The 56,810-nt window shown below is 72.6% G+C and carries 54 protein-coding genes and 2 pseudogenes (2 of these 56 only partly in view); 12 read left to right on the forward strand and 44 right to left on the reverse strand.

Translation table 11 applies throughout. From position 1 onward, the window contains the following. The 4 genes from WA788_RS10125 to WA788_RS10140 all read right to left on the reverse strand — a co-directional run. On the reverse strand, positions 1-211 hold the start of the coding sequence (locus WA788_RS10125; RefSeq protein WP_335974621.1) for a hydrogenase expression protein HypF. 1,112 nt of this gene lie to the left of the window's left edge; the window shows 211 of its 1,323 coding nt (coding positions 1-211); it begins with the start codon at positions 209-211; its stop codon lies off the left edge, out of view. Next, positions 201-818: a DUF6114 domain-containing protein gene (locus WA788_RS10130; protein WP_335974623.1), complete on the reverse strand. Its 618-nt coding sequence runs from the start codon at positions 816-818 to the stop codon at positions 201-203. The genes WA788_RS10125 and WA788_RS10130 overlap by 11 nt, the downstream gene beginning before the upstream one ends. A gap of 115 nt (positions 819-933) precedes the next feature. Continuing rightward, on the reverse strand, positions 934-1,563 hold the full coding sequence (locus WA788_RS10135; protein WP_335974628.1) for a DUF6230 family protein: 630 nt from the start codon (positions 1,561-1,563) through the stop codon (positions 934-936). Positions 1,564-2,184: 621 nt separating this feature from the next. Beyond that, positions 2,185-3,159: a tetratricopeptide repeat protein gene (locus WA788_RS10140; protein ID WP_335974632.1), complete on the reverse strand. Its 975-nt coding sequence runs from the start codon at positions 3,157-3,159 to the stop codon at positions 2,185-2,187. 280 nt (positions 3,160-3,439) lie between these two features. Here WA788_RS10140 and WA788_RS10145 point away from each other — a divergent pair, with 280 nt between their 5' ends. Then, a complete protein-coding gene (locus WA788_RS10145) occupies positions 3,440-4,072 on the forward strand; it encodes a TetR/AcrR family transcriptional regulator (RefSeq protein ID WP_335974635.1) in 633 nt (210 codons plus the stop codon). Between the two features lie 25 nt (positions 4,073-4,097). Here the strand turns inward: WA788_RS10145 and WA788_RS10150 are convergent, their stop codons facing one another. The 9 genes and pseudogenes from WA788_RS10150 to WA788_RS10190 form a co-directional block, all read right to left on the reverse strand. Continuing rightward, positions 4,098-4,328 carry a DUF397 domain-containing protein gene (locus WA788_RS10150; RefSeq protein WP_335974639.1) on the reverse strand — a complete coding sequence of 77 codons (231 nt, stop codon included), beginning with the start codon at positions 4,326-4,328 and terminating at the stop codon, positions 4,098-4,100. Between the two features lie 120 nt (positions 4,329-4,448). Then, complete coding sequence (locus tag WA788_RS10155; RefSeq protein ID WP_335974643.1) at positions 4,449-6,149, reverse strand: acyl-CoA mutase large subunit family protein; 1,701 nt, start codon at positions 6,147-6,149, stop codon at positions 4,449-4,451. A gap of 135 nt (positions 6,150-6,284) precedes the next feature. Beyond that, positions 6,285-6,629, reverse strand: a complete 345-nt coding sequence (locus WA788_RS10160; RefSeq protein ID WP_335974645.1) for a DUF3817 domain-containing protein — start codon at positions 6,627-6,629, stop codon at positions 6,285-6,287. 56 nt (positions 6,630-6,685) lie between these two features. Then, positions 6,686-7,192, reverse strand: coding sequence for a MarR family winged helix-turn-helix transcriptional regulator (locus WA788_RS10165; protein WP_335974648.1), 507 nt, complete (start codon positions 7,190-7,192; stop codon positions 6,686-6,688). Positions 7,193-7,265: 73 nt separating this feature from the next. After that, positions 7,266-7,748: a MarR family winged helix-turn-helix transcriptional regulator gene (locus tag WA788_RS10170; RefSeq protein WP_335974652.1), complete on the reverse strand. Its 483-nt coding sequence runs from the start codon at positions 7,746-7,748 to the stop codon at positions 7,266-7,268. 88 nt (positions 7,749-7,836) lie between these two features. Beyond that, entirely contained in the window at positions 7,837-8,532 is a 696-nt protein-coding gene (locus WA788_RS10175; RefSeq protein WP_335975238.1) for an AIM24 family protein, read from the reverse strand. 41 nt (positions 8,533-8,573) lie between these two features. Beyond that, positions 8,574-9,224 carry an AIM24 family protein gene (locus WA788_RS10180; RefSeq protein ID WP_335974653.1) on the reverse strand — a complete coding sequence of 217 codons (651 nt, stop codon included), beginning with the start codon at positions 9,222-9,224 and terminating at the stop codon, positions 8,574-8,576. Further along, positions 9,224-9,862 carry an AIM24 family protein gene (locus tag WA788_RS10185; RefSeq protein WP_335974656.1) on the reverse strand — a complete coding sequence of 213 codons (639 nt, stop codon included), beginning with the start codon at positions 9,860-9,862 and terminating at the stop codon, positions 9,224-9,226. The genes WA788_RS10180 and WA788_RS10185 overlap by 1 nt, the downstream gene beginning before the upstream one ends. Positions 9,863-10,054: 192 nt before the next feature. Then, positions 10,055-10,807 (reverse strand): annotated as a pseudogene (locus WA788_RS10190) (DUF2127 domain-containing protein); the annotation flags it as partial. Between the two features lie 277 nt (positions 10,808-11,084). Between WA788_RS10190 and WA788_RS10195 the strand changes: the two are divergent. Both WA788_RS10195 and WA788_RS10200 read left to right on the forward strand, forming a co-directional pair. Next, positions 11,085-11,474 (forward strand): DUF3817 domain-containing protein, encoded by a 390-nt coding sequence (locus WA788_RS10195; RefSeq protein ID WP_335974660.1) that lies wholly within the window; start codon positions 11,085-11,087, stop codon positions 11,472-11,474. Beyond that, positions 11,471-11,764 carry an MTH1187 family thiamine-binding protein gene (locus WA788_RS10200; RefSeq protein WP_335974666.1) on the forward strand — a complete coding sequence of 98 codons (294 nt, stop codon included), beginning with the start codon at positions 11,471-11,473 and terminating at the stop codon, positions 11,762-11,764. Before WA788_RS10195 ends, WA788_RS10200 begins: the two co-directional genes overlap by 4 nt. 78 nt (positions 11,765-11,842) lie before the next feature. On the opposite strand, the gene WA788_RS10205 is transcribed toward WA788_RS10200, so the two are convergent. Then, positions 11,843-12,832, reverse strand: a complete 990-nt coding sequence (locus WA788_RS10205; RefSeq protein WP_335975242.1) for an ArsR/SmtB family transcription factor — start codon at positions 12,830-12,832, stop codon at positions 11,843-11,845. A gap of 70 nt (positions 12,833-12,902) precedes the next feature. Between WA788_RS10205 and WA788_RS10210 the strand changes: the two genes are divergently transcribed. Next, positions 12,903-14,219: an MFS transporter gene (locus WA788_RS10210; protein WP_335974670.1), complete on the forward strand. Its 1,317-nt coding sequence runs from the start codon at positions 12,903-12,905 to the stop codon at positions 14,217-14,219. Between the two features lie 96 nt (positions 14,220-14,315). Here the strand turns inward: WA788_RS10210 and meaB are convergent, their stop codons facing one another. Both meaB and WA788_RS10220 read right to left on the reverse strand, forming a co-directional pair. Further along, positions 14,316-15,281, reverse strand: coding sequence for a methylmalonyl Co-A mutase-associated GTPase MeaB (gene meaB, locus WA788_RS10215; RefSeq protein ID WP_335974673.1), 966 nt, complete (start codon positions 15,279-15,281; stop codon positions 14,316-14,318). A 52-nt stretch (positions 15,282-15,333) separates the two neighbouring features. Then, entirely contained in the window at positions 15,334-16,545 is a 1,212-nt protein-coding gene (locus tag WA788_RS10220) for an acetyl-CoA C-acetyltransferase (RefSeq protein ID WP_335974677.1), read from the reverse strand. 137 nt (positions 16,546-16,682) lie between these two features. On the opposite strand from WA788_RS10220, the gene mce reads away from it, so the two are divergent. From mce to WA788_RS10245, 5 genes and pseudogenes are all read left to right on the forward strand, one after another. Beyond that, positions 16,683-17,132, forward strand: a complete 450-nt coding sequence (mce, locus tag WA788_RS10225; protein WP_335974682.1) for a methylmalonyl-CoA epimerase — start codon at positions 16,683-16,685, stop codon at positions 17,130-17,132. Between the two features lie 241 nt (positions 17,133-17,373). After that, positions 17,374-20,931, forward strand: coding sequence for a polarized growth protein Scy (gene scy, locus WA788_RS10230; RefSeq protein ID WP_335974685.1), 3,558 nt, complete (start codon positions 17,374-17,376; stop codon positions 20,929-20,931). 105 nt (positions 20,932-21,036) lie between these two features. After that, positions 21,037-21,975, forward strand: coding sequence for a cellulose-binding protein (locus tag WA788_RS10235; protein ID WP_335974688.1), 939 nt, complete (start codon positions 21,037-21,039; stop codon positions 21,973-21,975). A gap of 101 nt (positions 21,976-22,076) precedes the next feature. Beyond that, a pseudogene (locus WA788_RS10240) lies at positions 22,077-23,057 on the forward strand (ABC transporter ATP-binding protein); the annotation flags it as partial. 241 nt (positions 23,058-23,298) lie between these two features. Further along, positions 23,299-24,072: an ABC transporter permease gene (locus tag WA788_RS10245; RefSeq protein WP_335974691.1), complete on the forward strand. Its 774-nt coding sequence runs from the start codon at positions 23,299-23,301 to the stop codon at positions 24,070-24,072. 62 nt (positions 24,073-24,134) lie between these two features. Here WA788_RS10245 and WA788_RS10250 read toward each other — a convergent pair whose 3' ends face one another. Beyond that, the gene (locus WA788_RS10250; protein ID WP_335974695.1) at positions 24,135-24,446 is read right to left on the reverse strand and encodes an ATP/GTP-binding protein; all 312 of its coding nucleotides are present in this window, start codon (positions 24,444-24,446) and stop codon (positions 24,135-24,137) included. A gap of 218 nt (positions 24,447-24,664) precedes the next feature. On the opposite strand from WA788_RS10250, the gene WA788_RS10255 reads away from it, so the two are divergent. Further along, the gene (locus WA788_RS10255) at positions 24,665-25,690 is read left to right on the forward strand and encodes an LLM class flavin-dependent oxidoreductase (RefSeq protein ID WP_335974698.1); all 1,026 of its coding nucleotides are present in this window, start codon (positions 24,665-24,667) and stop codon (positions 25,688-25,690) included. 214 nt (positions 25,691-25,904) lie between these two features. Here WA788_RS10255 and WA788_RS10260 read toward each other — a convergent pair whose 3' ends face one another. After that, the gene (locus WA788_RS10260; protein WP_335974700.1) at positions 25,905-26,297 is read right to left on the reverse strand and encodes an SCO5389 family protein; all 393 of its coding nucleotides are present in this window, start codon (positions 26,295-26,297) and stop codon (positions 25,905-25,907) included. A gap of 226 nt (positions 26,298-26,523) precedes the next feature. On the opposite strand from WA788_RS10260, the gene nucS reads away from it, so the two are divergent. Continuing rightward, positions 26,524-27,186, forward strand: coding sequence for an endonuclease NucS (gene nucS, locus WA788_RS10265; RefSeq protein WP_335974704.1), 663 nt, complete (start codon positions 26,524-26,526; stop codon positions 27,184-27,186). A 156-nt stretch (positions 27,187-27,342) separates the two neighbouring features. On the opposite strand, the gene WA788_RS10270 is transcribed toward nucS, so the two are convergent. The 3 genes from WA788_RS10270 to WA788_RS10280 all read right to left on the reverse strand — a co-directional run bounded on the left by WA788_RS10270 (position 27,343) and on the right by WA788_RS10280 (position 32,217). After that, the gene (locus WA788_RS10270; RefSeq protein WP_335974709.1) at positions 27,343-30,618 is read right to left on the reverse strand and encodes an ATP-binding protein; all 3,276 of its coding nucleotides are present in this window, start codon (positions 30,616-30,618) and stop codon (positions 27,343-27,345) included. 297 nt (positions 30,619-30,915) lie between these two features. Then, the gene (locus WA788_RS10275) at positions 30,916-31,215 is read right to left on the reverse strand and encodes an STAS domain-containing protein (RefSeq protein WP_335974715.1); all 300 of its coding nucleotides are present in this window, start codon (positions 31,213-31,215) and stop codon (positions 30,916-30,918) included. Between the two features lie 153 nt (positions 31,216-31,368). After that, on the reverse strand, positions 31,369-32,217 hold the full coding sequence (locus WA788_RS10280; protein ID WP_335974721.1) for a 3-hydroxyacyl-CoA dehydrogenase family protein: 849 nt from the start codon (positions 32,215-32,217) through the stop codon (positions 31,369-31,371). A gap of 194 nt (positions 32,218-32,411) precedes the next feature. Between WA788_RS10280 and WA788_RS10285 the strand changes: the two genes are divergently transcribed. After that, positions 32,412-32,984 (forward strand): cob(I)yrinic acid a,c-diamide adenosyltransferase, encoded by a 573-nt coding sequence (locus WA788_RS10285; RefSeq protein ID WP_335974726.1) that lies wholly within the window; start codon positions 32,412-32,414, stop codon positions 32,982-32,984. A 30-nt stretch (positions 32,985-33,014) separates the two neighbouring features. On the opposite strand, the gene WA788_RS10290 is transcribed toward WA788_RS10285, so the two are convergent. From WA788_RS10290 to nrtL, 23 genes are all read right to left on the reverse strand, one after another. Further along, positions 33,015-33,464, reverse strand: a complete 450-nt coding sequence (locus WA788_RS10290) for a DUF2550 domain-containing protein (protein ID WP_435129423.1) — start codon at positions 33,462-33,464, stop codon at positions 33,015-33,017. Positions 33,465-33,648: 184 nt separating this feature from the next. Next, on the reverse strand, positions 33,649-34,023 hold the full coding sequence (locus WA788_RS10295; protein WP_335974732.1) for a F0F1 ATP synthase subunit epsilon: 375 nt from the start codon (positions 34,021-34,023) through the stop codon (positions 33,649-33,651). A gap of 153 nt (positions 34,024-34,176) precedes the next feature. Continuing rightward, complete coding sequence (gene atpD / locus WA788_RS10300; RefSeq protein WP_335974734.1) at positions 34,177-35,619, reverse strand: F0F1 ATP synthase subunit beta; 1,443 nt, start codon at positions 35,617-35,619, stop codon at positions 34,177-34,179. Between the two features lie 4 nt (positions 35,620-35,623). Further along, positions 35,624-36,568 (reverse strand): F0F1 ATP synthase subunit gamma, encoded by a 945-nt coding sequence (locus WA788_RS10305; protein ID WP_335974738.1) that lies wholly within the window; start codon positions 36,566-36,568, stop codon positions 35,624-35,626. A gap of 4 nt (positions 36,569-36,572) precedes the next feature. Beyond that, entirely contained in the window at positions 36,573-38,144 is a 1,572-nt protein-coding gene (atpA, locus tag WA788_RS10310; RefSeq protein WP_335974741.1) for a F0F1 ATP synthase subunit alpha, read from the reverse strand. A gap of 84 nt (positions 38,145-38,228) precedes the next feature. Next, a complete protein-coding gene (locus WA788_RS10315) occupies positions 38,229-39,044 on the reverse strand; it encodes a F0F1 ATP synthase subunit delta (RefSeq protein WP_335974745.1) in 816 nt (271 codons plus the stop codon). An 88-nt stretch (positions 39,045-39,132) separates the two neighbouring features. Then, complete coding sequence (locus WA788_RS10320; protein WP_335974750.1) at positions 39,133-39,693, reverse strand: F0F1 ATP synthase subunit B; 561 nt, start codon at positions 39,691-39,693, stop codon at positions 39,133-39,135. Between the two features lie 42 nt (positions 39,694-39,735). After that, positions 39,736-39,981, reverse strand: coding sequence for an ATP synthase F0 subunit C (atpE, locus tag WA788_RS10325; protein ID WP_037913419.1), 246 nt, complete (start codon positions 39,979-39,981; stop codon positions 39,736-39,738). Positions 39,982-40,059: 78 nt separating this feature from the next. Beyond that, complete coding sequence (gene atpB / locus WA788_RS10330; protein ID WP_335974753.1) at positions 40,060-40,866, reverse strand: F0F1 ATP synthase subunit A; 807 nt, start codon at positions 40,864-40,866, stop codon at positions 40,060-40,062. A gap of 285 nt (positions 40,867-41,151) precedes the next feature. Beyond that, a complete protein-coding gene (locus WA788_RS10335) occupies positions 41,152-41,613 on the reverse strand; it encodes a hypothetical protein (protein ID WP_335974757.1) in 462 nt (153 codons plus the stop codon). Between the two features lie 301 nt (positions 41,614-41,914). Beyond that, positions 41,915-43,267, reverse strand: a complete 1,353-nt coding sequence (locus WA788_RS10340; RefSeq protein WP_335974760.1) for an MraY family glycosyltransferase — start codon at positions 43,265-43,267, stop codon at positions 41,915-41,917. Between the two features lie 378 nt (positions 43,268-43,645). After that, positions 43,646-44,326, reverse strand: a complete 681-nt coding sequence (locus WA788_RS10345) for an arsenate reductase/protein-tyrosine-phosphatase family protein (RefSeq protein ID WP_435129128.1) — start codon at positions 44,324-44,326, stop codon at positions 43,646-43,648. Continuing rightward, positions 44,323-44,970, reverse strand: coding sequence for an L-threonylcarbamoyladenylate synthase (locus WA788_RS10350; RefSeq protein ID WP_335974763.1), 648 nt, complete (start codon positions 44,968-44,970; stop codon positions 44,323-44,325). Before WA788_RS10350 ends, WA788_RS10345 begins: the two co-directional genes overlap by 4 nt. 53 nt (positions 44,971-45,023) lie before the next feature. Then, entirely contained in the window at positions 45,024-45,869 is an 846-nt protein-coding gene (prmC, locus tag WA788_RS10355; RefSeq protein WP_335974766.1) for a peptide chain release factor N(5)-glutamine methyltransferase, read from the reverse strand. 13 nt (positions 45,870-45,882) lie between these two features. After that, the gene (gene prfA / locus WA788_RS10360) at positions 45,883-46,962 is read right to left on the reverse strand and encodes a peptide chain release factor 1 (RefSeq protein WP_335975252.1); all 1,080 of its coding nucleotides are present in this window, start codon (positions 46,960-46,962) and stop codon (positions 45,883-45,885) included. Positions 46,963-47,106: 144 nt separating this feature from the next. Further along, on the reverse strand, positions 47,107-47,331 hold the full coding sequence (gene rpmE, locus WA788_RS10365; protein ID WP_202236258.1) for a 50S ribosomal protein L31: 225 nt from the start codon (positions 47,329-47,331) through the stop codon (positions 47,107-47,109). Positions 47,332-47,478: 147 nt separating this feature from the next. Next, complete coding sequence (locus WA788_RS10370; RefSeq protein ID WP_335974770.1) at positions 47,479-48,597, reverse strand: LCP family protein; 1,119 nt, start codon at positions 48,595-48,597, stop codon at positions 47,479-47,481. A 197-nt stretch (positions 48,598-48,794) separates the two neighbouring features. After that, entirely contained in the window at positions 48,795-50,801 is a 2,007-nt protein-coding gene (gene rho / locus WA788_RS10375) for a transcription termination factor Rho (protein WP_443034007.1), read from the reverse strand. A gap of 383 nt (positions 50,802-51,184) precedes the next feature. Beyond that, positions 51,185-52,108 carry a homoserine kinase gene (thrB, locus tag WA788_RS10380; protein WP_335974779.1) on the reverse strand — a complete coding sequence of 308 codons (924 nt, stop codon included), beginning with the start codon at positions 52,106-52,108 and terminating at the stop codon, positions 51,185-51,187. Positions 52,109-52,393: 285 nt separating this feature from the next. Beyond that, positions 52,394-53,458 carry a threonine synthase gene (gene thrC / locus WA788_RS10385; RefSeq protein WP_335975255.1) on the reverse strand — a complete coding sequence of 355 codons (1,065 nt, stop codon included), beginning with the start codon at positions 53,456-53,458 and terminating at the stop codon, positions 52,394-52,396. 34 nt (positions 53,459-53,492) lie between these two features. Then, positions 53,493-54,842, reverse strand: coding sequence for a homoserine dehydrogenase (locus WA788_RS10390; RefSeq protein WP_335974783.1), 1,350 nt, complete (start codon positions 54,840-54,842; stop codon positions 53,493-53,495). A gap of 300 nt (positions 54,843-55,142) precedes the next feature. After that, positions 55,143-56,534: a diaminopimelate decarboxylase gene (gene lysA / locus WA788_RS10395; protein ID WP_335974787.1), complete on the reverse strand. Its 1,392-nt coding sequence runs from the start codon at positions 56,532-56,534 to the stop codon at positions 55,143-55,145. 162 nt (positions 56,535-56,696) lie between these two features. After that, a protein-coding gene (nrtL, locus tag WA788_RS10400; protein ID WP_335974793.1) for an ArgS-related anticodon-binding protein NrtL crosses the window boundary here: on the reverse strand, positions 56,697-56,810 show its final stretch. The gene runs 1,023 nt beyond the window's last position; the window shows 114 of its 1,137 coding nt (coding positions 1,024-1,137); its start codon lies off the right edge, out of view — the gene reads right to left on this strand; the stop codon is at positions 56,697-56,699.

Consider the following 56,810-nt stretch of genomic DNA (forward strand, 5'->3'; position numbering starts at 1 on the left):
GCGTCGAGGGCTCGTCGGCCTGCGCGAGATGCGGGGTCAGGCCCATGCCCATCAGCACCGCCGTGGGCATCGCGGCGAGCGCCACCGCCTTGCCGGCGGGGACATGCAGCTTGGTCAGCAGCGACTTGCGCGGAGCCGCGTGGCGCGGCCCCGAGGTCGCCCTGGCGCGTGGCCCGTCGCTCGTGGCCGGCTGAGCGTCGTCACCCAGCACGGTGCCTCCCGTTCTTCTCCTTGGTGGTCTCTTCGTCGCCGCGTCCGCCGGCCAGTACCGGCTCCTCGGCGCGTTGCGGCGTCTCGCCCCGCGGCTGGGCGGGCACGAACGGGTCGTCCGGACGCGCGCCGCCGGGGGCGCCCTCGTCCTCGCCGGCCGGTCCCGGGTCGCCGTCGGGCAGTTCCGCCTTCTCACCGGGCTCGTCCGCCGCCGGGACGCCGGGCGCCCAGGAGACCGCGAGCGCACCGCCGAGCAACGCGAGCACGAAGCCCATCAGGAAGCCGCCGACGTTGGAGACCGGCAGCGACACCAGCGCGAGCAGGATCGAGGCGACCCCGGCGAAGATCCGTACCGCGGACTGGAACCACATGGTCAGCCCCAGCACGAACAGCAGCACGCCGATGATCAGCGAGGCGGACCCGGTGGTGGTGGACATCCGCACGGTCAACTGGCCGAGCGTGAGGTTCTCGTACGGGAAGTACGCGATGGGCAGGCCCGCGATGAGGGTCAGCAGTCCGGCCCAGAAGGGGCGTTGCCACCTCCAGTGACGGAACGCCAGACGTCCTTTCCGGAACCCGGCACGCAGTCCTGTCGACTCGGCGCTCATCGAAAACAGCTCCCTGGGACTGGCTTGGTGCGGTGGAAATACGTACGGCGGCCTGGGCGAGCCGCGTCCCGCGCGACTCGCCCGCGGCCACACGGCGCGGCTCTCGCCTGATCGCCTAGTAGCACTCGACTCCGGAACCGGAGCCCTTCTTCACGCTCATGCTCAGCCCGGCGAGCTTGAAGGTGCCCGCGCTGGTCGCCCAGGCGGTCTGGTCCACGTTCGTCAGGACGGCCCGGTCGGCCTCCTGCGCGAACGACCCCGGGTCGGCCTTGTCGCCCGCCGCGACGCCGGGGCCCTTCTGGCTGTCACCCGCCGCGACACCGATGTTGATGTCGTAGAAGGTGGCGTCGGCGTTGAGCTGGTTCAGGTCGATGTAGAGGTTGCTGGCCTTGACCTTCTTGCCGTTGTTGCCGGCCGTCAGCTTCAGCGTCACGTCGCCGACCAGCGGGATCTTCGGCAGGACCACCGACTGGCACAGCCCGGTGATGGTCGCCGACTTGAAGGCCGAGACCGCGACCGGCTGCGCGGTGCCGCCGTGCTGGACGTCGACCGCGCCGTACTGGATGAACCCGGTGCCGTTCAAGGTGTCGGCGTGCACCTTGAACTCCTGGCCCGACACGCTGAAGGACGCGGCCAGCGCCCCCTGGGCCAGCGCCACGCCTATCGCCGCGGTGGCCGCGACGCTCGGCACCATGACGACGGCGAACCGCCGCCATCTGGTACCGCCACGAACGATCGACTCCATACTTCCTCCTTCTCGGACGTACATCTCCGGCCGGGTCGTTCGGGCCCGGCCCGGGATGGGAGAAGTGCTACGTCCTCGGGAAGGAGAGCGCCGGTGGTCGGGAGGCCGTCCCCTCCCGGGGGAGTCGCGGACGGCGCTGTCCGAACGTCGGCGATCACCCCCGAGCGACAACCACTGGCCACGCTCTCGCGCAACCTTGGGGACAGGCTCCATCCGGTTCCATCCGTGGACGGAGACCCCCCTGTCCCGGGGCGACGGCGGTCACCGCGCACCCCGCCCGGCGGGGACCCGCGGCCGTCGCACCGGCTGGCGGCCGGACGCACGGTTACGGGACCGAGCTTGGCCGATCGTGGTCCATTCGGGGGCTGTGCACAAGGGGGTTCGTTACCAGCGGGTAACGGCAGAGCGTCACCAACATGATCGCCACAGCGCCTTTTCTGACGCAGAGTGACCGAAATCCGGGGGCGCGAATCCGGCACCCCGGGACAATGGCCCCCAAACGGGGGCGGGCTTCCTACCGGAAGTAACAGCGGCCGCGCATTGTCACGGTTTGATAAAGTGCGGCCGCCGTATCGCTAAATCCGTGAGTGCCCGCAGGTCCGCGCGCGGGTCACGCGCGGGTCAGAAGAGCACCCGGGCCAGCGCGGTGCGCGCCGCGACCACCCGCGGGTCGTCCGGGCCGATCACCTCGAACAGCTCCAGCAGCCGCAGCCGGACCCGGTCGCGGTCCTCGCCCGCGGTGCGCCGCACCACGTCCACCAGCCGGCCGAAGGCGTCCTCCACATGACCGCCGACCAGGTCGAGGTCGGCGGCGGCCAGTTGGGCGTCGACGTCGGCAGGGGCGTCGGCGGCCGCCTTGCGCACCTGCTGCGGGTCCGCGCCCTCCACCCGCTGGAGCAGCTCCGCCTGCGCCAGGCCGAGCTTCGCCTCGGCGTTGCCCGGCTCGTCGGACAGCACGTTGCGGTACGCCTGGATCGCACCGGCCAGGTCGCCCGCGTCCAGCGCCTCGTGCGCCGAGGTCAGCGCGAGCTCCTGCGGGGTGGCGGGGCGCGGCGGGGCCTGCTCGGCGGGCTCCGCGGCCGCGTCGGCCGGGTCCACCTCGGCGCCGACGATGCCGAACCGCTGCTCGGCGACGGCGATCACCTGGTCGAGCACCTCGGTGATCTGCTCCTCGGGCGCGGCGCCCTGGAAGAGCGGCATCGCCTGCCCGGCCAGCACCGCGAAGACCGCGGGCACCCCCTGCACGCCGAACTGCTGGAAGAGCAGCTGGTTGGCGTAGACATCGGCGGTGGCGAGGACGAAGCGCCCCCGGTACTGGCCGGCCAGCCGCTCCAGCACCGTGTTGAGCTGCTTGCTCTGCTCGGCCTGATCGGCCCAGAAGCTGATGACGACCGGGACCTCGGCGGAGCGCTGGAGGACGTCGCTCTCGAAGGTCGCCTCGGTCACCTCGATGACGAGCGGGGCGGCGGGGGCGGCGCCGGGTCCGGCCTCCTGGCGCTGGGCGCGGGCCTGTTCGGCCTTCGCCTTGGCCTCGGTGGCCGCCTTCACCGCGGCGAGGTCGACCACGCCGCTCATGGACATGTTCCGTGGCTGCATGAGGCAATCCTCCCCCGTCGCGGAGCAAAGCGTGTACAGACCCCGATACCCGCCGGATTGCGGGAGGGGCCGGTGGCCGGTCGCGGCGGGGAACGCCGCCGCGGGTGTCCTCGGTACGGAATCCCCGTCCGTACGGTGTGGCTGTCGCGTCGGCGGGCTCGCAGGCCCACCCTTTCGCTACGAGTCGTAGCGTAACTGCCGGGCGCGGGGCGCGCAGTGGCGCCTGGTGTGACAACGATCACGCGCGCCGCGGTGGCTACCGGCGGGTAAGGTCCGGCCTATGTCCCCCACTCCGCCGGCCGGCCCGAGCAGGCGCACCGGTCGGCCCAGAAGCGCCGAGGCGGACCGCGCCATCCTGGACGCGACCCGCGCGGCGCTGGTGGAGCTGGGCTACGGCGGGTTGACGCTCGGCGACGTGGCGGCCCGCGCGGGCGTGGCCAAGACCACCTTGTACCGGCGCTGGGCGGGCAAGAACGAGTTGGTGGTGGACGCGCTCGCGGCGCTCTTCGACGAGCAGCTCGAACTGCCCGACCTCGGCAGCCTCCAGGCCGACATCGAGGGCGTGGTGCTGCGCTTCGCCGAGGTGCTCGACCGCCCGGAGACCCGCACCTCGCTGATGGCGGTGGTCGCGGAGGCGGGGCACGACGAGGCGCTGCGCGCCCGCATCCGGGAGGCGATCGTCGACCGGCAGAAGCACCTGGTGCTGCTCGGCCGGGCCCGCGCCCAGCTGCGCGGCGAGCTGCCCCCGGACGAGGGCGCCGCCGACCCGGCCCGGGACGACCTGATCTTCGACGTGGTGGCCGGGGCGGTGGTGCACCGGGTGATGGTCAGCTCCGAGCAGGTGGACCGGGAGTGGGCCGACCGGCTGGCCCGGCTGCTGGTGAGCGGGCTGACCGCGGCGCCGGACCGCTGAGCCCGGCCGGCGGGCGGCCCGGCCGTCAGCCCGTCTCCGTCGCCCGGCCCGCGCCGGCCCCCTCCCCCGGGTCCGTGTCCGATTCCGCGTCCGTGTCCGTCTCCGCCTCCGTCGCGAAGTGGTCGAACTCCCCGGCCTTGACGCCCTTCACGAACGCCTCCCACTTCGCGGGCGTGGTCACCGCGACCACGTCGGGCCGCCGCGTCTCCCGGATGTAGATCATCCCGTCGTCACCGACGGTCGCTTCGAGGGCCACGCGGTTCCTTCCGCAGGGTTGCCGGGCTGGGTGCGTATGAGACTAAGGGCGCAGCCAGTAGCATCCCGTGGCCAACTCGGCTTCAGGAAGGGGGCGTTGGTCCGATCAGGTGACGGAAGATCAGAATCGGGCCGGTTCGGTGTACGAACCCCACTCCTCCCGCAGCACCCCGCAGACCTCGCCGAGCGTGGCCTCGGCCCGGATCGCGGTGAGCATCGGCTCGATCATGTTGGAGCCGTCGCGGGCGGCGGCGGTCATCGCCTCGAGCGCGGCGCGCACCGCGGCGCCGTCCCGCGCGGCCTTGCGGTCGGCCAGCACCCGCACCTGCTCGCGCTCCACCTCGTGGCTGACCCGCAGGATCTCCAGGTCGCCGGTGACCGAGCCGGTGTGGCAGTTGACGCCCACCGCCTTCTTCTCGCCCTTCTCCAGCGCCCGCTGGTACTGGAAGGCGGACTCGGCGATCTCCCCGGTGAAGTAGCCGTCCTCGATGCCGCGCAGGATGCCCGAGGTGATCGGGCCGATCGGGTGCTCACCGGTCGGCACCGCCCTGGCGCCCAGCTCCCTGATCCGCTCGAAGATCTGCTCCGCGTCGGCCTCGATCCGGTCGGTGAGCGCCTCGACGTACCAGGAGCCGCCGAGCGGGTCGGCCACGTTGGCCACCCCGGTCTCCTCCATCAGCACCTGCTGGGTGCGCAGCGCGATCTCCGCGGCCTGGGCGCTGGGCAGCGCCAGCGTCTCGTCCAGTGCGTTGGTGTGCAGGGAGTTGGTGCCGCCGAGCACCGCCGACAGCGCCTCGACCGCGGTGCGCACCACGTTGTTGTACGGCTGCTGGGCGGTGAGCGAGACCCCGGCGGTCTGGGTGTGGAAGCGCAGCCACTGCGCCTTGTCGGAGGTGGCCCCGTACACGTCGCGCATCCAGCGGGCCCAGATCCGGCGGGCGGCGCGGAACTTGGCGATCTCCTCGAAGAAGTCCAGGTGCGCGTCGAAGAAGAAGGAGAGCCCCGGCGCGAAGGTGTTGACGTCCAGGCCGCGGGACAGGCCCAGCTCCACGTATCCGAAGCCGTCGGCGAGGGTGTACGCCAGCTCCTGCGCGGCCGTCGCGCCCGCCTCGCGGATGTGGTAGCCGGAGACCGACAGCGGCTTGTAGGCGGGCACCGAGCGGGCGCAGTGCTCCATCAGGTCGCCGATCAGCCGCAGGTGCGGGTCGGGCGCGAAGAGCCACTCCTTCTGCGCGATGTACTCCTTGAAGATGTCGGTCTGGAGCGTGCCGTTGAGTACCGCGGGGTCGACACCCTGGCGCTCGGCGGCGACCAGGTACATGCAGAAGACCGGCACCGCAGGGCCGGAGATCGTCATCGAGGTGGTGACGTCGCCGAGCGGGATGCCGCCGAAGAGGACCTCCATGTCGGCCGCGGAGTCGATCGCGACCCCGCAGTGGCCGACCTCGCCGAGCGAGCGGGGGTCGTCGGAGTCGCGGCCCATCAGCGTCGGCATGTCGAACGCGACGGACAGTCCGCCGCCGCCGGCCTGGAGGATCATCTTGTACCGCTCGTTGGTCTGCTCGGCGTTGCCGAAGCCGGCGAACTGGCGGATGGTCCAGGTCCGGCCGCGGTAGCCGGTGGCGTGCAGGCCGCGGGTGAAGGGGTACTCCCCCGGCCAGCCGATGCGGTCGAAGCCGGGTACGTCGGCGCCGGGCGGTGGCCCGTAGACCGGCTGTACGGGGTCACCGGAGAGGGTGGTGAAGTCGGCGTCCCGGGTGCGCGCGGAGTCGTAGCGCGCCTGCCAGCGCCGGCGGCCTGTCTCGATCTCGTGGGCGTCCATGCCTCAAATTTACTTGGACGTCCTAGTAAATGTCGACGGCAGTCGGCCCGCACCCGGGTGATTCCGGGGTGGACGGCGCCGACCTGCGGCGGAGCGGCAGATCCTGGGGCTTTCTTTACCGGGCGGCGCCCCGGGTCAGACCTCGACCGGCTCGGCGGCCTGCTCGGCGCGGACCACCTTCGGGGCCAGCTCGCGGGTGACGCGGCGCTCGACGAAGAAGGCGGCGGTCGGCACGGTGCCGGCCAGCAGCACCCAGGCCATCCGGCTCAGCGGCCACTTCGCCTTGGTGCTCAGGTCGAAGGCGAAGACGAGGTAGACCACGTAGAGCCAGCCGTGGGCGAAGCCCACGATGCCGGTCGCGGTGCTCGCGCCGTCGATGTGGAGCACGTACTCGGCGATGACGCTGAGGGTGAGCACGATCAGCAGCACACCCGTCACATAGGCCATCACCCGGTAGCGGGTCAACACGCTGGATTTCATGGGACGAGCGTAAACCGCCCCGAACCTCCCCCCGAATCCGGGGCGGGCCAGGCCCGTCAGCCCTCGAAGTCCCCTGCCGCTATCCGCAAGGGGCGCAGGAGCGCGAAGATCTCGCCGCACTCCTCCTTGTCGTACACGCCCAGGCCGAAGTCCATGGCCATCAGGTCGCGGGTGGCCGCCTCGACGATCTCGCGGCCCTTGGGGGTGATGGAGGCCAGCGTGCCGCGCCCGTCGTTGGGGTTGGGGCGCTTGGCGACCAGACCCGCCGAGACCAGGCGGTCGACGGTGTTCGTCACCGAGGTCGGGTGGACCATCAGCCGCTCGCCGATCTTGGACATCGGCAGCTCGCCCTCCTGGGAGAAGGTGAGCAGCACCAGCGCCTCGTAGCGGGCGAAGGTGAGGCCGTACGGCTTGACCACCGCGTCGACCTGGCCGAGCAGGATCTGCTGGGCGCGCATGATGGAGGTGATCGCGGACATCGAGGGCACACCGCCCCAGTGCCGCGTCCACAGCTCGTCGGCGCGGGCGATGGGGTCGAAGGGCAGGCTCAACGGCTTTGGCACGGCCCCGAGCCTACCCGCCGGTCACATACTGGGCACAAGTGTCCATCGTGTGGGCGCTTTCCCCGCCGCCCGGCTACCGGGGGCGCTCGGCCCGCAGGTGGTCGGCCACCGGCTGGAGCGCCTCGCGGTAGGCGGTCAGCGACCCGGGCGTCAGCATGTCGATGAAGTGCCGGCGGACCGAGGAGACATGGCGCGGGGCCACCTCGCTCATGGTCTCCCAGCCCTGGTCGGTGAGGACCGCGTACAGCCCGCGGCGGTCGGACTCGCAGTCCTCCCGGCGTACCAGCCCGGTGCTCTCCATCCTGGTGATCTGGTGGGAGAGCCGGCTCTTCGACTGGAGCGTGGACTTCGCCAGGTCGCTCATCCGCATCCGCCGGTCGGGAGCCTCGGAGAGGTTGACCAGGATCTCGTAGTCGTTGTTGGTCAGGCCGAACGGCTGGAGGTCGCGCTCGAGTTGGTGCATCAGCAGGCGGCTGACGTCCAAGTGGAGTCGCCAGGCGCTCTGTTCTGCCTCGCTGAGCCAGGTGGTGGGGGCATCCTCGGTCTCGGTCTCCATGCCGCCATGTTACCGGGGATCGCACCCCGCGACGGCTGCCAGGGTAGCCGCCCGGTCACCCTGTGGAACGAGCCCGGGGGCGTGCGGGTTACGTGCCGGGCGCCGGTTCCGCGCCGGTCGCGCGCTGCGCGAGCACCGACTCGGTGGACTGGAGCAGCACCTGCCCGGCGCCGACGAACTCGTACTGGTGCTCCTCGCCCGAGGCGCCCCCGATCCCGGTGAGCGCCCGGATGCCGCCGAGCACGCCGCGCAGGTACGCGTGGTCGTAGTGGTGGCAGGGCGAGGGGCAGTCGGCCCAGCCGACGAGCGCCTGGGGGTCCACCCGGATCGGCGGCTCCACGAAGTGCACGGCGCCGTTGGAGGCGGCCACGAACGTGCCGGTGCCGATCAGGGTGAGGAAGCCGGGGATGATCGACTGCTTCAGCGACAGCCCGGGCTGGAAGGCGAGCAGGTTGCCCGAGCGGATGGTGAGGTTGCCGTTGTCGAGGTCGTAGGAGTTGATGTCGTACGACCGGTCGGCGAGCAGCATCTTGCCACGGCCCTGGGCGACGACCCAGTCCGCGGCGTGCGTCGGGGAGTGGAAGTTCGCCGCGATGAGGTGGTCGAGCGGCCCGGCGCCGATCCCCTGGAAGTCGATCTGCCCGTAGTAGGCGATCATCTTCCCCTTCTGCAGGAACCACTGGCCGTCCAGGGCCACGCTGAAGGCATAGGGGTTGACGTTGTCGCCGGAGGGCAGCGTCCACGCGTCGTGGACGACCGGTCCGGACGGCGGTGTGCCCGGCAGCGGCGGCCGGGACGGGGGCGAGGGGGGCGGGGGCGGGTAGCTCACAGTTTCTCCTCCGACGCCTGCACGTAGACCGTTCCGCTGCCGGACAGCTCCAGTTGGAACGCCTCGCCCGAGCCGCGGCCGACCATCTCCCGCCAGCCGATCGCCGCGGTGAGCTTGTTGCGGACGTCGCCGCGGTGCGCGACGTACGCCTGCGGGTCGACGTGCACCGGGCCGCGCGCGGTGATCGGCAGCTCGATGACGCCGCCGTGCGCCATGAACGCCACCGAGCCCTTGCCCGCCAGCGTGGTGGTGAACAGGCCCTGCCCGGTGACCTGGCCGCGTATCACGCCCATCACGCCGCCCTGCGAGCCCATGAACATGGTGCCCTGCTGGAGCGAGCCGTCGAAGGCGAGCAGCCGGTCGGCCTCCACGTAGAGCGTCTCGCCGGCGAGGTCCACGGTGTGGATGTGGTGGCCGCCGTGCCCGAACATCACCGAGCCCGAGCCCTCGACGGTCATCAGCGGGGTCGCCTCGCCCGCGACGCGGCGGCCGATCATCGACATGACCCCGCCCTGGCCGCCGACGATGCTGGGGGTGAAGGTGACCTGGCCGCGGTAGGCGAGCATGGCGCCGCGCTGGCTGAACAGCCGCTGCCCGGGCGCCACGGCCGCCTCGACCATCTTGGAGTTGATCCGGGTGAACGGCACTACAGCTGCCCTCCCACGGTGTCGCGTTCGCTGGGCTGCACGTAGACCAGGCCCTCGCCCTCGAAGCGGAGCTGGAAGCTCTCGCCGGAGCCCTCCCCGACCAGGGTGCGCCAGCCGACCGCCGTCTGGAGCTGCTGGCGCAGGCCGCCGGTGTGCGCGACGTACGCGCCGGGGTCCACCACGAGCGGGGTCTGCGCGGTGACCCGCAGCACGATCGCGGGCCCGTCGGACAGGATGGCGGCCTGCCCGGTGCCCTCGACGGTGGTGGTGAACAGGCCGTTGCCCTGGGAGGCGCCCCGCAGCCCGGTGAAGGTGGTGCCGGTGCGCAGCGACGGCTCGGTGACCAGCAGGTTGGACGCCTCGACGTAGAGCTTCTCGCCGCCCAGCCGCACCAGGTTGATCTCGGTGGCCCGGTCGGCGAAGTAGCAGGTGCCGTGGCCCTTGACCTCCATGACGGCCATCGACTCGCCGGTGATCCGGCGGGTCATCAGGCCGCGCAGGCCCTCGCCGCCGCCGGTCATCTTCTTGAAGGTCATCTCGCCGTCGTAGGCGACCATGGCGCCGTTCTTCGCCTTGACCGCCTCACCCGCCAGGTCCACGGCGAGCACACGGGTGCCCTGGAGCCGGAAGTTCGCCATGGCTCACACGGTATCGGCCGACGAGGCCGGCGAGGCCGGGGAAGGCGAGGAAGCCGAGGCCGGGCCCGGGGAGGCGCCGGGGTGCCGGACCGGCAGCGGCGGCTTGGCGGCGCCGCCCGGCAGCCCGGCACCGGCCCTGGCGGCGGGCGTACGGGCGGGGTTGCCCGCGGGAGTGCCCGCGGTGTCGACCGCGCCGGCCGCCGCCTCGACCTCCAGCAGCGACTCCTCGCGCCGGGACGCCTCGAACGCCGCGTGGCCGCCGCGCAGCCCGAACAGCCGCTTGCCGACGAGGATGTAGAGGACCGCGACGATGTTCAGCGCCAGGGTGCCGACCTTGAACCAGCTCATCTTCTCGGTCAGTTCGTAGACCTCGATCGGCAGGAAGGCGGCGGTGGCGACCACCGCCAGGTACTCCGCCCAGCGCTTGCCGAACCACAGCCCGACGCCCTCGACCGTCTCGATCAGCGCGTAGCCGAGCAGACCGCCGGCCACCACGTGCAGCGTCGACTTCTTGTAGTCGAAGGTCTTCTGGATGGTGTCGACGACCGGCGAGTGGTCCAGGTCGTAGCCGAAGTGGTTCGCGACCGGGCGGAAGACGGTGAGGTCCTGCTCGAAGAGGCGGCGCACCGCGTCCTGGGAGTTGGAGAACTTCCACACCGCCCAGGCGGCCAGGATCACCAGCACCCCGCGCAGTACCCGCTCGACGGCGAGGAAGCGCAGGATGAACAGGTCGCGCAGCGCCCGGCCGCGCGGCACCAGCGGCGCCCGGTCGGCCGGCCCGGAGCCGTGGGGCTCGCCGAGGACGAAGTCCCCGCAGCGCAGGCAGCGCCACACGGTGCCCAGCGCGGTCGGCGCCTGGAGCAGTTCGCGCAAGGCCGGCTCGTCGGGTGCGTAGGTGATGTGTCCCTTGCTGGCGCAGTGCCTGCGGTTCCAGTCTCTGCTCATTGGTGTCGGTCCCCGTGGGTCGTCGCTCGGCAACGGAAGGTGGGCGGAAAGGTCCAGGCAGGAGGGCCGCCCGGGCGGTGCGCCGGGGCTCCGGCCCGGCCGCGCTCCCTGGACTGGGACGTTATCGCCCGCCGTACGGTTGCCGACCCCGGCCACCGGTCATCGATACGGTCCGGTGATAATGGAAACGCCTTTGTGATCGCCTTCACAAGAGCTACGCATCCGCCCCGGCCGCCCGGCGGCGGCCCCGCACGACCGTCCCGACAGCGAGGTTCCCGTGGAACTCAAGACCGCCGCCGCTCTGCGCAGGCTGCGCCTGATCTCCGCCCCGGAGGCGGCGTCCTTCGTGATCCTGCTGGTGTGCGTGGTGCTCAAGAGCACCACGGACTTCAACGCCGTGCCCGTGATGGGCATGGTGCACGGCATCCTCTTCATCATCTACGTGCTGTTCTGGGCCGACGCCTGGAACCGGGCCCGCTGGCCGCTGGGCCGCTCGGCGCTCTACCTGGTGCTGTCGGTGCTGCCGACCGGCGGGTTCTTCGCGGAGCGGATGCTCGCGAAGGAGAGCGAGCGCGCGGTGGCGGTGGCCCGGGCCGCGCAGCAGCAGGGCGCGGCCGGCCCGGACGCGTCCGACGCCTCGGACGCCGAGGCGGTGACCTCCGCGTGATCGTCGCCTTCTCCGTGACCCCGCTCGGCGTCGGCGAGGACGTCGGGGAGTACGTCGCGGACGCGGTGCGCGTGGTCCGCGAGTCCGGGCTGCCGAACCGCACCGACGCGATGTTCACCTCGATCGAGGGCGAGTGGGAGGAAGTGATGGACGTGGTGCGGCGCGCGGTGGCCGCCGTCGAGGCCCGCGCGCCCCGGGTGTCCCTGGTGCTCAAGGCCGACATCCGGCCCTCGGTGACCGACGGGCTCACCTCCAAGGTGGAGACGGTGGAGCGCTTCCTCGCGCAGTGAGGGCGCGGCGGGGCTCGCCGTACGTACGGCCCGGTCGTACGCCGGGCGGTACGGGTGCGGGTGCGGGCAGTAGTACGGCTACAGCAGGCCGCCGGTCGCCATCGCGATGCCCAGCGGGGTGCGCTCGTAGAGCACCTGGTGGCCGTAGCGGCGGGATCTGAGCAGCCCGGCGTCACGCAGCACCGCCAGATGGGCGGAGACCGAGGACATCGCCAACTCGTGCCGGTGGGCGAGGGCGGTGGTGGTGGTCGGGGCGTCGAGCCCGGTGAGGATCGCCGCCCGGTTGGCGCCCAGCAGCCGGACCAGCGCGGCGGACGCGCTGGGCCCGCTGCGCGCCCACAGGCCGCCGACCCCGCGGGCGGGATACACCACGGTCGGCTGCCACGGCGGGTCGAACGCGCTGCCCGCCTCGGGCCAGAAGAAGACGCTCGGCACCAGCACCAGGCCGCCCTCGGTCGCCGGCTGCCGTGTCTCGGGCAGCGCCCCGCCCACCGCCAGCGCCCCGTCCGACCAACTGAGCAGCGGGTGCAGCCCGGTGAACAGCCGCTGCATGCCGCCGTCGGTCAACCGCCGTGCGTGGTAGGCGACATCGGCCTCCAGGACGGCCCGCAGCCGCGGCCAGTGCGGCGCGAGCAGCGCGGTCCACACGTGTTCGTAGAGCGCCGCCAACTGCCCCACGGTGCCGGCCGGGTCGGCGAGCATGGCGCGGCCGCGCCGGGTGCCGGCCGCACCCGGGGTCTGGGCCAGCGCCTCGGCGATCTGCTGCCGGGCGAGGTCGGGGCCGGTGGCCCTGATCGCGGCGGTCTCGTCCTCCAGCGCGGCCAACGGCAGTGCCGGCACCGGGTGGAGGAAGCCCGGGCCGTGGCCGCCCACCGGGGCGAGCAGCCGGAAGGCGCTCAGATCCAGGCCCGCGACTGCCGTGCGGACCTGGCGCAGCCACGGCAGGTGGTAGCCGTTGCGGTCGGGGTGGGAGAGGGTCCGGATCGCTCCCTGCACCTCGCGCAGCGGCGAGATCGCGAAGCGGCAGCGCAGCAGTTCGTCGGCGGTGAACCGCAGGCGCGACGACACCACACCCCCCAAGATTCGGCAGCAGCCGAAAGACTACGACGGGTGGGGCCCCTGCCACCAGTGTGATGTCATGACAACGGACAGCGAGCACCCGTCGCACGGGGAGCACCCCTCCCCGTCGGCGGACTCGGGCCACTCCTCCGGCACCACGGAGCGGGAGAACGAAAGCGCCGGCTACGGCGCGGTGTTCGCGGTCCGGGAGTTCCGGGCGATGTTCGCCGCCCATGTGCTCTCCATGCTCGGCACCGTCTTCTGCGAAGTGGCCCTGGCGGTCCTGGTGTTCCGGCAGACCGGCTCGGCGCTGCTGACCGCGCTGGTCTTCGCGCTGACCACGCTGCCGTACGCGCTGAGCGGGCTGCTGCTGTCGGGCATCACCGACCGCGCCCCGGCCCGCCGGGTGCTGGTCACCTGCGACCTGCTGTCGGCGTCCTGCGTCGGGCTGATGGTGATCCCGGGGATGCCGGTCGCCGCGCTGCTGGTGCTGCGGATGGGCGTCTCGATCATCTCGCCGCTGTTCACCGGCACCCGCGGCGCGAGCCTGTCGGAGATCCTGACCGGGGACCTGTTCGTGCTGGGCCGCTCGCTGATCTCGATGGTCTCCCAGTCCTCGCAGATCGTCGGCTTCGGGGTGGCCGGCGCGGTCGTGGCGTGGCTGTCCCCGCGCGAGACGCTCTATGTGACGGTGTGCACGTTCCTGTGCTCGGCGCTGCTGCTGCGGTTCGGCACGCTGCGCCGGCCCGCGCGCGGCGGCCCGGGCACGGCGCTGATGCGCGAGTCGCTCGCCGCCAGCGGCCGGCTGTTGTCGCACCCGCGGATCAGGGCGCTGCTGCTGATGTGGTGGGTGCCGCCGATGTTCTTCGGGGTCGCCGAGGGCGTGGCGGTGCCGTTCGCGTCCGACGCCGGGGCCGGCTCGGTCGGCTACGGCATCTTCCTGGCGGCGATGCCCGTCGGGACCGTCGTCGGGCAGATGGTGGCCGGTTCGCTGCTCGGCCCGGCGACCAGGGACCGGATCACGGTGCCGCTGGCGGGCGTCGCCCTGCTGCCGCTGGCCGCGTTCGCGTTCCACCCGCCGCTGCCGGTGGCGGTCGGGCTGCTGATGGTCACCGGGCTGTGCGGGGCCTACGCGCTGGGCATGGACCGGTGGTTCGTGGAGGCGGTGCCCCCGCAGATGCGCGGCCGCGCCATGACGCTGCTGGGCACCGGCCTGATGACCCTTCAGGGGGTCGGGATGACCGCCGCGGGCGCCGTCGCCGAGGCGCTGCCGCCGTACGCGGTGGTCTGCGGCGGCGGGCTGGTCGGGACGGCGGGGGTGCTGCTGGTGCTGCGGGCGGTGCGCCGGACCGTCCCGCCGGTGGAGGCATCCGCCCCGCAGGGCGAACCCGCGTGAACTTACGGGCGTACAGCTACGGCCGCAAGCGTACGCCCGGTAGCCGTACGACCCGTGACCTTACGGGCGTAAGTTTCCGCGCGTACAGGCGTTTCGCTACGCCTCGGTGAGGCCCGCGACGAGGTCGTCCGCCGCCGCGTAAGGGTCCAGGGCGCCGCCGGTGACCTTCGCGGCGAGGGCGGAGAGGCGGGCGTCGCCGTGCAGGGTGCCGATGCGGCGGCGCAGCGCGGTCACCGCGATGGTCTCGATCTCGCGGGCAGCGCGCTCGAGGCGCCGGTCGGCGAGGGCGCCGCGCTCCTCGGCCCAGCCGCGGTGCTTGTCGAGCGCGTCGAGGAGTTCGTCGACGCCCTCGCCGCGGCTGGCGACGGTCCGGACGATCGGCGGCCGCCAGTCGCCGGGTGCGCGGGCCTCGCCCAGGCCCAGCATGTGGTTCAGCTCGCGGGCGGTGGCGTCGGCGCCGTCGCGGTCGGCCTTGTTCACCACGTACACGTCGCCGATCTCCAGGATGCCGGCCTTGGCGGCCTGGATGCCGTCGCCCATGCCGGGGGCGAGCAGCACCACGGAGGTGTCGGCCTGGGCGGCGATCTCCACCTCGGACTGGCCGACGCCGACGGTCTCCACCAGCACCACGTCGCACCCGGCGGCGTCCAGCACCCGGATGGCCTGCGGGGCGGCCCAGGCCAGGCCGCCGAGGTGGCCGCGGGTGGCCATCGAGCGGATGTAGACGCCGGGGTCGGAGGCGTGCTCGGACATCCGCACCCGGTCGCCGAGCAGGGCGCCGCCGGAGAACGGCGAGGACGGGTCCACCGCGAGCACGCCGACCCGGCGGCCGGACCTGCGGTACGCGCTGACCAGTGCCGAGGTCGTGGTGGACTTGCCGACGCCGGGCGAGCCGGTCAGCCCGACGACGTAGGCGCCGCCGGTGAGCGGGGCGAGCGCGGCCATCACCTCGCGCAGCTGCGGGGAGTCGCCCTCCACCAGCGAGATCAGCCGCGCCACCGCGCGCGGCCGCCCCGCCCGTGCCTGCTCGACCAGCGTCCCGACGTCCTGTCCGTGGCTCACCGCGCGTGCTCTCCCTCTCGACCCGGCGCGCCCCGCGGCGCCCCGTGCGACGTCAGTTGCCCGGCACCCGGATGATCAGGGCGTCGCCCTGCCCGCCGCCGCCGCACAGGGCCGCCGCACCGGTGCCGCCGCCGCGCCGCTTCAGTTCGAGTGCCAGGTGCAGCACGATACGGGCGCCGGACATGCCGATGGGGTGGCCCAGCGCGATCGCGCCGCCGTTGACGTTCACCTTTTCCGGTGTCACGCCCAGGTCCTTCATGGACTGCACGGCCACCGCGGCGAACGCTTCGTTGATCTCGATGAGGTCGAGGTCGGCGACGGTCAGCCCGGCCTTGCCGAGGGCGTGCTCGATCGCGTGGGAGGGCTGGGACTGGAGCGAGTTGTCCGGCCCCGCCACGTTGCCGTGCGCGCCGATCTCCGCGATCCAGGGCAGCCCCAGTTCCTCGGCCCTGGCGCGGCTCATCACGACGACCGCGGCGGCCCCGTCGGAGATCTGCGAGGAGGTGCCGGCGGTGATGGTGCCGGCCCCGTCGGCGCCGGCGAAGGCGGGCCGCAGCCGGCTCAGCGACTCCGCGGTGGTCTCCGGGCGGATGCCCTCGTCCTGCGAGAAGACCACCGGCTCGCCCTTGCGCTGCGGGATCTCCACCGGGGTGATCTCCGCGTCGAACAGGCCGTTCTTCCGGGCGGCCGCGGCCCGCTGGTGCGACAGCGCGGCGAACTCGTCCTGCGGGGCGCGCTCGATGCCCAGCCGGGTGTTGTGCCGCTCGGTGGAGGCGCCCATCGCGATCTCGTCGTAGGCGTCGGTCAGCCCGTCGTACGCCATGGAGTCGAGCATCTCGATCGCGCCGTACTTGTGGCCCTCGCGGGACTTGGGCAGCAGGTGCGGCGCGTTGGTCATCGACTCCTGGCCGCCGGCCACCACGACGTCGAACTCGCCGGCCCGGATCAGCTGGTCGGCCAGCGCGATCGCGTCCAGGCCCGACAGGCACACCTTGTTCACCGTGAGCGCGGGCACGCTCATCGGGATGCCGCCCTTGACCGCCGCCTGCCGGGCCGGGATCTGGCCGGCGCCGGCCTGGAGCACCTGCCCCATGATCACGTACTCGACCTGGTCGCCGGCGATGCCGGCCCGGTCCAGCGCGGCCTTGATCGCGATGCCGCCGAGCTCCGCGCCGGAGAAGGCGCGCAGGCTGCCGAGCAGCCGCCCCATCGGGGTGCGGGCGCCGGCGACGATCACGGAGGTGCGGGCTTCCTGACTGCTCATGGTGCGGCCCCTTCGACAGAAGAGAGGTTAACGAGGGTTACCGTCAATGTACTGAGCGGTAGCCTCCGGGTCACGAGGCGGAACGTGTGATGGCGCGCACGTTGCGTGACCATGCGCGCGTACGGTCAACTGGTCGCATGCTGACGCGCATCGACCACATCGGGATCGCCTGTTTCGACCTGGACGCGACCGTCGAGTTCTACCGTGCCACCTATGGCTTCGAGGTGGAGCACACCGAGGTCAACGAGGAGCAGGGCGTTCGCGAGGCCATGATCAGGATCAGTGGGACGGACGACGGAGGGGCCTCCTACCTGCAACTGCTGGAGCCGACCCGGGAGGATTCCGCGGTCGGGAAGTGGCTGGCGAAGAACGGCGAGGGCGTGCACCACATCGCCTTCGGCACCGACGACGTCGACACCGACTCCGAGGCCGTCCGCGACAAGGGCGTCCGCGTGCTCTACAAGGAGCCGCGGCACGGCACCTCCGGCTCGCGGATCACCTTCCTGCACCCGAAGGACTGCCACGGGGTCCTCACCGAGCTGGTCACCTCCGCCCCGGGCACCCCCGCGGCCCACGACGAGCACTAGCGATCCCGCCTGCGGACCGCCGAACAGGCCCGAGACCACTGACCCAACCCCGGTGCCGCCCGGTAGAGTGACCGGAGGCCGACCGGGGTGGGCGGCCGGGAGCACGCTCCTGGGTACGCTCCCGCTCCGCGACGCTGATCTGACACCATTCTCCGTACGGCTCCGTTCTTTCGAAACGGAGCTGCGGAGAATCTCACCCGGTTGGCGGGTGAGGACGCCAGGAGACCGATGGGACCGCGGAGTGCGGGGCAACGACAGCTACCGGGCTGACGACCAGCTCTCTCGACTCGACGCCGAGATGGACCGGCTGCGTACCGAGCGCGGCAAGGCCGTCGATCACGCCGACGACCTCGGCTACCAGGTCGAGGTGCTGCGCGCCAAGCTGCACGAGGCGCGCCGCAACCTCGCCTCCCGTCCCGCCTACGACAACATCGGCCACCAGGCCGACCAGCTGCTGCGCAACGCCCAGATCCAGGCCGACCAGCTGCGGGCCGACGCCGAGCGGGAGCTGCGCGAGGCCCGCGCCCAGACCCAGCGGCTGCTCCAGGAGCAGGCCGAGCACCAGGCGCGGTTCGAGTCCGACTGGCACGCCGAGGCGATCGCCCGCCGCCGCCAGCTCGACGAGGAGCTGGCCGAGCGGCGCGCCACCGTCGAGACCCACGTCAACGAGAACGTGGCCTGGGCCGAGCAGCTGCGCGCCCGCAGCGAGTCGCAGGCCCGGCGGCTGATGGACGAGACCCGCGCGGAGGCCGAGGCGGCCCTTTCCGCCGCCCGCGCGGAGGCCGCCCGGATCACCGAGCAGACCGGCCAGCGGCTGGCCGGGGAGGCCGAGACGGCCCGCGCCGAGGCCGAGCAACTGCTGCGCCGGGCGCGCGCGGACGCCGAGCGGCTGCTGGCCGGCGCCACCGCGCAGGCCGCCGAGGCGGCCAGCGAGGCCGAGCAGCTGCGCACCACCTCCCGCAGCGAGTCCGACGAGGCGCGCTCGCGCGCCACCGAGCTGTCCCGGCTCGCCGACGAGCGGGCCCGCAGCGCCGAGGAGACGCTGCGGCAGGCCCGCGCCGAGGCCGAGAAGCTGCGCGAGGAGGCCGCGGCAGGGGCCGCGAAGCGGCTGGCGGCCACCGAGACGGAGAACGAGCAGCGCACCAAGACTGCGCGCGCCGAGATCGCCCGCATGGTCGCCGAGGCCACCAAGGAGGCCGAGGCGGCCAAGGCGGAGGCCGAGCAGACCATCGCCGACGCCCGCGCCGAGGCCGACCGGATCAGGACCGAGACGCAGGAGAGCGCCCGCGCCAAGGCCACCGAGGACGCGGCCGCGCAGCTCGCCCAGGCGGCCCGGTCCGCCGAGGAGATCCTCACCAAGGCATCGGAGGACGCCCGCTCCGCCACGAAGGCCGCCGCCGAGGAGGCCGAGCGCATCCGGCGCGAGGCCGACGCGGAGGCCGAGCGGCTGCGGGCCGAGGCGGAGGCGTCCGCGCAGGAGCTGCGCGGCGCCGCGCAGGACGACACCGAGGAGTACCGCGCCAGGACCGTCGAGCTCCAGGAGGAGGCCCGGCGGCTGCGCGGCGAGGCCGAGCAGCTGCGGGCCGACGCGGTCGCCGAGGGCGAGCGCATCCGCGGCGAGGCGCGGCGCGAGGCGGTCGGGCAGATCGAGGAGGCGGCGAGCAAGGCCGAGGAGCTGCTCGCCAAGGCCAAGGCCGACGGCGACGAGGTGCGCCAGAGCGCGGCCACCGAGGCCGACCGGATGCGCACCGAGTCCGTGGAGCGGGCCTCGGCGCTGAACGCCAAGGCCGAGGAGGCGCTGCGGCAGGCCCGCGAGGAGGCCGAGGAGCTGCACGCGGAGTCGGTCCGCCAGGCCGAGGCGGCCAGGGCGGCGGCCGAGCAGACCCTCGCCGACGCCCGTACCGAGGCCGAGGCGGCCGCGGCCCGGCTGCACGCGGAGGCCGAGGAGGACCTGACCCGGCTGCGCACGGAGGCCGAGGCGCGGGTGGCCGCGGCCGAGGAGGCGCTGCGCGAGGCGGCGGCGGAGGCCGACCGGCTGCGCGCGGAGGCCGCCGAGGAGGCCGAGCGGCTGCGGGCGGAGACCGCCGAGCGGGTGCGCGCGCTCCAGGAGCAGGCCGAGGCGGAGGCGGTGCGCCTGCGCGACGAGGCGGCCTCGGACGCGGCGCAGACCCGCGCGGAGGGCGAGTCCGTCGCCGTACGCCTGCAGGCCGACGCGGCCGCCGACGCCGAGCAGCGCAGGACCGAGGCGCAGGAGACCGCGAACCGGCTGCGCGCGGAGGCCGCGGCCGCGGCCGAGCGGATCGGGGTGGAGGCCGCCGAGGCGCTGAGCGCCGCGCAGGAGGAGGCGGCCCGCCGCCGCAGGGAGGCCGAGGAGGTGCTGGGCGCTGCCCGCACCGAGGCCGAGCAGGAGCGCACCCAGGCCCGCCGGGAGAGCGAGGAGTTGCTCGCCGCGGCCCGCAAGCGGGTGGAGGACGCCGGTACCGAGGCGGACCGGCTGGTCGCCGAGGCGGAGCAGCGGGCCGCGGAGCTGGTGGGTGCGGCCGAGAGCACCGCGCAGCAGGTGCGCGACTCGGTCGCGGGGCTGCGGCAGGAGGCCGAGGAGGAGATCGCCGGGCTGCGGTCGGCCGCGGAGCACGCCGCGCAGCGGCTGCGGGCCGAGGCGCAGGGCGAGGCGGACCGGCTGCACGCCGACGCCAACTCCGAGCGGGAGCGCGCCGGTGAGGACGCCGCACGGGTACGCCGGGAGGCGAACGAGGAGGCCGACGCGGCCCGCGCGCTGGCCGAACGCACCGTCGGCGAGGCGATCGAGGAGGCCGACCGGCTGCGGTCGGAGGCCCGCGGTGACGCGAACCGGATGCGCACCGACGCGGCGAACCAGGCCGACCAGCTGGTCGGCAAGGCCCGGGAGGAGGCCGAACGCCTCGGCGCCCAGGCCCGGGAGGCGCTGGCGAGCGCCGAGCAGAACGCCGAGGACTCGCGTGCGCAGGCGCAGCGGGTGCTGGACGAGGCGCGCGAGGCGGCGAACAAGCGGCGCAGCGAAGCCGCCGAGCAGGCCGACGAGTTGATCGGCAAGGCGCAGGCGGAGGCGGTCAAGACGCAGGCCGCGGCGGAGCAGCATGCCGACGCGATGGTGGGCGCCGCCCGCGGCGAGGCGGAGCGGATCGTCGCCGACGCCACCAACGAGGGCAACGCGATGGTGGAGCGGGCCCGTACCGACGCCGATAACCTGTTGGCCGAGGCGCGCAACGACGCCACCAACACCCGTAACCGCACCGCCGAGTTGCGGCAGCGGGTGGAGTCCGAGGTGGAGGAGCTGCACGAGCGGGCCCGCAAGGAGGCCGCCGAGGCCATGAAGGTGGTCGGGGAGCGCGTCGACAAGCTGGTGGCCGCCGCGACCGAGCAGTTGGGGGAAGCGGAAGCGAAGGCCGCCGAGATCAAGAGCACCGCGACGTCCGAGGCGAGCAAGGTGCGGATCGCCGCGGTGAAGAAGGTCGAGGGCCTGCTCAAGGAGGCGGAGGCGAAGAAGGCCGCGGCCGAACGCGAGGCGGAGCGGGTCAGGAGCGAGGCCCGTGCCGAGGCCGAGCGGATCGTGTCCGAGGGCAGACGAGAGCTGGAAGTCCTGGTGCGCCGCCGGGAGGACATCAACGCGGAGATCTCCCGTGTCCAGGACGTGCTGGAGGCGTTGGAGTCGTTCGAGGCACCCGGCAGCGGGGGCGGCAAGAACGCGGTCGCGGCCGGCGCGGGCATTCCCGCCACCCGTACCGGCGGCAAGCGTGCCGACGAGGCGCCACTCGATTGAGCGGACATTCTCCATACCGAATACGCAATGGCCCGGTGACACGCCGCCGCGGCCCCTAGGATTCCCCCTATCACCTCACCGGTCTGAATCATCGACAGGAACCCCATGAGCGACACTTCCTCCCCCTTCGGCTTCGAGCTCGTGCGTCGCGGATACGACCGCGGACAGGTGGACGACCGCATCACCAAACTCGTCGCCGACCGCGACAGCGCGCTGACCCGCATCACCGCGCTGGAGAAGCGCATCGAGGAGCTGCACCTCGAAACCCAGAACGCCCAGGCCCAGGTCACCGACTCCGAGCCGTCCTACGCGGGCCTCGGTGCCCGGGTCGAGAAGATCCTCCGCCTCGCCGAGGAGGAGGCGAAGGACCTGCGCGAGGAGGCCCGGCGCGCGGCCGAGCAGCACCGCGAGCTGGCCGAGTCGGCCGCCGCCCAGGTCCGCAGCGACGCCGAGTCGTTCGCCGCCGACCGCAAGGCCAAGGCGGAGGACGAGGGCGCGCGGATCGTCGACAAGGCCAAGGGCGACGCGACGCAGCTGCGCGCGGACGCCCAGAAGGACGCCTCCGCCAAGCGCGAGGAGGCCGACGCGCTGTTCGAGGAGACCCGCGCGAAGGCCGCCCAGGCCGCCGCGGACTTCGAGACCAACCTCGCCAAGCGCCGTGAGCAGTCCGAGCGGGACCTGGCGTCCCGTCAGGCGAAGGCGGAGAAGCGGCTGGCGGAGATCGAGCACCGCGCGGAGCAGCTGCGGCTGGAGGCCGAGAAGCTGCGCACCGACGCGGAGCGCCGGGCCCGCCAGACGGTGGAGACCGCGCAGCGCCAGTCCGAGGACATCGTCGCGGACGCGAACGCCAAGGCCGACCGGATTCGCAGCGAGTCCGAGCGCGAGCTGGCGGCGCTCACCAACCGCCGCGACAGCATCAACGCCCAGCTGACCAACGTCCGCGAGATGCTGGCGACGCTGACGGGTGCCGCGGTCGCCGCGGCGGGCTCCCCCGCCGACGACGAGCCGGTCTCCCGTGGCGTTCCGGCGCAGCAGTCCCGCTGACCTGCGGTTCTACCTGCCGACAGCGGTCGGCGGCCTGTTTTTCCACAACCCCCGCCCTCTCCTCGGGCGGGGGTTGTGCGTTCTGAAGTAGCCTCGGGCGCATGATTGAGTTGCAGGGGCTCACCAAGCGGTACGGGGACAAGACCGCAGTCGACCATCTGACCTTCACCGTGCGCCCCGGCGTGGTGACGGGCTTCCTCGGGCCGAACGGCGCGGGCAAGTCCACGACGATGCGCATGATGCTCGGGCTGGACAACCCCACCAGCGGCGACGTCCGTATCGACGGCAAGCACTACGCGCAGCTCAGCGAGCCGCTGAAGTACATCGGCGCGCTGCTGGACGCCAAGGCCATCCACGGCGGCCGCACCGCGTACAACCACCTGCTGTGCATGGCGCAGTCCAACCGCATCCCCCGGCACCGGGTGGACGAGGTGCTGGAGACGGTCGGGCTGAGCGCGGTGGCCAGGAAGCGGTCCAAGGGCTTCTCGCTCGGCATGGGCCAGCGGCTGGGCATCGCCGGGGCGCTGCTGGGCGACCCGGAGATCCTGATGTTCGACGAGCCGGTCAACGGACTGGACCCGGAGGGCATCCACTGGATCAGGAACCTGATGAAGGGTCTGGCCGCCCAGGGCCGCACCGTCTTCGTCTCCAGCCACCTGATGAGCGAGATGGCGCTGACCGCGGACCATCTGATCGTCATCGGCCGCGGGCGGTTGATGGCGGACACCTCGATGTCGGACTTCATCGAGAAGAACTCGCGGTCGTACGTGCGGCTGCGCACCCCGCAGCGGGAGCAGTTGCGGGACCTGCTGAGCAGGAGCGGGCAGACCGCGGTCGAAACGGCCGACGGCGCGTTCGAGATCGCGGACGGCGACGCGGCCGCGCTCGGCGAGCTCGCGGCGAAGCACCAGTTGGTGCTGCACGAACTCAGCCCGCAGCGGGCGTCGTTGGAGGAAGCCTTCATGCAGCTCACCGCGGAGTCGGTGGAGTACCACGCGCACGGGCAGGTGGGCGCGCCCCCGCCCGGCGGACCCGGGGCACCGGTGCCCGGCGCGGGTCCGGGGCAGCAGCCCGGGGTGCCCGCGGGCCAGCCGCCGTACTCCGGCTCGCCCTACGGCAGCTCGCCGTACGGCCAGTCCCCGTACGGCCAGTCCCCGTACGCGCCCGGCCAGGGCGCACCGCAGGGGCAGGGGTGGCAGGCGCCCGGGCAGGGCGGGCAGGCGGCGCCGCCGCAGGCGCCTCCGCAGGCACCACCGGCACCTCCAGGCGCCCCGGAGTGGGGCGCGCAGTGGCGTGACCAGGGCAAGAAGAAGGGTCGCTGACATGGCTTCCACCTCCGCGGTCCTCCAGTCCGAGTGGACCAAGATCCGTTCGGTGCGCTCCACCGTGTGGACCCTCGCGCTGGCCTTCCTGGTCACCCTCGCGCTGGGCGCGATCATCAGCGCGGTCTTCAACAGCCAGTGGAGCTCGATGTCCATGTCGGACCGGGCCACCTTCGACCCCACGAACACCAGCTTCTTCGGCATGACCCTCGGCCAGCTCGCGCTGATCGTCTTCGGGGTGCTGGTGATGTCCAGCGAGTACAGCACCGGCATGATCCGCACCTCGCTCGCCGCGGTGCCGCAGCGCGGCCACTTCTACGCCTCGAAGGTCGCGGTCGCCGGTGTGCTCGCCCTGGTCGTCGGCATGGTGACCAGCTTCCTGACGTTCTTCGTCGGGCAGGCGCTGCTCGGCTCGCACAGCGCCTCGATCAGCGACCACGGAGTGCTGCGCGCGGTCTTCGGCGCCGGCCTGTACATGACGCTGATCGTGCTGTTCTGCGTCGGCGCCGCGGCCATGCTGCGCAGCCCGATGCTGGGCCTGGGCATCCTGATGCCGTTCTTCTTCCTGGTCTCGCCGATCCTGAGCGCGGTGCCGAAGGTCAAGTCGGTGGCCCGCTACTTCCCCGACCAGGCCGGGCAGAAGATCATGCAGGTGGTGCCGGGCGACGGCGACCACACCTCGTACGGCCCGTGGGGCGGCATCCTCATCATGGCGCTGTGGGTGGTGGCGGTGCTCATCGGCGGCTACGCGGTGCTCAAGAACCGCGACGCCTGAGGCCGGTCCGGTCCGCCCGGGACCTGCCCCGGGGCTCCTTCGGGCCGAGGCGGGCCGACGGCTCAGTAGCGCGGCGCGTTACGGGACCGCTGCACCTTGCTGGTGCGGCGGTCCCGCGCGTTCCAGCAGGCGCGGTGCCAGTGCCGGCGGTCGTCCACGCCGTTGTACTCGCGCCAGGCCACCACATGGCCGACGCCGGGCGGGATCTCCTGGTCGCAGCCGGGGCAGCGGTAGTGCTTCGCCGAGGCGCTGCCGGCGATCGGCCGCACCACCCACTCCTCGCCCTGCCACTGCTCGGTCCGGCCACTGCCCAGGCCGGGTTCCCACTGCTGGGCGGACTCCCGCTGGTAGGGGCGGTTACGTCGCGGCGACACGGGACACCTCGCGCTCTGCCCGGCCGGAACCCGGGCTGCACTGGCTCGACAGCGGACCGGTCCGAGCCGCCGGAGGGGACGGACCGTTCCCACCAGGTTACGCGTACGCACAAGGACCGGCCGAACACCCCACACGCTGCCGAAAATCATGAAAACTCCCGCACCAGGCCGTGCCTTTGGCACGTGCCAGGCGTTGGACGGGGAAAAGGGGGTGCGTGATGCGGATCGGGACGTTCGTCCTCGCGGCCCAGTTCCCCGGTCAGGGACAGGGCGAGGCGCTGGGCCGGGCGATATCCACGGCCGACGCGGCGGAGGCCGCCGGACTGGACGCGGTGTGGCTCGCCGAACACCACTTCGTGCCGTACGGGGTCTGCCCGTCGGCGGTCACCCTGGCCGGGCTGATGCTCGGCCGCACCTCCCGGATCGGGGTCGGCACCGCGGTGAGCGTGCTGCCCAACGTGCACCCCGTCGCCCTCGGCGAGCAGGCCGCGCTGCTGCACCTCGCCTCCGGCGGCCGCTTCACCCTCGGTGTCGGCCGCGGCGGCCCCTGGGTGGACCTGGAGGTCTTCGGCGCCGGGCTGGACGCCTTCGAGACCGGCTTCCCGGAATCACTCGATCTGCTGATGCGCTGGCTGCGCGAACCGGCCGTCGGGGCCCGCGGCACCCGCTACGCCTTCCCCGAAGTGGCCGTGGTGCCGCGGCCGGACGAACTCGACGGGCAGCCGGGCCCCCCGGTGGTCGTGGCCTGCACCTCCCCCGGGACCGTGCGCGAGGCCGCCCGCCGCTGCCTGCCGATGCTGCTGGGCATGCACTGCGGCGACGACGACAAGGCCGCGATGGTCGCGATGTGGCAGCAGTCCGCCCGCGAGGCCGGGCACCCGCCCGAGGCGGTCTCGGCCGCCGGCCATGTCTCCGCGGGCGTGGTGCAGGTCGCCGACAGCCGCGCGGACGCCGTGGAGACGCTGGCCAAGGCAATGCCCGGCTGGCTCCGCGAGGGCCTGGCCGCGCACCGCACCTACGACGGCAGCCCCCGCCGGATGCGCGACCCGCACGGCTACACCGAACTCCTCTGCGACCTGCACCCGGTGGGCCCGCCCCGGCTCTGCGCCGACCGGCTCGCCGCCACCGCGGAACGCACCGGCATCACCCGCTTCGCACTGCTCGCCGAGGGCTCCGGGGACCTCGCCGCCACCATGGAGAACATCGCCCGGCTGGGCGGCGAGGTGCTCCCGGAACTGTCCTGATCCGGTGTGGACCGCCCCGCACCGCCGCACGCCTGGTTGTGCGCGGCACCGTTGATCGGTTACGGGTGGCTGCCGATCAACGACGGAGCGTACACCGCCGACCTGCCCCACCGGCGGTGCACCGGCCGCGGCCCGGCGCCTCGCCCCGGCGCGGGACCGCCCGCCGCCCGGCCCCGCGAACGGGTCGGCCGGCGCGGGCGGCGCGGCGGACGCCTCAGCAGTCCCGCAGCTCCGGCGACTGGTTGAGCACCTGCGACCGCAGCGAGGTGAACTCGGCGTGGCTGCGCTCCACCGCCGGGTCCAGCGGGAAGACCGCCACCCGGTGGCAGTTCTGGAAGGCCAGCCGCACCCCGAAGTGCCGCTGGAGCGCGCCGCGTATCGCGTCACTGGCCAGCGCACGCAGCAGCTGGCCGCGCTCCTTCTCACTCGGCGGCGGCACCTGATTGTCGGCGAACTCCCCACCGTCGACCTTCAGTTGCGCCACCAGCGAGCTGATCATCTCCCACGCGTAAGGGAGGGACGTCCGGACGCAGTCGACGAACTCTCGCTCGTCGACCTCGCCTCGCTCGGCCTGTTCGAGAAGGGCCGGTGAGACGTCGAGCGACATGGGTACTCCTCTCGTGACCACGCGTCCGGCGGGACGGGGGTCTGCGGGCACCGCGCACGGCCGTAACCGCCGTGCGGGAGGACATGTTGCCCGGAGGCCGCCCAAGCTGTGCGGGTCGGCCCCGGCACGTCAACCGTAGGCGTCACCTGCGCGGCCGCACCAGGCGGCGGCACCCACAACCGGCCAATTTTCCGGGCGGGGCCGGGGTCGGATAGCGTTGCGCACCATGCGCCTCGTGATCGCCCGCTGCTCCGTGGACTACGCCGGCCGGCTGTCCGCCCATCTCCCGTCCGCCACACGGCTGTTGCTCATCAAAGCCGACGGCAGCCTCTCCGTGCACGCGGACGACCGCGCCTACAAGCCGCTCAACTGGATGTCCCCGCCCTGCTCGCTCAAGGAGGGCGACGACGGGGTGTGGACGGTCACCAACAAGGCCGGCGAGCAGCTGATCATCACGATCGAGGAGATCCTGCACGACTCGTCGCACGAGTTGGGGGTCGACCCGGGGCTCATCAAGGACGGCGTCGAGGCGCACTTGCAGGAGTTGCTGGCGGACCGGATGGAGGTGCTCGGCGCCGGCTGGAGCCTGATCCGCCGCGAGTACCCCACGCCCATCGGCCCGGTGGACATCCTCTGCCGGGACGGCGCCGGCGCCACCGTGGCGATCGAGATCAAGCGGCGCGGGGAGATCGACGGGGTGGAGCAGCTCACGCGCTACCTCGAACTGCTCAACCGCGACACCCGGATCGCGCCCGTGAAGGGCGTGTTCGCCGCGCAGGAGATCAAGCCGCAGGCGAGGGTGCTCGCGACCGACCGCGGGATCGACTGCGTCGTGCTGGACTACGACGCCCTGCGCGGCATCCAGGACGACAAGCTCCGCCTGTTCTGATGTGAGGGTGGGGGTGCGGGACCGCTCGGGCTGCCCCGTCCTGTCGGTTCCCGGACCGTCCGCCGGTGATGGGCTGGTCGCTCCGTTCTCCCCCAGAGCTTCGCCTGGGCGGCGCCCCCACGCGCCCCTTTTGGAACCGTGCGTACGCTTGCTCGCCTACGGGGCGGGGGAATCGGTGGTGGCCGAGGGCGTGTCAGGAGCTGTGACGGAAGCACTCACACTGGCGCTCTGGGAGTCGGTCCCCGGAGGGCTGTCGGTCGGCGACTGCGTCGTCGTGGTGGGAGACGAGGAAGGGCTTCCGGACGGGGACGCCGATGTCGACGGCGACGTGGAAGGCGTCCTGGTTGGCTTGCCGCCACCGCCACCGCCGCCGCCCCCGCCGCTGCTGCCGCTCCCCGCATGGGTGGGGCTGGTGGTGGTCGGCGGGGTGGTGGGGGGTTCGGCCGTGGGGCTGGTGGTGCCCGCGGCAGTGGTGGACGTGGTGGAGGGCGACGGGGAGGCGCTGGAGGCCGTGGTGGAGGGCGCGGCCGTCGTCGTGTCCTGAGCGGGCTCCGAGGACTGCGGCGGGTCCTCCTGGACGGACTCGATCGGCTTGACCTGGTTGTCCGGGTGGCTGTCGCCGCTGCCCGAGGTGGCGCCGAGGGTGACGATCGTGCCGACCACGGCGGCGATCAGGACCCCGGTGCCCGCGGCCACGAGATTGCGGCGGGACCCGGCCGCCGCGAGCTTGCGCACTCCCGGCCCGGCCGGGGCGGCGGCGGGGACCGCGGCGGGCGCGGGCCTGCTGATCAGCACCGGCGGCGCGGGCGGCGCCAGTTCGGGCAGCGTGAGCGTCCCGTCGGCGGCCGGCTGCGGCACGGCCACCGGGGCCAGCACCTCCGTCGCGTCCTCGGCGCCGATCAGGTCGGTGACGAGCGCGAGCGTACGGCGGCCGACGACCGTGCCCTGCCGGTCGGCCAGCGCCGAGCGCAGCGCGATGGACGCCTCCAGGTCGGCGCGGGCCCGCTGGAGGTTGCCGCCGCACAGCGCGAGGACGCCCAGTTCGTGCAGGAAGTACGCCTCCTCGGCGACCTCGCCCGACAGCCGCGCGGCCTCCTGGCCGACCCGCAGCGCCCGTTCCCAGGCGCCCCAGTGCAGCGCGGCGGCGAACGCGGGCGCGACCGTACGGGCCAGCAGCACCGCGGCGCTCGCGTGCCCGCCGTCACGGCAGGCCGTCATCGCCGCGAGGATCGCCTCGGACTCGGCGGTGGCCCGCTCGGGGGTGACCGAGGGGTGCCCGGTCCACCAGGCGTAGTGCAGCGCCGCGGTGTGCGCCTGGACGTCGGACAGCTCACCGTCGACCGACAGGCTCGGGGCGAGCTGCGCCACGACCCCGGCCGCCAGCCGGAAGTGCGCGGCGACCGGCACCGCGAGCCCCACGGACGTCAACTCGCCGAGCGCCGCGTCCCCGTGGGTGTCGCCGACCAGCGCGGGCAGGTGCGAGGGGTGCGGGCACTCGCCGTCGAGCGCGACCGCGAAGGCCAGCGCCTCCCGGGCGGCCTCGCTCAGCCGCGACGCCAGCAGGTCCGCGGGGGCGGCGCTCTGCGCGAGCGAGGGCAGCGGGACCCGCGCGGGCCGCGCGCCCGCCGCGGACGGGTCGGCCGCGGGCGCGCCCTTCCGCCAGACCGAGTCGTCCCACTCCCCCGCCTCGGGCTCCTCCACGGCCGTCCGCAGCGCGTCGCGCTGCCGCAGCAGCGCGCCCGCCTGCACGAAGCGCAGCGGCAGCCCCTCGGACTCGAACCACAGGTCGGCCGCCCACGCCACCTCGTCGTCGGCCAGCGGCCGTCCGGCGGCCAGGTGCAGCAGGTCGAGGCTGGCGGCGCGGCTGAGCCCGGCGAGGAGGACCTCCTCGACCCCGGACTCGGCGGCGGGTGCGGGCACGTCGGGCGTGGCGGCGGTCAGGAAGGCGCACTCGGGGGCCGCGGCGAGCAGTTCCTCCAGCGCGGCGCCGCCGAACTCCAGGTCGTCCACGACGACCACGGCGCCGACCTCGCGCAGCAGCCCGGGCAGTTCGGCGCGGCCGGGCCGGTAGCCGTCCCCGGCGTAGACGACGCTGTACAGGTCCTGGAGGACGTCGCCGACGGTGCGGTGGTAGCCGGACAGCCACAGCACGCCGTCGGGCGCGAGGTCGCCGCAGGCGTTGGCCACGGACTCCAGCAGGGCGGTGCGGCCGGCTCCGGACGAGCCGGTGACGCGTATGGAGCGGCCGCGGGCCAGCAGCCGGATCACCCGCTCCCGCTCCTCGTCGCGCTCCAGCAGCGGCAGTTCGGGGCCGGGCGGGCCGGGCGGCGGGGTGGGCCGGGCGCCGGCGGTGCGCGCGCCCAGCTCGGCCTTGCCGCGGCGCACCGGCACCCGCGCCTCCTCCGGCGGGCAGGCGACGACCTCGGTGCCGTCCACGTGGTTGATGGTGAGCAGGTAGTCCGCGGCCACCACCCGCTCGACCTTGCTGCTCGGGCCACTGCTGCCGACCATGTCGGGCGCGAGCGGGTCCCGGGCGGGCCGGGTCGTGCGCGGTACGGGCGCGGTCGCGTCGAACAGCGAGGGGGTACTGCTCGGGCGCAGCGCGGGCAGCCGGTCGTCGGACCCGCCGCTGCCGCTGACCGCGCCGGCGGCGAACCCGTCGAAGCTGCCGCCCTGGCGCGCGGAGCGGCCGAAGGCGTCGGACGTGCCGAAAGCGTCGAAATCGTCCGACGGGTCGGAGCTGCCGGAGCTGTGCGCGGCGCCGCTCAGGTCGCGGTCCGCGGGTGCCAGTCCGCCCGGCCCGCTCACGTCCCCGCCGAAGGGGACGAGGCCCGTGCCGGGGTCGCCCTGCCCCTCGGGGGCGTACGGCGCCACGGCACCGAAGTCCCCGCCCGAGCCGACGCCGACCACCGGCCCGACCCCGACCACCGGCCCGACCGCCGTATCGGCGTCGGCCGCGCCGACCGCGCCACCCGAGCCGACCGCTCCATCCGAGCCGGCCGCACTACTCGTGTCGGCCGCGCCGCTCGGCTCCTGGCCGTCGGTGCGGTCCGGGGTGGGGCGGCGATTGCCGAACGCGTCGAAGCTCGCGGCGCCCTCCAGCCGCGCGACGGCACCCGCACCGGCGGCGAGCCCGAGGCCGTCGTCCGCCTCGTCGACCGGTGCCTGCGGGACGGCCCCCGTCCCGGCGAGGGCACCGGAACCGGCGAAGCCGTCGGGGCTGTCAGAACCGTTCCCGCCGTGGGGCCGCGCCTCGGGGCGGCGCCGGTCGGACCGGCCGAGCGGTCGCGGCGCACCGGCGGCGAACGCGTCGAACGCCCCGGCGGGCCGCTGACCGGCAGCGGAGCCGGGGCCGTGGGGCCGCGGCGCGGAGCCGTGTGCGCCGTCGCCGTCCGGGCCCTCGACGGGCTCGAAGCGCTCGGTGTCATCCATGTCGTACGCCCCCAAGGTGCGTCACGGGCGGGGGCCGCCACGGGCTGCCGCGGGTCCGCGCATACGGACCGCCGCCCGGTTTCCCCTCTGCGGCGTGCGCGGTGGCACGCCTCCTGGCCATCGATGCGCAAACTCTAAAGGTTCGCACACCGCCGTTGAAGTGCCGGGGTGCCCCACCGGGGAAAAGCGGGGAACTCCCGGGGGGTACCGGCGGAAAACCGGGGAACGGCGCCGTTTGTCCGCTTTGCCCGGCCGATGCCGGCCGCTCGACCCCTGCCTGCTCGGCTCCCGGCCGCCCTACTTCTCCGCCTCGATCGCGAGAATCCGGTGCAGCCGGGTGGCGACCAGCAGCCGCTGCATCTGCGGGGGCACCCCGCGCAGCACCAGCCGGCGGCCACCGCGACCGGCCCGGCGGTGGGCGCCCATGATCACGCCGAGGCCGGTCGCGTCCCACGAGTCGAGTTCGGTGAGGTCCAGCACCAGGTCGCCCTGCCCCGCGTCGAGCGCGGTGTGCAGGGCGGTACGGGCGTCCGCGGCGCTGCGCACGTCGAGGCGCCCCCCGACGACCAGCTCGGCGTGGTCGCCCCTGATGTGCATAGTCACTCTCCCCGTGCGGTGGTCGGACGACGCCCTGCGCGCGGCGCGAACGCGTCGGTCCGTCAGTCCTCACACAACTGACGGTCCGTTGCATACAGAAGTTGCCAGCTGTGAGCGAACCGATACCGAATTCACTCCTCCGAGTGAATTCCGTTAGTGCGTGTAGAACCCTTGCCCGCTCTTGCGGCCCAGATCACCCGCGTCCACCATCCGCCGCATCGACTCCGGCGGGGCGAACTTCTCGTCCTTGGACTCGGTGTAGACGGTGTCGAAGGCGTGCAGCAGGATGTCCACGCCGGTCAGGTCGGCGGTGGCGAGTGGGCCCATGGCGTGGCCGAAGCCGAGCTTGCACGCGATGTCGATGTCCTCCGCGGAGGCGACCCCGGACTCGTGCAGCCTGACCGCCTCCACCACCAGCGCGGCGATCAGCCGGGTGGTGACAAAGCCCGCCACGTCGCGGTTGACCACGATGCAGGTCTTGCCGACGCCCTCGGCGAACTCCCGGGCCCGGGCGAGCGTCTCGTCGCTGGTCTTGTGGCCGCGGACCAGTTCGCACAGCCCCATGAGCGGCACCGGCGAGAAGAAGTGCGTGCCGACGACGCGTTCGGGGTGCTGCGTGGCCGCGGCGATCTTCGTGATCGGGATCGCGGAGGTGTTGGAGGCGAGCACCGTGTCCTCGCCGACCAGCCGGTCCAGGGTGCGGAAGACGTCCCGCTTGACGTCGACGTCCTCGAACGCGGCCTCCACCACGAAGTCCGCGTCGGCGGCCGCGTCGAGGTCGGTAGTCGTGGTGATCCGGGCGAGCGCCGCCTCGGCGTCGTCCGCGGCCAGCCGGCCCTTCGCCACGAACTTCTCGTAGGACGCGGCGATCGCGCTCCGGCCGCGGGCCAGCGCCTCGTCGGTCACGTCGCGCAGCACCACCTCGTAGCCCGCCTGCGCGGACACCTGCGCGATACCGGCGCCCATCAGTCCTGCTCCGACGACGGCGAGCTTCTTCGGCACGGCACACACCTCTCCGTTGGGGTATCTGGCCGGACCCTAACGCCCCTTCAGCACCCGCCGCAGCACCATGTCGGCCGCGTCACCCTGTGTCCTTGGTCGCACAGTTGACGTCCCGGGACGCCACTGCGACGCCGCCGCGGGCGCGGGCGCGGCACCGTGGGCGGCCGCCCGCGGCAGGCCCTACGCTCGTCGGCATGGTCAACCTCACCCGTATCTACACCCGTACCGGCGACGACGGCAGCACGGCGCTCGGCGACATGAGCCGCACCGCCAAGACCGACACCAGGATCGGCGCGTACGCCGACGCCAACGAGGCCAACGCGGTGCTCGGCGTGGCGCTCGCGCTCGGCGACCTGGCCGAGCCGGTGGCCGCCGTCGTGACGCGGGTCCAGAACGAGCTCTTCGACGTGGGCGCGGACCTGGCCACCCCGGTGGTGCCGGACCCGAAGTACCCGCCGCTGCGGGTGGAGCAGCCCTACGTGGACCGGCTGGAGGCCGACTGCGACCGCTTCCTCGCGGGCCTCGACAAGCTGCGCAGCTTCATCCTGCCCGGCGGCACCCCCGGCGCGGCGCTGCTGCACCAGGCCACCACCGTGGTCCGCCGCGCGGAGCGCTCCACGTGGGCGGCGCTGGCGGAGTACGGCGACACGATGAACCCGCTCACCGCGACCTATCTCAACCGGCTCTCGGACCTGCTGTTCATCCTCGCCAGGACCGCCAACGTCGCGCGCGGCGACGTGCTGTGGGTGCCGGGCGGCGACCGCTGAGGGGACGGCGGACGGGAGCGGGGAAAACCGTCAGGCGACGTTGACCCGCTGGCCGGGCGGGGCCGCCTCCAGCCAGGCGAGGAAGCCGGTCAGCGCGTCGTCGCTCATCGCCAGCTCCAGGGCGGTGCCGCGGTGCACGCAGCACAGCACCACCGCGTCGGACAGCAGCGCCAGTTCCTCGGAGCCCTGCGGCTCGCGGCGGCCGGTGACCTCGATCGCGGGCCGCTCCAGCACCCGGCGCGGCCGCACCGCGTACGAGAAGACCCGGAACCACTCGACCCGGTCACCGCTGTAGCGGGCCACCCCGTAGACCCAGCCCTTGCCGGCCGCGGAGTCGCCCTCGCCGGTCGGAACCGTGCGCAGCGAGCAGTCGAAGGTGCCGCCGGGACGCTGGATGAGGCGGCGGCGCAGGCCGAAGAGGAAGAGGCCGAGCAGCGCTGCCACCAGGACGGCGCCACCCACTTCGAAAGCGAGGATCACGTCCATCGACCTCCTCGCCTCACCATGGTTGCCGCCCTTGCTGCGTGCGGTGCCGCGGCCCGCCCTTGCGGGCGTTCCGCGGCACCGTGGGTCCTGCCGGGTCCTGCGTGGTCCTGCGTGTGGGTGCTGCTGTGTGGGTCCTGCTGCCGTCGTACTCGGGGTACGCCGTGCGGGACTACGTCCTTCAGTGTGCGCCCGCCGCGGCGGCGAGCCGCACCTCCGCCCGCCGCTCGGCCGCGGCGTCGGACTCGGACTTCGAGCGCTGGAGCGCCCGCTCGGCCCGGTCGACGTCGATCTCCTCGGCGAGTTCGGCGATCTCCGCGAGGACGGAGAGCTTGTTGTCCGCGAACGAGATGAACCCGCCGTGCACGGCGGCGACGACGGTGCCGCCCTCACTGGTCCTGATGGTGATCGGACCGGACTGGAGCACCCCGAGCACCGGCTCGTGGTTGGCCATGATGCCGATGTCACCCGACTTGGTACGGGCGACGACCAGGTTGGCCTCGCCGGACCAGACGTTGCGGTCCGCGGCGACCAGCTCGACGTGAAGATCGGCCAAGACGGCTCCTCGGGTTGGCACCCACCGTCTGCGGAGGATGCGTAGGACACAGAATAAGGGGTGCGACCGGAAGGCCGGTCCGGGGACCCCGTACGGAGTCCCGCGGACCGCCCCCCGGCCGCGTGGGCCTGGCGGCCCAGGTGGTGCGAGGCGTCAGCTCACGCCGAGCTTCTTGGCGTTGGCCTTGAGGTCGTCCAGGCCACCGCACATGAAGAACGCCTGCTCCGGGAAGTGGTCGAACTCACCGTCGGCGATCGCGTTGAACGCCGTGATCGACTCGTCCAGGGACACGTCCGAGCCGTCCACACCGGTGAACTGCTTCGCCGCGTGGGTGTTCTGCGACAGGAAGCGCTCGATCCGGCGGGCCCGGAAGACGGTGAGCTTGTCCTCCTCGCCCAGCTCGTCGATGCCGAGGATGGAGATGATGTCCTGGAGGTCCTTGTACTTCTGCAGGATTCCCTTGACGCGGGAGGCGCACTCGTAGTGCTCCTGCGTGATGTAGCGCGGGTCCAGGATGCGCGAGGTGGAGTCCAGCGGGTCCACCGCGGGGTAGATGCCCTTCTCCGAGATCGGCCGGGAGAGCACGGTCGTCGCGTCGAGGTGCGCGAAGGTCGTGGCCGGGGCCGGGTCGGTCAGGTCGTCCGCGGGGACGTAGATCGCCTGCATCGAGGTGATCGAGTGGCCGCGGGTCGAGGTGATCCGCTCCTGGAGCAGACCCATCTCGTCGGCGAGGTTCGGCTGGTAGCCCACCGCGGAGGGCATCCGGCCGAGCAGCGTGGAGACCTCGGAACCGGCCTGGGTGAACCGGAAGATGTTGTCGATGAAGAACAGCACGTCCTGGTTCTGCACATCGCGGAAGTACTCCGCCATGGTCAGGCCGGCCAGGGCGACGCGCAGCCGGGTGCCCGGCGGCTCGTCCATCTGGCCGAAGACGAGGGCGGTCTGCGGGAGCACGCCGGACTCGGCCATCTCCTCGATCAGGTCGTTGCCCTCACGGGTGCGCTCGCCGACGCCGGCGAAGACGGAAACGCCCTCGTGCAGCTTGGCCACACGCATGATCATTTCCTGGATGAGCACGGTCTTGCCGACGCCCGCGCCGCCGAACAGGCCGATCTTGCCGCCCTTGACGTACGGGGTGAGCAGGTCGACGACCTTCAGGCCGGTCTCGAACATCTCGGTCTTCGACTCGAGGTCGTCGAACTTCGGCGCCTTGCGGTGGATCGCCCAGCGCTCGGTGACCTCGGACTCGGCCTCCGGCTCGTTGAGGATCTGGCCGAGGGTGTTGAAGACGCGGCCCTTGGTGACGTCGCCGACCGGCACGGTGATGCCGTCGCCGGTGTTGGTCACCGGGGCCTGGCGGACCAGGCCGTCGGTGGGCTGCATGGAGATGGCGCGGACCAGGCCGTCGCCCAGGTGCTGCGCGACCTCGAGGGTCAGCGTCTTGGTGGCGCCGTCCGCGGCCGGGTCGATCACGTCGACGTGCAGCGCGTTGTAGATCTCCGGCATGGCGTCGACGGGGAACTCCACGTCGACGACCGGGCCGATGACCCGCGCCACGCGCCCGGTGGCCGTGGTGGTTTCAACAGTGGTGGTCATGTGGTCAGTCACTCCCCGCGCTAGCGTCGGCGAGGGCGCTCGCGCCACCGACGATCTCGCTGATTTCCTGGGTGATGTCGGCCTGTCGGGCCGCGTTGGCAAGCCGCGTGAGCGACTTGATGAGGTCTTCCGCGTTGTCGGTCGCGGACTTCATCGCCCGGCGGCGGGCCGCGTGCTCGGAAGCGGCGGCCTGGAGCAGCGCGTTGTAGATCCGGCTCTCGACGTACCGCGGCAGCAGCGCGTCCAGCACGCCTTCCGCGGACGGCTCGAACTCGAACAGCGGCAGGGCCTCGCCCTTCTTGTGCTGCACGTCGTCGCCGTCCTCGCCGGCCGCGGCGGAGCCCGCCGCGTCGTCGAGGGTCAGCGGCAGCAGCCGCTTGGCCACCGGGTTCTGCGTCATCATCGAGACGAACTCGGTGAAGACGATGTGCAGCTCGTCCACCCCGCCCTCGGCCGTGTCCGTCAGCAGCGCCTCGATCAGGGGCGCCGCGACGGCCTTGGCGTCGGAGTACTGCGGGCTGTCGGAGAAGCCGGTCCAGGACTCCACGACCGGGCGCTCACGGAAGCTGTAGTACGCCACCGCCTTGCGCCCGATGACATAGGACTCCACCGACTTGCCCTGGGCGCTCAGCTGCTCGCCGAGGCGCTCCGCGGCCTTGATCGCGTTGGAGGAGTACCCGCCGGCCAGACCGCGGTCACTGGTCACGACCAGTACCGCGGCCCGGGTCGGGTGCTCCGCCTCGGTGGTCAGCGGGTGCTTGGTGTTGGAGCCGGTCGCGACCGCGGTCACCGCGCGGGTCAGCTCGTCCGCGTACGGGGACGAGGCCGCCACCTGGCGCTGGGCCTTGATGATCCGCGAGGCCGCGATCATCTCCATCGCCTTGGTGATCTTCTTGGTGGCGGAGACGGACCTGATCCGGCGCTTGTAGACCCGAATCTGTGCGCCCATGCGATCAGCCCTCGACCAGCAGCGTGCCCGAGGACGTCTCGAACTGCTTCTTGAAGGCGGCCACCGCGTCGGTCAGCGTCTCCACGGTCTCGTCCGGCAGCTTGCCGGTCTCGACGATCGCGGTCAGCAGCGACTTGTGCTCGCGGTGCAGGTAGTCCAGCAGCTCGCGCTCGAACCGGCGGATGTCCTCCACCGGTACGTCGTCGAGCTTGCCGGTGGTGCCGGCCCAGATCGACACGACCTGGTCCTCGATCGGGAAGGGCGCGTACTGGCCCTGCTTGACCAGTTCCATCATCCGCTGGCCGCGCTCGAGCTGGGCCTTGGAGGCCGCGTCGAGGTCGGAACCGAAGGCGGCGAACGCCTCCAGCTCGCGGAACTGCGCGAGGTCGAGCTTGAGCCGGCCGGAGACCTGCTTCATCGCCTTGATCTGCGCGGAGCCGCCGACGCGGGAGACCGAGATACCGACGTTCAGCGCGGGCCGCTGGCCGGCGTTGAAGAGGTCGGACTCCAGGAAGCACTGGCCGTCGGTGATGGAGATGACGTTGGTCGGGATGAACGCCGACACGTCGTTGGCCTTGGTCTCCACGATCGGCAGACCGGTCATGGAGCCGGCGCCGAGGTCGTCGGAGAGCTTGGCGCAGCGCTCCAGCAGGCGGGAGTGCAGGTAGAACACGTCGCCCGGGTACGCCTCGCGGCCCGGCGGGCGGCGCAGCAGCAGGGAGACCGCGCGGTAGGCGTCGGCCTGCTTCGACAGGTCGTCGAAGACGATCAGGACGTGCTTGCCCTGGTACATCCAGTGCTGGCCGATGGCCGAGCCGGTGTACGGGGCGAGGTACTTGAAGCCGGCCGGGTCGGACGCCGGGGCGGCGACGATCGTGGTGTACTCCAGCGCGCCGGCCTCCTCCAGCGCGGCGCGCACGCCGGCGATGGTGGAGCCCTTCTGGCCGATGGCGACGTAGATGCAGCGGACCTGCTTCTTCGGGTCGCCCGAGCGCCAGTTGTCGCGCTGGTTGATGATCGTGTCGATGGTCAGCGCGGTCTTGCCGGTCTGCCGGTCGCCGATGATCAGCTGGCGCTGGCCGCGGCCGATCGGGGTCATCGCGTCGACGGCCTTGAGGCCGGTCTGCATCGGCTCGTGCACCGACTTGCGCTGCATGACGGTCGGCGCCTGGAGCTCGAGGGCGCGGCGGCCCTCGGTCTCGATCTCGCCGAGGCCGTCGATCGGGTTGCCCAGCGGGTCCACGACCCGGCCGAGGTAGCCCTCACCGACTGCGACGGAGAGCACCTCGCCGGTGCGCTGCACCGGCTGGCCCTCCTCGATGCCGTCGAACTCGCCGAGGATGATCGCACCGATCTCGCGCTCCTCGAGGTTGAGGGCGAGGCCGAGGGTGCCGTCCTCGAACTTCAGCAACTCGTTCGCCATGGCCGAGGGCAGACCCTCGACCTTCGCGATGCCGTCACCGGCAACGCTGACCGTGCCGACCTCCTCGCGCGAGGCGGCGTCCGGCTGGTACGACTGGACGAAAGTATCCAGCGCGTCCCGGATCTCCTCCGGCCGGATCGTGAGCTCCGCCATCTGGGTTCCCTGCTCTCCTTGTTGGGCCCTGTATTCCTCACGGCCCAACTAGGGCCGCCTTCATGCTTGTTGCGTTGGTGGCTGTCAGCCGGCCATGCGGCGGGCGGCTTCGTCGAGCCGGTCCGCGATGGAGCCGTTGATGACCTCGTCGCCGACGCGGACCCGCACCCCGCCGAGGACCGAGGGGTCCACGTCCAGGTTCAGGTGCACCGGGCGGCCGTAGATCCGGGACAGCGCGTCTGCGAGCCGCTGCTTCTGCCGGTCACTGAGCGGAACGGCCGAGACCACTTCCGCCACCGTCCGGCCCCGGCGGGCCGCTGCCAGCTTGGACAGGGATTCGATCCCGCCCTCCAGGCTACGTCCTCGCGGCGCGGTGACCAGTCGTACGACCAGCCGTTCCGTGACCGGGTTGGCGCGGCCGCCGAGCAGGGTGCTCAGCAGCGTGCCCTTGGCCTCCGGGCCGGCGGCGCGGTCGGACAGCGCGGCGCGCAGCTCGGGGCTGCCCGCGGCGATCCGGCCGAACCGGAAGAGCTCGTCCTCGACGTCGTCCAGCGCGCCACCGCGCTGGGCGGCGATCAGGTCGGCGCTGTCGGCCAGCTCCTCCAGGGCGTCCACCAGGTCGCGCGAGCGCGACCAGCGGGACCTGACCATGCCGGCCACCAGGTCGAGCGCTTCACCGCCGAGCTGGGTGCCGAGCAGCCGGCGGACCAGGCCCGCCTTGGCCTCACCGGTCTGGGCCGGGTCGGTCAGCGCGCGGCGCAGCCCGCTCTCGCGGTCGAGCAGCGTGGTGACCGCGGCCAGTTCGCCGGCGAGCGCGGCCGGGTCGACCGACGTGCTGTCGGTCAACGCGTCCAGTCGCTCGCGTGCGGCGGCCAGCGCTTCGCGGCTCGCGCCGTTCATCGGTCACACTCCCCGGCTCGTTCGCACTCCGCACTCCGCAGCGCGCGGGCCGGCAGCACGCTCACTCGCCGGCTCGTCGTTCCGGCGTTCATCGTGCCGCCCCGGCCTCTGCGCCGTTGTCGGCCGCGCTCTGCTCAAGGCTGTCCAGGAAGCGGTCGACCACGCGGGACTGGCGGGCGGAGTCCTCCAGGGACTCGCCGACCACCCGGCCGGCCAGGTCGGTCGCGATCTTGCCGACCTCCTGCCGGAGGCTGACCGTCACCTGGCGGCGGTCCGCCTCGATCTGGGCGTGACCGGCCGCGATGATGGCGTCGCGCTGCCGCGAGCCTTCCTCGCGCATCTCCGCGATGATCTGCGCGCCCTGCTCGCGGGCCTGCTCGGTGATCCGGGCCGCCTCGTGGCGGGCCTCGGCGAGCTGGGCCTTGTACTCCTCGAGCGTGCGATTGGCGTCGGCCTGGGCCTTCTCCGCCCGCTCCAGGCCACCCTCGATCGCGTCGTGCCGCTCGGCCAGGGTCTTCTGGATGTTCGGCAGCAGCTTCTTCCCGAGGATGCCGAAGACGATGAAGAAGCAGAGCAGGCCGACGATCAGTTCCGCGGTGTCCGGGATCAGCGGGTTCTGCTGCCCCTCCTCCGCAAGGAAGGTGAACATGTCTGAACCTTTCGTCGAGTGGCTACTGGTCGGGAGCCCAGGTCACTTCTGGAAGATGAAGGGGACGACCAGGCCGAGCAGTGCGAGGACCTCGCAGAGCGCGAAGCCGAGGAACATGTTGGTGCGGATGACCGGCATGGCCTCGGGCTGGCGGGCCATGGCCTCGATCGAGTGGCCGAAGACCAGACCGATGCCCACGCCCGGGCCGATGGCGGCGAGGCCGTAGGCGACCGCGCCCAGGCGGCCGGCGGTGGTGGCGGCGGCGAGGTTAACGAGCTCGGCAGACATTTCCCTGTCTTCCTTTGTGATGCGGTCCGTTGGGGGGCTTCCCAGCGGAAGTTTCGGTGGAGGGGCTCGTGGCGCGGGTCAGTGACCCTCTTCGAGCGCTCCCTGGATGTAGATCGAGGCGAGCAGCGTGAAGATGTACGCTTGGAGGAACTGGATCAGCACCTCGAGCGTGGTCATCAGGAGCGCGATGATGAAGGACGCTCCGGACACCGCCGTGAACAGCGACGGCGTCAGCAGGTACCAGCTCGCCACGCTGAACATCACGATCAGCATGTGGCCGGCGAACATGTTGGCCCACAGCCGCACCGCGAGGGTGAACGGCCGGAGGATGACGTTGGAGAAGAACTCCAGCACCACGATGAGCGGCACCAGCGGCCAGGGCAGGCCGTCGATCCAGACCAGGTTCTTGATGCCGCCGCGGAAACCGTTGTTCTTGAACGTCAGGTACATGTAGGTGATGAACACCAGGGCGGCCAGGCCCACCGGGAACGCGAACCGCGAGGTGGCGGGGAACTGCGCGACCGGGATGATCGACATGATGTTCATGAGCCACACGAAGAAGAAGATCGACGTGAGGAAGGGGACGTACTTGTCGCCCTTCTTGCCGATCACTTCGCGGGCGATGCTGCGGGCCACGAACGTGTAGCCGATCTCACCGACCAGCTGGAGCTTCCCCGGTACGAGCTTCGGCTTGCGGAACGCAGCCCAGAAGAAGCCCACCACCAGCAGCATGCAGATGATCGCGAGCAGCATCGGCTTGGTGAAGTCGAAGCTGCCGATGCTGAAGATCGGCTTGAAGTCGAACGAGTTGAGGCCCGGAGCGGGGAATGCGCAACCGTGCTGGATATGGCATCCAGCTTCAGCGAGCAGCGTGTGGGCACTCACCCGTGACTCCTTCGTCGTGACGCATAAGTAACGGCAACCTTGTGTGTCAGCGCGGCTGGTGGGGCCGCTGTTCGGCACTGCGGGTAGGGCGTGGCGAAGCCCGCCCGGTCCGCTGAGAGCCCGCATCGCGTCGCGGGCATCCGTCGTCCGTGCCGCCGATGCGGTTCCGGTTCCGAATACACCGCAGGGCGCGGGGGCTTGACCCTCTGCATGTGCGAGGGGCCCTCACGTCCGGATGCGACTCCGGACGATAGCAGACCTGGATGAAGGCCCCTTACCCTCCCCTTACGTAGCATCGCGCGACCCCGTCCCGACCGCGTCCGCCTCCTGCTTCCGGGCGGCGGGGACCGAGGGTTCGGGATCGACGTAGAGCATCCGGCTGGTGAGCGTCTGCTTGATCTGGCCGCCCACCCAGGCGAGCGCGGTGACCAGCAGGGTCAGGCCGAAGGCGCGGCCGTTGAAGGCGCTGGTGTCCTTGAAGACGACGATGAAGACGCCGATCAGCAGGATCTGCACGGCGTAGACCAGCATGCCCGCGGACATCGCCACCTGCGGCCGGTTCTCGGTGATCCGCATCAGCGCCCAGGAGCCGGCCGCGAAGAAGACCGCCACGACGGCGACTGCCACCACACCGCCGACCAGGCCCTTCTCGCCTGCGACGAGGGCACTGACCACGGTGGCGACCACTCCGACGGGCCCGGCCACGAGGGCGGAGCCCCGGAGAATCCGGGCGTCGTTGGGCTGCATGGGGCGGCTCCTCCGGCGGGAGTTGGGGCGAGCGGGTGTCGTCGGAGACGAGCGAGGGCGAGGCGGAAAGGAAGCGCGGGTGTGCCTCTCGCCGGAAGACCGTGTCTCTCGAGGTCTTTCGGCGTGTCCCTGCTTTCGTGAACGCTATCACAAAGTTTTTGATGCGGTCTTTACCATGAAGATGTGCTGCCTGTCACACGCAGGAGGTAGCGACACGCCGCCCCATTTACCGGAGTTGTCCCCCACTCGGAAAAGGCCTTTTCACTGTCCGCGGTCGGACGCTCACGACCTCGCCGCCGTTTCACCGGCCGCTGTTCGCGGTCGGCGCGGGGCTGGGCGCGGAGTTGGCGGTCCCGGCCTGTGCGGCGGTGGAGCGCTCCGGCATGCGCGGCCGGTCGCCGACCGCGGTCGAGCCGTGCAGCGCCGGCCGGTCCGGGCCGTTCATCTCCCGCTCGGCCGCGGCCGCGGCGGCCGCCAGCCGGCGGCGCCGGCGGCGGTAGCGCGGCGGCACCACGGACTCCGCCCAGCGCGGCGCGTGCGGCCGGAAGGCCGGCAGCAGCAGCACCACCAGGCCGATCCCGCTGAGCGCCACGATCACCAGCACGATCCACAGGCTGGAGGAGCTGACCGAGAACGCCACCGCGGAGAAGGCGAACAGCGCCGCCCAGAAGTACATGATCAGCACCGCGCGGCTGTGGGTGTGCCCCAACTCCAGCAGCCGGTGGTGCAGGTGACCGCGGTCGGCGGCGAACGGGGACTGGCCGCGCCAGGTCCGGCGCACCACCGCGAGCACCAGGTCCGCGGCCGGGATCGCGATCATCGTCAGCGGCAGCAGCAGCGGCATGTAGACCGGCACCATGAAGTGCACGGTCTGCCGGGTGGACCCGGTGAAGTCGGTGATGGCGTCCGGGTCGACCTGGCCGGTGATCGAGATCGCGCCCGAGGCCAGCACCAGGCCGATCAGCATCGACCCGGAGTCGCCCATGAAGATCCGCGCCGGGTGGATGTTGTGCGGCAGGAAGCCCAGGCACATGCCGATCAGGATCGCCGAGAAGAGCGTCGCGGGCGCGGCCTGCTCGATGCCGTAGCCGTACCACATGCGGTAGGCGTACATGAAGAACGCGATCGAGGCGATGCACACCATGCCGGACGCGAGGCCGTCGAGGCCGTCGACGAAGTTGACCGCGTTGATGGTGATCACCACCAGCGCGACGGTGAGCAGCGTGGACTGGACCGGGGTGAAGATGATGGTGCCGAAGCCCGGCACCGGCAGCCACAGGATGGCCAGGCCCTGGAAGACCATCACGCCCGCGGCGATCATCTGCACGCCGAGCTTGATCAGCGCGTCCACGCCCCACTTGTCGTCGAGCACGCCCAGCAGCCAGATCAGTCCGGCGCCGGAGAGCAGTGCCCGCGGCTCGCTGGAGAGTTTGAAGACCGCGGAGAGGTTGTTGAGGTGGGCGGCGACCAGCAGCCCCGCGCACAGCCCGCCGAACATCGCGATACCGCCCAGCCGCGGAATCGGCTCCTTGTGCACGTCCCGGTCGCGGATCGGGGGCATCGCGCCCGCCGCGATCGCGAACTTCCGCACCGGGCCGGTCAGCAGATAGGTGACGGCCGCGGAGACGCACAGGGTCAGCAGGTACTCGCGCACAGGCAGCCTCCGACGTATTCGGGGGTGCGGCGGGCACGCGCACACGTCCGGGGGATCTTCACAGCGTCACACCCTAGTGGTGGCCGGGCCGGGACCGCGAACACCTACCCAGACTCACAGGGGGCCCGGAGGGTTCCCGGGCACCGGTAGCGGGCAGGTAACAAAGTCGCGCTCGCCATGGCGGCCGCCGAAACCGCAGGTCGGCGGCGGGTGCGCGCAATGCGCCCGGCGGCGGCGGGCGCGCGGGGCCGCCGCGGAGCGACCAAGATCACGTTCAGGACGCAGCACGGCGGCGGTCAGGTCACGGCCGCCGGGCCGCCCGTGAAGGGGCGTGCGGGCGTCTCCCGCGGCCGGGCGGCGGGGCGTGCGGCCGCGGGCTCAGACCCGGGCCGGAATCCCGGTGAGCGCGGTCACGACCGGGTCCAGGGCGTCCTGGATCTCGTCGCCGATGCTGCGGAAGTACGTGATCGGGGCGCCGTACGGGTCGTGGACCTCGTCGGCGTCCGGGCTGGGCGCCAGCAGCCAGCCGCGCAGCGCGGCCGCGGCACGCACCAGCGCACGGGCCCGCTCGGTGACGCTGCCGTCGGGCAGGGTGGCCGGGTCTATCGCCCGCACCAGCCGGGTGAACTCCTTGAGCGTGAAGGTGCGCAGGCCCGCCGCGTGGCCCATCGAGATGACCTGGGCGCGGTGGTCGCGGGTGGCGGTGAGCACCAGGTCGGCGTCGATGACATGGTCGTCGAGCAGTTCACGGCCGGTGAAGTCCGCGGTGTCCGCGCCGTGTTCGGCGAGGACGGCCGCGGCGTGCAGCTCCATCGGGGCGCCTTCGTGGCCCCAGGTGCCGGCGGACTCCACCAGGATGGCGTCCGCGTCGGCGCCCAGCCGCTGGGCGAGGCCGTGCCGCATCAGCCGCTCGGCCATCGGGGAGCGGCAGACGTTGCCGGTGCACACGTGCAGTACGCGCAGCACGTCGTGGGGGGCGTGGACGGGGAGGCCGGCTCCCCCGATCGCGGTCGGTGAAGCGGTGAGTCCTCGTATGGCACGCCCGTTGGGCGCGGTCAACGGCGCTCCTGGAGGTCGGGGGCGACCTTGCGCAGTTCCTCGGCGCTGATCGCGCCCGCCCGCAGCAGCACCGGGACCTTGCCGGTGACGTCGACGATCGAGGAGGGCACGGCGGCGGGCGTCGGGCCGGCGTCGAGGTAGACGGCCACGGAGTCGCCGAGCATGCCCTGGGCGGCGTCGCAGTCCTGCGGGGAGGGCATGCCGCTGAGGTTGGCGCTGGAGACGGCCATCGGGCCGGTCTCGGTGAGCAGTTCGATGGCGACCGGGTGCAGGGGCATGCGGACGGCGACGGTGCCGCGGGTCTCGCCCAGGTCCCACTGGAGCGACGGCTGGTGCCTGGTGACGAGGGTCAGGGCGCCCGGCCAGAAGGCGTCGACGAGTTCCCAGGCCTGCTCGGAGAAGTCGGTGACGATGCCGTGCAGGGTGTTCGGGGAGGCGACCAGGACCGGGGAGGGCATGCTGCGGCCGCGGCCCTTGGCCTCCAGCAGGTCGCCGACGGCGTCCTTGTCGAAGGCGTCGGCGCCGATGCCGTAGACGGTGTCGGTCGGCAGCACCACGAGTTCGCCGCGCTTGACCGCCGAGGTGGCCTCGCGCAGCCCCGTGACCCGGTCGGTCGCGTCCGCGCAGTCGTATCGCCGTGCCATCTTTGTCTCCCTGCGTAGTGGTCTGTCGTCCTGCCGAGGCAGGGCCCGGGTCATCAGGGCATCGCCTTGCGGGCCGTGGTGAAGCGCGGCCGGTTGTTCAGGTCCGGGTGGTCGGCCGCGTCCGCCCAGCCGGCGTCCTCCTTGAAGATCCACGGCACCTGGCCGCCCTGGGAGTCGGCGTGCTCGACGACGACCACGCCGCCGGGCCGCAGCAGGCGGTGGGCGGCGCGTTCGATGCCGCGGATGGTGTCCAGGCCGTCCTCGCCGGAGAACAGGGCGAGTTCGGGGTCGTGGTCGCGGGCCTCGGGGGCGACGTACTCCCACTCGGTGAGCGGGATGTAGGGCGGGTTGGAGATCACCAGGTCGACCTGGCCGTTGAGTTCGGGGAACGCGGCCAGCGCGTCGCCGTGCCGCAGGTCGACCTTGCTGCCGGCGACGTTCTTGCGGGCCCACTCCAGGGCCTGTTCGGACAGCTCCACCGCGTGCACCCGGGAGCGGGGCACCTCCTGGGCCAGTGCGAGGGCGATCGCGCCGGAGCCGGTGCACAGATCGACGATGAGCGGCTCGGCGACGTCCATGGCCCGGACGGCGTCTATCGCCCAGCCGACCACCGACTCCGTCTCCGGGCGGGGCACGAACACCCCGGGCCCGACCTGGAGTTCCAGGTAGCGGAAGAAGGCGCGGCCGGTGATGTGCTGGAGCGGTTCGCGGGCCTCGCGGCGGGCGACAGCCTCCCAGTAGCGCGCGTCGAAGTCGGCGTCGGCCACGGTGTGCAGCTCGCCGCGCTTGATGCCGTGTACGTAGGCGGCCAGTTCCTCGGCGTCGAAGCGGGGCGAGGGCACGCCCGCGTCGGCCAGGCGCTGGGCGGCCTGGGCCACCTCGGCGAGCAGCAGGTTCACGTGGGGCCCCTTCTCAGCTGCCGTCGCCGGCGGCGGCCAGCTTCGCGGCGGAGTCGGCGTCGACACACGCCTGGATCATCGCGTCGAGGTCGCCGTCGAGCACCTGGTCCAGGTTGTACGCCTTGAAGCCGACGCGGTGGTCGGAGATCCGGTTCTCCGGGAAGTTGTACGTCCGGATGCGCTCGGAGCGGTCGACGGTGCGGACCTGGCTGCGGCGGGCGTCGGACGCCTCGCGCTCGGCCTCCTCCTGGGCGGCGGCCAGCAGCCGGGAGCGCAGGATGCGCATCGCCGACTCCTTGTTCTGCAGCTGGCTCTTCTCGTTCTGGCAGGAGACCACCAGGCCGGTGGGGAGGTGGGTGATGCGGACCGCGGAGTCGGTGGTGTTGACCGACTGGCCGCCGGGGCCGGAGGAGCGGTAGACGTCGATCCGCAGGTCGTTGGGGCCGATCTCGACCTCGACCTCCTCGGCCTCCGGGGTGACCAGCACGCCGGCGGCGGAGGTGTGGATACGGCCCTGCGACTCGGTGGCGGGCACGCGCTGCACGCGGTGCACCCCGCCTTCGTACTTCAGGCGGGCCCAGACGCCCTGGCCGGGCTCATGGGTGCTCTTGGCCTTCACGGCGACCTGGACGTCCTTGTAGCCACCGAGGTCGGAGGCGTTGGCGTCGAGGATCTCGGTCTTCCAGCCGACCCGCTCGGCGTACCGCAGGTACATCCGCAGCAGGTCGCCGGCGAACAGCGCGGACTCCTCGCCGCCCTCGCCGGCCTTGACCTCCAGGATGACGTCCTTGTCGTCGCTGGGGTCGCGCGGCACCAGCAGCAGCCGCAGCCGGTCGGTCAGCTCCTCGCGCTGCTTGTCCAGCTCCTTGACCTCGGCGGCGAACTCCGGTTCTTCCGCGGCCAGTTCGCGGGCGGTCTCGGCGTCCTCGCCGGCCTGCCGCCAGGAGCGGTAGGTGGCGATGATGGGGGTGAGTTCCGCGTACCGCTTGTTGAGGCGGCGGGCGTTGGCCTGGTCGGTGTGGACCGCGGGGTCGGCAAGCTGCTTTTCGAGGTCGGCATGTTCGCCGATCAGTTCCTCGACCGCCTCGAACATCATGGCTTCCTGGAGGAGTAGGTACTGCCTGGGACCGGGGCGCCTGGGACGCGGCGCCGCCGGCTTCGGACGCGGGGCAGGACGACAAAGCGCCGGTCCGGTCGCCCTGGGCGGGGCGACCGGAGACCGGCGCTGGTCGGGCCGCTACTTCTTGGCGGACCCGGCGTTCTTGCCGAAGCGGGCCTCGAAGCGGGCCACGCGGCCGCCGGTGTCGAGGATCTTCTGCTTGCCCGTGTAGAACGGGTGGCACTCGGAGCACACGTCCGCACGGATCTGGCCGCTGGTCTCGGTGCTGCGGGTGGTGAAAGAGGCGCCGCAGGTGCAGGTGACCTGGGTCTCTACGTACTCGGGGTGGATCTCGCGCTTCACGGGTGCTCCTAGGTTCGGGAGGGCGCCGGGTCGCTCCTGCGGGTTTGCGTGAGCGTGAACCGGGACCAGCGGACCAGTCTGCCAGGACTAGGCGCAGCTACCAAAACCAGCTCCGGGCCCGAATCATTCCCGGGATGTCCGCCCAGGTCAGCGGGGTGCGGACGAGGAGGTGCCGACCACCTTGCCGGCCTTCTCCCGCTCGGCGACCGAGCCCTTGGTGGCGTCGGAGGGGATCGGCTTGTCGGCGCGCAGCGCGGCCCACACCCGCGCGGCCTGGGCCTGGATCGGCTCGACCCGGTTGTGGTCGGCGGGGTCGTAGCGGACCGGCAGCGTCACCATGTGCACATGGTCCGGTCGCAGGTGCTGCACGCTCTGGGCGAGCCCCATCAGCTTGTTCACCGAGCCCAGGCCGGTGTCGGTGGTGACCGCCTTGGTGGCGGTGTCGGCGACGGAGAACAGCTTCTCCGGGTTGGTGAACAGCCCCAGGCCGCCGACCCGGTGGATCAGCGCCTTGATAAACGCCTGCTGGAGCTGGATACGGCCCAGGTCGCTGCCGTCGGCGACGCCGTGCCGGGTGCGGACCAGGCCGAGCGCCTGGTCGCCGTCGAGGGTGTGGGAGCCGGCCGCCAGGCTCAGGTGGCTCTTGTCGTCGTGGATGGCCTTCGTGGTGGTCAGCGGCACCCCGCCCAGCGCGTTGACGAGGTTCTTGAAGCCGGTGAAGTCGACCTCGATGTAGTGGTCCATCCGCAGCCCGGTGAGCTGCTCGACGGTCTTGACCGCGCAGGCGGGGCCGCCGGTCTCGTAGGCGCTGTTGAACATGACCTGCTGCTGGGCGGGCTCGGCGGCGCCCTTGGCGCCGGTGCACGCGGGGCGGTCGACGAGGGTGTCGCGCGGGATGCTCACCACGCTCGCCGTGCGGTGGCCCTTGGCCAGGTGCACGACCATCGCGGTGTCCGAGCGGGCGGTGCCGCTGTCGTGGCCGTACACGCGGTTCGCGCCGGAGCGGGAGTCCGAGCCGAGCACCAGGATGTCCATCGAGCCGTTGCCGAGCTTGGCCGGGCGGTGGGTGCCCAGCGCGCCGTCGATGTCCACGCTGTGGATGTTGGCGTTGAACCGGTGGTAGAGGTAGCCGGCGCCGCCCGCGCCCAGCACCACCACCCCGGACACGGCCCACGCGGTCGCGTGCAGGGCCCGCCGGCGGCGCCTGCGGCCCTCTCCGGCCCCACTGGGGCTGGAGCCGGTCCGCGGCTGCTGTGCGTCCGGCATGGGCAGCACCTCGGCTTCCTGCGTCCTCGACGAGCCGGTCCCCCGGACCTTCCATCGTGCGCCCCCGGGGCCGGGTGCCGCCATCCGAGCGGCGGGCCACTCCACCGGCACAACGCAGGACCGCCCGCGTATCCCCAGGTCAACGGGGTTACGCGGGCGGTTCGGCCGATTACGGCGCCATGCGCCGCCGGCGACGGTCAGTCGTTGTTCTGGCCAGGGGTGGTCTTGGCGATCTGCATCAGGAACTCGGCGTTGGACTTGGTCTGCTTCATCTTGTCCAGCAGCAGCTCGATCGCCTGCTGCGAGTCGAGCGCGTGCAGCACCCGGCGCAGCTTCCAGACGATCGCCAACTCCTCGCGGTCCAGGAGGATCTCCTCCTTGCGGGTGCCGGACGGGTCGACGTCCACCGCGGGGAAGATGCGCTTGTCGGCGAGCTTCCGGTCGAGCTTGAGCTCCATGTTGCCGGTGCCCTTGAACTCCTCGAAGATCACCTCGTCCATCCGCGAGCCGGTCTCGACCAGCGCGGTGGCCAGGATGGTCAGCGAGCCGCCGTCCTCGATGTTGCGCGCGGCGCCGAAGAAGCGCTTCGGCGGGTAGAGCGCGGTCGAGTCGACACCGCCGGACAGGATGCGGCCGGAGGCGGGCGCGGCCAGGTTGTAGGCGCGGCCCAGGCGGGTGATGGAGTCGAGCAGCACCACCACGTCGTGGCCCAGCTCCACCAGGCGCTTGGCGCGCTCGATGGCGAGCTCGGCGACGGTGGTGTGGTCCTCGGCGGGCCGGTCGAAGGTCGAGGAGATGACCTCGCCCTTCACCGAGCGCTGCATGTCGGTGACCTCTTCGGGCCGCTCGTCGACGAGGACGACCATCAGGTGGCACTCGGGGTTGTTGGTGGTGATCGCGTTGGCGATCGCCTGCATGATCATCGTCTTGCCGGTCTTGGGCGGGGCGACGATCAGACCGCGCTGGCCCTTGCCGATCGGCGAGACCAGGTCGATGATCCGGGTGGTCAGCACGCCCGGGTCGGTCTCCAGCCGGAGCCGGTCCTGCGGGTACAGCGGGGTGAGCTTGTTGAACTCCGGACGGCCGCGGCCGGAGTCGGCGCCCATGCCGTTCGCGGAGTCCAGGCGGACCAGCGCGTTGAACTTCTCGCGCCGCTCGCCGTCCTTGGGCTGGCGCACCGCGCCGGTGACGTGGTCGCCCTTGCGCAGGCCGTTCTTGCGGACCTGGGCGAGCGAGACGTACACGTCGTTCGGCCCCGGCAGGTAGCCGGAGGTGCGGATGAACGCGTAGTTGTCGAGGATGTCGAGGATGCCCGCGACGGGGATCAGCACGTCGTCCTCGGCGACCTGCGGCTCACCGGCACCGAACTCGTCCCGGCCCCGGCCGCGGCCGCGGCGGTCGCGGTAGCGGCCCCGACGCCGGCCGCGGCCCTCGCCGAACTCGTCGTCCTCCTGCTGGCCCTGCTGGTGCTGGCCGCCGCCCTGGTGCTGCTGGCCGCCGCCGCCCTGCTGGCGCTCCCGGCGGCTCTGGCCGCCGCCCTGCTGGCCCTCGCCGCCGTCCTCGCCGCGGTTGCGCTGGCGGTCGCGCTGCCGCTCACGGCGGTCCCGCGGGCCGCGCTGGCGGTCCTGGCGGTCGTCCGCGCCGCCCTGGTGCCTGGCGTCGCCGCCCTTGGCCTCCCGGCCCTCGGCGGTGTCGGCGGCGGCCTCGGCGGCCTTGTCGGCGCCGCTGTCGGCCGGTGCCGCCTGCGCCCCCTGCGCCTTCTCGCCGGCCGCGGCGGCGGCCTTCGCCTTCTCACCGGCCGGCTGGCCGGGGATCTCGATCTGCTGCTGCTTGGCCTTCTCCGGCTCCTTCGCGGCCGGTGCGGCGGCCGCCGGGGCCTCGGCGGCCTTGTCCGCCTGCTCCAGGCGGGCGCGCGAGGTGGCGCGGCGCTTGGGCTTCTCGGCCGGCGCGCCGGCCGCGGGGGCCGCCTTGTCGGCCGCGGCGCCGCCGCCGGCCTGGCGCTCCTTGATCGTCTCGATGAGCTGGCCCTTGCGCATCCGCGCGGTGCCCTTGATGCCGAGACCTGCGGCGACCTGCTGGAGTTCGGCCAGGACCATGCCCTCCAGGCCGGTCCCGGACCGACGGCGCCGGGCGGCCGTGGCAGCACCGGAGGCAGGCGCGTCGGCTTCGGACGCGGCGACAGTGTTGTCTGCGCGCACGCCCATCAGATCGGTGGTGTCGCTCACGAAGGGTCCTTCCCTGGAGCGGGCGTCGGCCTGTCTGGCTCGGCGACCGGTCGTGCTGTCCGGGTCTTCGCGTTCCCGCTGCTTCGACCCGGGGCGGTGGTCTGCCTGATGACGGCAGAAATACATGAATGCTCTCGGCACGGAGAGAACTCGTACCGAATCCGGAGCGTGCTCGGCACGTCCCGCAGAGGCTGTCCGGCCGACCCGGACTGGCTGCCTATACGGGGTGGGAGGCTCCCGGAAGAAGTGCGGTCCCACTGCGGGGACACAGCCCATCGCGCCCAAAGGGCGGCGAATGCTGGCTTGAGGTTAACACTACCCGGTCCAACAGATATTCCCCCTCTCTTCGACCGGCAATCGTGTCACTGCCCACCTGCGAGCGGCAGGACACTCGCCCCGGCGGCGTCCAACGCCAGGCGGTTGGCCGCCCAGCCGTCCCCGGCGAGCCGGGACACCTTGTCCGCGGCCCCCTCGTCGGTCAGGGCCAGTACGGTCGGCCCGGCACCCGACACGACAGCAGGGACGCCATCGGCCCGCAGACGGTTCACCAGCGCCAGGGTCTCCGGCATCGCCGGGCCCCGGTACTCCTGGTGCAGCCGGTCCTCGGTGGCCGGCAGCAGCAGCTCGGGGCGCCTGGTCAGCGCCTCGACCAGCAGCGCGGCCCGGCCCGCGTTCGCCGCGGCGTCCACGTGCGGCACGGTACGGGGCAGCAGCCCGCGCGCGGTCTCGGTGAGCACCGGCACCGCCGGCACGAAGACCACCGGGACCAGCGACGCGGCCGGCTCCATCCGGACCGCCCGCGCGGCCCCGTTCTCGGTCCAGGCCAGCGTGAAGCCGCCCATCAGGCACGCCGCCACGTTGTCGGGGTGCCCTTCGATCTCGGTGGCCAGCTCCAGCAGGGCGGTGTCGCCGAGCCCCGCCGGGCCGCCTATCGTCACCGCGCGGGCGGCCATGATGCCCGCGCAGATCGCGGCCGACGAGGAGCCCAGGCCGCGGCCGTGCGGGATGCGGTTGGCACACACCACCTCCAGGCCGCGCGGCTGGCCGCCGAGCAGGTCGAAGGCGGTGCGCAGGCTGCGCACGACCAGGTGCTTCTCGTCGCGGGCCAGGGTGTCCGCGCCCTCACCGGCGATGTCCACGTGCAGACCGGAGTCGGCTACGCGGACCACCACGTCGTCGTACAGCCCCAGGGCCAGGCCGAACGCGTCGAAGCCAGGGCCGAGGTTCGCGCTGGTCGCGGGGACGCGCACTCTTACTGCGGCGGCGCGGAACGCAGGACCGGCCATCGTTCGACGAATCTCCTTGGTGCGTACGCCCTGCGGGCGTGGCTCCGTTGCCAGGCGGCAAGGCGGGAAATGGCGATGCGGCGGCATCAGCCGGAACCGGGCGCGATTGCGCCGCTGGGGTAAGCCTATCGAAACAAGGTTCCCCCGCGACATAGGGCGCACGGACCGCGCGTGATGCGTGTCGCCGCGGCGGCGTGCGCCCCTTACGGGGGTGACTGCTGGGAAAAGGGGTGCGCGGGAAGGGCGCGGGGAGCACACGGCTCCCCGCGCTCCTCCGCAAGGGGTTCAGGCCAGGCCGAGTTGCGTGGCGGCGGCGTCCGCGTCGACGGGGACCGTGATGGGCTGCGGGGCGCCGGCGACGGCCCAGTCCGGGTCCTTGAGCCCGTTGCCGGTGACCGTGCAGACGATGCGCTGGCCGGGGTCGACGCGCCCCTCGTCGGCGGCCTTGAGCAGCCCGGCGACGGAGGCGGCGGAGGCGGGCTCCACGAAGACGCCCTCGCGGCCGGCCAGCAGCCGGTAGGCGGACAGGATCTGACGGTCGGTCACCGCTTCGATGAGCCCGCCGGACTCGTCGCGGGCGGCCTCGGCGAACTGCCAGGACGCCGGGTTGCCGATCCGGATGGCGGTGGCGATGGTCTGCGGCTCGCGCACCGGCGCGCCGTTGACGATCGGCGCCGAGCCGGCCGCCTGGAAGCCCCACATCCGCGGAGTGCGGGTGGCCAGGCCGTCGGCGGCGTACTCGCGGTACCCCTTCCAGTACGCGGTGATGTTGCCCGCGTTGCCCACCGGCAGCACGTGGATGTCGGGCGCGTCGCCGAGCGCGTCCACGATCTCGAACGCGGCGGTCTTCTGCCCCTCGATCCGCACCGGGTTCACCGAGTTGACCAGGGCGACCGGGTACTTCTCGCTCAGGCCGCGGGCCAGGTCCAGGCAGTCGTCGAAGTTGCCGTCGACCTGGAGGATGCGGCTGCCGTGCACCAGCGCCTGGCCCATCTTGCCCAGCGCGATCTTGCCCTGCGGCACCAGCACCGCGCAGACCATGCCGGCGCGGACCGCGTACGCCGCTGCCGACGCCGAGGTGTTGCCGGTGGAGGCGCAGATGACCGCCTGGGCGCCGGCCTCCTTCGCCTTGGTGATCGCCATGGTCATGCCGCGGTCCTTGAAGGACCCGGTGGGGTTGGCCCCCTCGACCTTGAGCCGGACGTCGCACCCGGTGCGCTCGGACAGCACCTGGGCCGGCACCAGCGGCGTGCCGCCCTCCAGCAGCGAGACCACCGGCGTGTCCGCGCCCACCGGCAGGCGGTCGCGGTACTCCTCGATGATGCCCCGCCACTGGTGGGTGCCGGACATTCGGCGCTGCTCGACCTTGACGTTCATAACGGTGCTACTCCCCTTCAACGCGCATGATGCTGGCCACGCCGCGTACGGTGTCGAGTTCCCGCAGAGCCGCGACGGTCGCCGACAGCGCGGCGTCGGTCGCGCGGTGGGTGACGACGACGAGCGAAGCCTCGCCGCCCGCGCGCTGCCCGCCACTGCTCTGCTCGACGGCGGCGTCGTCGCCGCTGCCTTGGTTCCTGCCCTGCTGCCGCACCGTGCCGATGGACACTTCGTGCCGGGCGAACACCGTCGCGACCTGAGCCAGGACACCCGGTTTGTCCGCCACGTCGAGGCTGATGTGGTAACGGGTGACCACATCGCCCATGGGGCTGACCGGCAGCCGCGTGTACGCGGACTCGCCTGCTCCGATGGTAGCCGCGAGCTTGTTGCGGCAGGCCGTCACCAGGTCGCCGAGGACGGCGGAGGCGGTGGGAGCGCCGCCCGCGCCGGGCCCGTAGAACATCAGCCGGCCGGCCGCCTCCGCCTCGACGAAGACGGCGTTGTACGCCTCGCGGACCGAGGCGAGGGGGTGGCTGAGCGGGATCATCGCCGGGTGCACCCGGGCGGTGACCGAGCGGCCGTCGGCGCTGCGCTCGCAGATCGCGAGCATCTTGACCGTGCAGCCCATCTTGCGCGCGGAGGCGATGTCGGCGGCGGTCACCTCGGTCAGGCCCTCGCGGTGCACGTCGTCGATGGTGACGCGGGTGTGGAAGGCGATCCCGGCCAGGATCGCCGCCTTCGCGGCGGCGTCGAAGCCCTCCACGTCGGCGGTCGGGTCGGCCTCCGCGTAGCCGAGCGCGGTGGCCTCGTCCAGCGCCTCGCTGTAGCCGGCGCCGGTGGAGTCCATCTTGTCGAGGATGAAGTTGGTGGTGCCGTTGACGATGCCCAGCACCCGGTTGACCCGGTCCCCCGCCAGCGACTCGCGCAGCGGCCGGATCAACGGGATCGCCCCGGCCACCGCGGCCTCGTAGTACAGGTCGACGCCGTGCTCGACGGCCTTGGCGTGCAGGTTCGCGCCGTCGGCGGCCAGCAGCGCCTTGTTCGCCGACACCACCGAGGCGCCGTGCTCGAACGCGGTGGTGATCAGGGTGCGGACCGGCTCGATGCCGCCGATCACCTCCACCACCACGTCGATGTCGCCGCGCTTGACCAGCGCGGTGGCGTCGGTGGTCAGCAGCTCGGCGGGCACCCCGGCGCGCACCTTGTTCGGGCGGCGGACGGCGATCCCGGCCAGCTCGATCGGCGCCCCGATCCGCGCGGCGAGGTCGTCCGCCTGCGTCGTGATGATGCGCGTGACCTCGGAGCCGACCACACCGCACCCCAGCAGCGCCACCTTCAGCGGACGCGTACGCATCATCCGACCTCGTCTCTCGTCACACGTGTCTGGCTCGTCGAACGGGGCCGGACCCCGCCCCCGCCGGCCCGCTCACGCGGGGTGCGGAGGGCGCCCGCACCTCGTTGAAAGGACCAGTCTCACGCACCGAACGGGAGAAACCACGCCCTGTCCGGATCGCGAGACCCGCCGTACGCCCCATGAGATCTTCCGCCCCCGCGCGGGCGGAGCCGGACGAATTCGGGGAGCGCGCCGAACCGCACGCGCAACCCTCCGCCGGTGAACGGTCCCGGAAGCGGCGCCGCCCACCGGCGGAAGCGGGCCTCAGCCCACGTCGAGCGCGAGCAGGTCCTCCTCCGTCTCGCGCCGCACGATCACCCGGGCCTCGCCGTCGGCGACCGCGACCACCGGCGGCCGCAGCGCGTGGTTGTAGTTGCTGGCCATCGCCCGGCAGTACGCGCCCGTCGCGGGCACCGCCAGCAGGTCCCCCGGCGCGAGGTCGGCCGGCAGGAACGCGTCCTTGACCACGATGTCGCCGCTCTCGCAGTGCTTGCCGACCACCCGCGACAGCATCGGCTCGGCGTCGCTGGCCCTCGAGACCAGCGCCACGCTGTACTCGGCGTCGTACAGCGCGGTACGGATGTTGTCGGACATGCCGCCGTCGACACTGACGTACGTCCGCAGGCCGTCGAGCGGCTTGACGGTGCCCACCTCGTACAGCGTGAAGGCGGTCGGGCCCACGATCGCCCGCCCGGGCTCGACGGACAGCCGCGGCGGGGTCAGCCGCGCCGCGTCGCACTCGCGGGCGACGATCTCGCCGAGCGCCTTCGCGATCTCGTGCGGCTCGCGCGGGTCGTCCTCCGGGGTGTAGGCGATGCCCAGGCCCCCGCCGAGGTCGATCTCGGGCAGTTCCACGCCGTGCTCGTCGCGCACCTCGGCGAGCAGCGAGACCACCCGGCGGGCGGCGACCTCGAACCCGGCCATGTCGAAGATCTGCGAGCCGATGTGGCTGTGGATGCCGGCCAGCTCCAGGCTGTCGAGCTGGAGCACCCGGCGGACGGCCTCGGCGGCCTGCCCGTCGGCCAGGCCGATGCCGAACTTCTGGTCCTCGTGCGCGGTGGCGATGAACTCGTGGGTGTGCGCCTCGACGCCGACGGTCACCCGGATCTGCACCCGCTGCCGGCGGCCCTGCCGGGTGGCCTCGGCGGCGACCCGGGCGATCTCCTGGAAGGAGTCCAGCACGATCCGGCCGACGCCCTCGCGCACCGCCCGCTCGATCTCGGCGGCGCTCTTGTTGTTGCCGTGCAGCGCGATCCGCTCGGCGGGCATCCCGGCGTCCAGGGCGACCGCCAGTTCGGTGCCCGAGCAGACGTCGAGGTTCATGCCCTCCTCGTACAGCCACCGCACCACCGCGCGGGACAGGAACGCCTTCCCGGCGTAGAACACGTCGGCCTCGTGCCCGAAGGCGGCGCGCCAGGCGCGGCAGCGGGCCCGGAAGTCGGCCTCGTCCAGGAAGTAGGCGGGGGTGCCGAACTCGGCGGCGAGGTCGCGTACGTCCAGGCCGGCGATCTCCGCGGCGCCGTCGCCGTTGCGGGTGACGGTGCGCGACCAGATCCGCGGGTCGAGGGCGTTGAGGTCGGCGGGCGGGCCGGCGTAGTGCCCTTCGGGCAGGACATCGGCGTGGCGGGGGCCGGCGGGGTGTGCGGAACGGCTCACTTGGGGCTTCCTCGGGGCGGTCGTGGTCCGGGCGGGGCAGGGCCCGGGCGGTTGTTCTGGTGGGGTGGGGTCCGGCTCGGGTGGGGTCCGGCTCGGGTGGGCTCTGGTCCGGGTGGGTCCGGCCGCCGGGGGTCAGATCCGGTGGGGTCAGGTGCGGTGGAGTCAGATGCGGTCGGGGGCGCTGATGCCGAGCAGGCGCAGGCCGTCCGCGAGCACGATCCCCGCCGCGTCGGTGAGGCGGAGCCGGGCCGCGTGGACGGCCGAGGGTTTCTCGTC

Source organism: Streptomyces sp. CA2R106 (genome assembly GCF_037034245.1).
Taxonomy (GTDB): domain Bacteria; phylum Actinomycetota; class Actinomycetes; order Streptomycetales; family Streptomycetaceae; genus Actinacidiphila.

Coding starts and splice junctions, on each gene's coding strand:
- WA788_RS10130 (WP_335974623.1), bottom strand. CDS start 818: ATGAGCGCCGAGTCGACAGGACTGCGTGCCGGGTTCCGGAAAGGACGT.
- WA788_RS10135 (WP_335974628.1), bottom strand. CDS start 1,563: ATGGAGTCGATCGTTCGTGGCGGTACCAGATGGCGGCGGTTCGCCGTC.
- WA788_RS10140 (WP_335974632.1), bottom strand. CDS start 3,159: ATGCAGCCACGGAACATGTCCATGAGCGGCGTGGTCGACCTCGCCGCG.
- WA788_RS10145 (WP_335974635.1), top strand. CDS start 3,440: ATGTCCCCCACTCCGCCGGCCGGCCCGAGCAGGCGCACCGGTCGGCCC.
- WA788_RS10155 (WP_335974643.1), bottom strand. CDS start 6,149: ATGGACGCCCACGAGATCGAGACAGGCCGCCGGCGCTGGCAGGCGCGC.
- WA788_RS10160 (WP_335974645.1), bottom strand. CDS start 6,629: ATGAAATCCAGCGTGTTGACCCGCTACCGGGTGATGGCCTATGTGACG.
- WA788_RS10170 (WP_335974652.1), bottom strand. CDS start 7,748: ATGGAGACCGAGACCGAGGATGCCCCCACCACCTGGCTCAGCGAGGCA.
- WA788_RS10185 (WP_335974656.1), bottom strand. CDS start 9,862: ATGGCGAACTTCCGGCTCCAGGGCACCCGTGTGCTCGCCGTGGACCTG.
- WA788_RS10210 (WP_335974670.1), top strand. CDS start 12,903: ATGACAACGGACAGCGAGCACCCGTCGCACGGGGAGCACCCCTCCCCG.
- WA788_RS10220 (WP_335974677.1), bottom strand. CDS start 16,545: ATGAGCAGTCAGGAAGCCCGCACCTCCGTGATCGTCGCCGGCGCCCGC.
- mce (WP_335974682.1), top strand. CDS start 16,683: ATGCTGACGCGCATCGACCACATCGGGATCGCCTGTTTCGACCTGGAC.
- WA788_RS10235 (WP_335974688.1), top strand. CDS start 21,037: ATGAGCGACACTTCCTCCCCCTTCGGCTTCGAGCTCGTGCGTCGCGGA.
- WA788_RS10245 (WP_335974691.1), top strand. CDS start 23,299: ATGGCTTCCACCTCCGCGGTCCTCCAGTCCGAGTGGACCAAGATCCGT.
- WA788_RS10255 (WP_335974698.1), top strand. CDS start 24,665: ATGCGGATCGGGACGTTCGTCCTCGCGGCCCAGTTCCCCGGTCAGGGA.
- WA788_RS10260 (WP_335974700.1), bottom strand. CDS start 26,297: ATGTCGCTCGACGTCTCACCGGCCCTTCTCGAACAGGCCGAGCGAGGC.
- nucS (WP_335974704.1), top strand. CDS start 26,524: ATGCGCCTCGTGATCGCCCGCTGCTCCGTGGACTACGCCGGCCGGCTG.
- WA788_RS10270 (WP_335974709.1), bottom strand. CDS start 30,618: ATGGATGACACCGAGCGCTTCGAGCCCGTCGAGGGCCCGGACGGCGAC.
- WA788_RS10275 (WP_335974715.1), bottom strand. CDS start 31,215: ATGCACATCAGGGGCGACCACGCCGAGCTGGTCGTCGGGGGGCGCCTC.
- WA788_RS10285 (WP_335974726.1), top strand. CDS start 32,412: ATGGTCAACCTCACCCGTATCTACACCCGTACCGGCGACGACGGCAGC.
- atpD (WP_335974734.1), bottom strand. CDS start 35,619: ATGACCACCACTGTTGAAACCACCACGGCCACCGGGCGCGTGGCGCGG.
- WA788_RS10305 (WP_335974738.1), bottom strand. CDS start 36,568: ATGGGCGCACAGATTCGGGTCTACAAGCGCCGGATCAGGTCCGTCTCC.
- atpA (WP_335974741.1), bottom strand. CDS start 38,144: ATGGCGGAGCTCACGATCCGGCCGGAGGAGATCCGGGACGCGCTGGAT.
- WA788_RS10315 (WP_335974745.1), bottom strand. CDS start 39,044: ATGAACGGCGCGAGCCGCGAAGCGCTGGCCGCCGCACGCGAGCGACTG.
- WA788_RS10320 (WP_335974750.1), bottom strand. CDS start 39,693: ATGTTCACCTTCCTTGCGGAGGAGGGGCAGCAGAACCCGCTGATCCCG.
- atpE (WP_037913419.1), bottom strand. CDS start 39,981: ATGTCTGCCGAGCTCGTTAACCTCGCCGCCGCCACCACCGCCGGCCGC.
- WA788_RS10335 (WP_335974757.1), bottom strand. CDS start 41,613: ATGCAGCCCAACGACGCCCGGATTCTCCGGGGCTCCGCCCTCGTGGCC.
- WA788_RS10350 (WP_335974763.1), bottom strand. CDS start 44,970: ATGGCACGGCGATACGACTGCGCGGACGCGACCGACCGGGTCACGGGG.
- prfA (WP_335975252.1), bottom strand. CDS start 46,962: ATGTTCGAGGCGGTCGAGGAACTGATCGGCGAACATGCCGACCTCGAA.
- WA788_RS10370 (WP_335974770.1), bottom strand. CDS start 48,597: ATGCCGGACGCACAGCAGCCGCGGACCGGCTCCAGCCCCAGTGGGGCC.
- rho (WP_443034007.1), bottom strand. CDS start 50,801: ATGGGCGTGCGCGCAGACAACACTGTCGCCGCGTCCGAAGCCGACGCG.
- thrB (WP_335974779.1), bottom strand. CDS start 52,108: ATGGCCGGTCCTGCGTTCCGCGCCGCCGCAGTAAGAGTGCGCGTCCCC.
- thrC (WP_335975255.1), bottom strand. CDS start 53,458: ATGTCCGGCACCCACCAGTGGCGGGGCATCATCGAGGAGTACCGCGAC.
- WA788_RS10390 (WP_335974783.1), bottom strand. CDS start 54,842: ATGATGCGTACGCGTCCGCTGAAGGTGGCGCTGCTGGGGTGCGGTGTG.